The sequence below is a fragment of the Streptomyces sp. ALB3 genome (assembly GCF_044385685.1).
Taxonomy (GTDB): Bacteria; Actinomycetota; Actinomycetes; order Streptomycetales; family Streptomycetaceae; genus Streptomyces.
On record NZ_JBISCE010000026.1, the window covers coordinates 558,556 to 614,032 of the forward strand.

At 71.7% G+C, this 55,477-nt stretch carries 52 protein-coding genes (1 of these 52 cut by a window edge); 19 read left to right on the top strand and 33 right to left on the bottom strand.

What is annotated here, in order from left to right; genetic code table 11:
• The 3 genes from ACHFIV_RS14530 to ACHFIV_RS14540 form a co-directional block, all read right to left on the bottom strand.
• Window positions 1–544 carry the 5' portion of a putative bifunctional diguanylate cyclase/phosphodiesterase gene (locus tag ACHFIV_RS14530; RefSeq protein WP_398967903.1) on the bottom strand. Its footprint begins 1,631 nt before the window's first position, so the window shows 544 of its 2,175 coding nt (coding positions 1–544); the start codon lies at window positions 542–544; its stop codon lies beyond the left edge, outside the window.
• On the bottom strand, window positions 541–1,359 hold the full coding sequence (locus ACHFIV_RS14535; protein WP_398967906.1) for an SAM-dependent methyltransferase: 819 nt from the start codon (window positions 1,357–1,359) through the stop codon (window positions 541–543). The genes ACHFIV_RS14530 and ACHFIV_RS14535 overlap by 4 nt, the downstream gene beginning before the upstream one ends.
• A 205-nt stretch (window positions 1,360–1,564) precedes the next feature.
• Entirely contained in the window at window positions 1,565–2,524 is a 960-nt protein-coding gene (locus ACHFIV_RS14540) for an SCO0930 family lipoprotein (RefSeq protein WP_398967909.1), read from the bottom strand.
• Between the two features lie 744 nt (window positions 2,525–3,268).
• Between ACHFIV_RS14540 and ACHFIV_RS14545 the strand changes: the two genes are divergently transcribed.
• Together ACHFIV_RS14545 and ACHFIV_RS14550 are read left to right on the top strand one after the other, a co-directional pair.
• Window positions 3,269–4,036, top strand: coding sequence for a bestrophin-like domain (locus ACHFIV_RS14545; RefSeq protein ID WP_398967912.1), 768 nt, complete (start codon window positions 3,269–3,271; stop codon window positions 4,034–4,036).
• 190 nt (window positions 4,037–4,226) lie between these two features.
• Window positions 4,227–4,778 carry a hypothetical protein gene (locus tag ACHFIV_RS14550; protein ID WP_398967915.1) on the top strand — a complete coding sequence of 184 codons (552 nt, stop codon included), beginning with the start codon at window positions 4,227–4,229 and terminating at the stop codon, window positions 4,776–4,778.
• Window positions 4,779–4,876: 98 nt separating this feature from the next.
• Here ACHFIV_RS14550 and ACHFIV_RS14555 read toward each other — a convergent pair whose 3' ends face one another.
• Window positions 4,877–5,530 (bottom strand): hypothetical protein, encoded by a 654-nt coding sequence (locus tag ACHFIV_RS14555; RefSeq protein ID WP_398968233.1) that lies wholly within the window; start codon window positions 5,528–5,530, stop codon window positions 4,877–4,879.
• A 347-nt stretch (window positions 5,531–5,877) separates the two neighbouring features.
• Here ACHFIV_RS14555 and ACHFIV_RS14560 point away from each other — a divergent pair, with 347 nt between their 5' ends.
• Window positions 5,878–6,540, top strand: a complete 663-nt coding sequence (locus ACHFIV_RS14560; RefSeq protein ID WP_398967918.1) for a class F sortase — start codon at window positions 5,878–5,880, stop codon at window positions 6,538–6,540.
• A 27-nt stretch (window positions 6,541–6,567) separates the two neighbouring features.
• On the opposite strand, the gene ACHFIV_RS14565 is transcribed toward ACHFIV_RS14560, so the two are convergent.
• Entirely contained in the window at window positions 6,568–7,413 is an 846-nt protein-coding gene (locus ACHFIV_RS14565) for a polysaccharide deacetylase family protein (RefSeq protein WP_398967920.1), read from the bottom strand.
• Between the two features lie 164 nt (window positions 7,414–7,577).
• Here ACHFIV_RS14565 and ACHFIV_RS14570 point away from each other — a divergent pair, with 164 nt between their 5' ends.
• The gene (locus ACHFIV_RS14570) at window positions 7,578–8,039 is read left to right on the top strand and encodes a universal stress protein (RefSeq protein ID WP_398967922.1); all 462 of its coding nucleotides are present in this window, start codon (window positions 7,578–7,580) and stop codon (window positions 8,037–8,039) included.
• Between the two features lie 76 nt (window positions 8,040–8,115).
• Here ACHFIV_RS14570 and ACHFIV_RS14575 read toward each other — a convergent pair whose 3' ends face one another.
• Window positions 8,116–9,339, bottom strand: coding sequence for a CapA family protein (locus ACHFIV_RS14575; protein WP_398967925.1), 1,224 nt, complete (start codon window positions 9,337–9,339; stop codon window positions 8,116–8,118).
• Window positions 9,340–9,596: 257 nt separating this feature from the next.
• Here ACHFIV_RS14575 and ACHFIV_RS14580 point away from each other — a divergent pair, with 257 nt between their 5' ends.
• Window positions 9,597–10,166, top strand: coding sequence for a sigma-70 family RNA polymerase sigma factor (locus ACHFIV_RS14580; protein WP_398967928.1), 570 nt, complete (start codon window positions 9,597–9,599; stop codon window positions 10,164–10,166).
• On the opposite strand, the gene ACHFIV_RS14585 is transcribed toward ACHFIV_RS14580, so the two are convergent.
• The gene (locus ACHFIV_RS14585) at window positions 10,100–10,297 is read right to left on the bottom strand and encodes a zf-HC2 domain-containing protein (protein WP_398967931.1); all 198 of its coding nucleotides are present in this window, start codon (window positions 10,295–10,297) and stop codon (window positions 10,100–10,102) included. The two genes, ACHFIV_RS14580 and ACHFIV_RS14585, sit on opposite strands and share 67 nt — an antisense overlap.
• Window positions 10,298–10,408: 111 nt before the next feature.
• Between ACHFIV_RS14585 and ACHFIV_RS14590 the strand changes: the two genes are divergently transcribed.
• The gene (locus tag ACHFIV_RS14590) at window positions 10,409–10,921 is read left to right on the top strand and encodes a hypothetical protein (RefSeq protein WP_398967933.1); all 513 of its coding nucleotides are present in this window, start codon (window positions 10,409–10,411) and stop codon (window positions 10,919–10,921) included.
• Between the two features lie 16 nt (window positions 10,922–10,937).
• On the opposite strand, the gene ACHFIV_RS14595 is transcribed toward ACHFIV_RS14590, so the two are convergent.
• The 4 genes from ACHFIV_RS14595 to ACHFIV_RS14610 form a co-directional block, all read right to left on the bottom strand.
• Complete coding sequence (locus ACHFIV_RS14595) at window positions 10,938–12,164, bottom strand: sensor histidine kinase (RefSeq protein WP_398967936.1); 1,227 nt, start codon at window positions 12,162–12,164, stop codon at window positions 10,938–10,940.
• Window positions 12,161–13,651 carry a cation acetate symporter gene (locus ACHFIV_RS14600; RefSeq protein WP_398967939.1) on the bottom strand — a complete coding sequence of 497 codons (1,491 nt, stop codon included), beginning with the start codon at window positions 13,649–13,651 and terminating at the stop codon, window positions 12,161–12,163. The genes ACHFIV_RS14595 and ACHFIV_RS14600 overlap by 4 nt, the downstream gene beginning before the upstream one ends.
• Window positions 13,648–14,010 carry a hypothetical protein gene (locus tag ACHFIV_RS14605; protein ID WP_398967942.1) on the bottom strand — a complete coding sequence of 121 codons (363 nt, stop codon included), beginning with the start codon at window positions 14,008–14,010 and terminating at the stop codon, window positions 13,648–13,650. The genes ACHFIV_RS14600 and ACHFIV_RS14605 overlap by 4 nt, the downstream gene beginning before the upstream one ends.
• Before the next feature lie 62 nt (window positions 14,011–14,072).
• Window positions 14,073–14,825 (bottom strand): LytR/AlgR family response regulator transcription factor, encoded by a 753-nt coding sequence (locus tag ACHFIV_RS14610; RefSeq protein ID WP_398968235.1) that lies wholly within the window; start codon window positions 14,823–14,825, stop codon window positions 14,073–14,075.
• A gap of 72 nt (window positions 14,826–14,897) precedes the next feature.
• Here ACHFIV_RS14610 and ACHFIV_RS14615 point away from each other — a divergent pair, with 72 nt between their 5' ends.
• Window positions 14,898–15,122 (top strand): zf-HC2 domain-containing protein, encoded by a 225-nt coding sequence (locus ACHFIV_RS14615; RefSeq protein ID WP_398967945.1) that lies wholly within the window; start codon window positions 14,898–14,900, stop codon window positions 15,120–15,122.
• A gap of 9 nt (window positions 15,123–15,131) precedes the next feature.
• On the opposite strand, the gene ACHFIV_RS14620 is transcribed toward ACHFIV_RS14615, so the two are convergent.
• The 5 genes from ACHFIV_RS14620 to ACHFIV_RS14640 all read right to left on the bottom strand — a co-directional run bounded on the left by ACHFIV_RS14620 (window position 15,132) and on the right by ACHFIV_RS14640 (window position 21,520).
• Complete coding sequence (locus ACHFIV_RS14620; RefSeq protein ID WP_398967948.1) at window positions 15,132–15,992, bottom strand: Fpg/Nei family DNA glycosylase; 861 nt, start codon at window positions 15,990–15,992, stop codon at window positions 15,132–15,134.
• Between the two features lie 54 nt (window positions 15,993–16,046).
• Window positions 16,047–16,913, bottom strand: a complete 867-nt coding sequence (locus ACHFIV_RS14625) for an amidohydrolase family protein (RefSeq protein WP_398967951.1) — start codon at window positions 16,911–16,913, stop codon at window positions 16,047–16,049.
• Window position 16,914: 1 nt separating this feature from the next.
• On the bottom strand, window positions 16,915–17,883 hold the full coding sequence (locus ACHFIV_RS14630; RefSeq protein ID WP_398967953.1) for an aldo/keto reductase: 969 nt from the start codon (window positions 17,881–17,883) through the stop codon (window positions 16,915–16,917).
• Window positions 17,884–17,976: 93 nt separating this feature from the next.
• On the bottom strand, window positions 17,977–19,335 hold the full coding sequence (locus tag ACHFIV_RS14635; RefSeq protein WP_398967956.1) for a wax ester/triacylglycerol synthase family O-acyltransferase: 1,359 nt from the start codon (window positions 19,333–19,335) through the stop codon (window positions 17,977–17,979).
• Window positions 19,336–19,453: 118 nt separating this feature from the next.
• Window positions 19,454–21,520 (bottom strand): SpoIIE family protein phosphatase, encoded by a 2,067-nt coding sequence (locus ACHFIV_RS14640; protein WP_398967959.1) that lies wholly within the window; start codon window positions 21,518–21,520, stop codon window positions 19,454–19,456.
• A gap of 145 nt (window positions 21,521–21,665) precedes the next feature.
• Between ACHFIV_RS14640 and ACHFIV_RS14645 the strand changes: the two genes are divergently transcribed.
• From ACHFIV_RS14645 to ACHFIV_RS14655, 3 genes are read left to right on the top strand one after another with little or no spacing between them, the layout of a single operon-like run.
• Window positions 21,666–22,502 (top strand): YndJ family protein, encoded by an 837-nt coding sequence (locus tag ACHFIV_RS14645; protein ID WP_398967962.1) that lies wholly within the window; start codon window positions 21,666–21,668, stop codon window positions 22,500–22,502.
• On the top strand, window positions 22,499–23,008 hold the full coding sequence (locus ACHFIV_RS14650; RefSeq protein WP_398967965.1) for a DUF1990 family protein: 510 nt from the start codon (window positions 22,499–22,501) through the stop codon (window positions 23,006–23,008). The genes ACHFIV_RS14645 and ACHFIV_RS14650 overlap by 4 nt, the downstream gene beginning before the upstream one ends.
• Before the next feature lie 29 nt (window positions 23,009–23,037).
• The gene (locus ACHFIV_RS14655; protein ID WP_398967967.1) at window positions 23,038–24,495 is read left to right on the top strand and encodes a lipase maturation factor family protein; all 1,458 of its coding nucleotides are present in this window, start codon (window positions 23,038–23,040) and stop codon (window positions 24,493–24,495) included.
• Between the two features lie 192 nt (window positions 24,496–24,687).
• Here ACHFIV_RS14655 and ACHFIV_RS14660 read toward each other — a convergent pair whose 3' ends face one another.
• The 3 genes from ACHFIV_RS14660 to ACHFIV_RS14670 form a co-directional block, all read right to left on the bottom strand.
• Window positions 24,688–24,861: a hypothetical protein gene (locus ACHFIV_RS14660; protein ID WP_398967968.1), complete on the bottom strand. Its 174-nt coding sequence runs from the start codon at window positions 24,859–24,861 to the stop codon at window positions 24,688–24,690.
• A 389-nt stretch (window positions 24,862–25,250) separates the two neighbouring features.
• Complete coding sequence (locus ACHFIV_RS14665; RefSeq protein ID WP_398967971.1) at window positions 25,251–26,741, bottom strand: SDR family NAD(P)-dependent oxidoreductase; 1,491 nt, start codon at window positions 26,739–26,741, stop codon at window positions 25,251–25,253.
• Window positions 26,742–26,885: 144 nt separating this feature from the next.
• Window positions 26,886–28,349 (bottom strand): MFS transporter, encoded by a 1,464-nt coding sequence (locus ACHFIV_RS14670; protein WP_398967974.1) that lies wholly within the window; start codon window positions 28,347–28,349, stop codon window positions 26,886–26,888.
• A gap of 232 nt (window positions 28,350–28,581) precedes the next feature.
• Between ACHFIV_RS14670 and ACHFIV_RS14675 the strand changes: the two genes are divergently transcribed.
• From ACHFIV_RS14675 to ACHFIV_RS14700, 6 genes are all read left to right on the top strand, one after another.
• Window positions 28,582–29,478, top strand: a complete 897-nt coding sequence (locus ACHFIV_RS14675) for an RNA polymerase sigma factor SigF (RefSeq protein WP_398967977.1) — start codon at window positions 28,582–28,584, stop codon at window positions 29,476–29,478.
• Window positions 29,479–29,594: 116 nt separating this feature from the next.
• Window positions 29,595–30,854 (top strand): PP2C family protein-serine/threonine phosphatase, encoded by a 1,260-nt coding sequence (locus ACHFIV_RS14680; RefSeq protein WP_398967980.1) that lies wholly within the window; start codon window positions 29,595–29,597, stop codon window positions 30,852–30,854.
• Complete coding sequence (locus ACHFIV_RS14685) at window positions 30,851–32,476, top strand: sensor histidine kinase (protein WP_398967984.1); 1,626 nt, start codon at window positions 30,851–30,853, stop codon at window positions 32,474–32,476. Before ACHFIV_RS14680 ends, ACHFIV_RS14685 begins: the two co-directional genes overlap by 4 nt.
• Window positions 32,473–32,916 (top strand): response regulator, encoded by a 444-nt coding sequence (locus ACHFIV_RS14690; protein WP_365886249.1) that lies wholly within the window; start codon window positions 32,473–32,475, stop codon window positions 32,914–32,916. The genes ACHFIV_RS14685 and ACHFIV_RS14690 overlap by 4 nt, the downstream gene beginning before the upstream one ends.
• A 98-nt stretch (window positions 32,917–33,014) precedes the next feature.
• Complete coding sequence (locus tag ACHFIV_RS14695; protein ID WP_398967986.1) at window positions 33,015–33,470, top strand: ATP-binding protein; 456 nt, start codon at window positions 33,015–33,017, stop codon at window positions 33,468–33,470.
• Window positions 33,471–33,700: 230 nt separating this feature from the next.
• Window positions 33,701–34,849, top strand: coding sequence for a DMT family transporter (locus ACHFIV_RS14700; RefSeq protein WP_398967988.1), 1,149 nt, complete (start codon window positions 33,701–33,703; stop codon window positions 34,847–34,849).
• On the opposite strand, the gene ACHFIV_RS14705 is transcribed toward ACHFIV_RS14700, so the two are convergent.
• A complete protein-coding gene (locus ACHFIV_RS14705) occupies window positions 34,819–36,078 on the bottom strand; it encodes a peptidoglycan DD-metalloendopeptidase family protein (protein ID WP_398967990.1) in 1,260 nt (419 codons plus the stop codon). The genes ACHFIV_RS14700 and ACHFIV_RS14705 overlap by 31 nt on opposite strands.
• Before the next feature lie 208 nt (window positions 36,079–36,286).
• On the opposite strand from ACHFIV_RS14705, the gene ACHFIV_RS14710 reads away from it, so the two are divergent.
• Together ACHFIV_RS14710 and ACHFIV_RS14715 are read left to right on the top strand one after the other, a co-directional pair.
• Window positions 36,287–37,357 carry a LacI family DNA-binding transcriptional regulator gene (locus ACHFIV_RS14710; RefSeq protein ID WP_398967992.1) on the top strand — a complete coding sequence of 357 codons (1,071 nt, stop codon included), beginning with the start codon at window positions 36,287–36,289 and terminating at the stop codon, window positions 37,355–37,357.
• Window positions 37,358–37,535: 178 nt separating this feature from the next.
• On the top strand, window positions 37,536–37,916 hold the full coding sequence (locus ACHFIV_RS14715; protein ID WP_398967994.1) for a hypothetical protein: 381 nt from the start codon (window positions 37,536–37,538) through the stop codon (window positions 37,914–37,916).
• A 465-nt stretch (window positions 37,917–38,381) separates the two neighbouring features.
• On the opposite strand, the gene ACHFIV_RS14720 is transcribed toward ACHFIV_RS14715, so the two are convergent.
• The 13 genes from ACHFIV_RS14720 to ACHFIV_RS14780 all read right to left on the bottom strand — a co-directional run bounded on the left by ACHFIV_RS14720 (window position 38,382) and on the right by ACHFIV_RS14780 (window position 54,669).
• Window positions 38,382–39,515, bottom strand: a complete 1,134-nt coding sequence (locus tag ACHFIV_RS14720; RefSeq protein WP_398968238.1) for a S1 family peptidase — start codon at window positions 39,513–39,515, stop codon at window positions 38,382–38,384.
• Window positions 39,516–39,724: 209 nt separating this feature from the next.
• Entirely contained in the window at window positions 39,725–41,239 is a 1,515-nt protein-coding gene (locus tag ACHFIV_RS14725) for a carboxylesterase/lipase family protein (protein WP_398967996.1), read from the bottom strand.
• A 305-nt stretch (window positions 41,240–41,544) separates the two neighbouring features.
• A complete protein-coding gene (locus tag ACHFIV_RS14730) occupies window positions 41,545–43,047 on the bottom strand; it encodes a UDP-N-acetylmuramoyl-L-alanyl-D-glutamate--2,6-diaminopimelate ligase (RefSeq protein WP_398967998.1) in 1,503 nt (500 codons plus the stop codon).
• A gap of 324 nt (window positions 43,048–43,371) precedes the next feature.
• Entirely contained in the window at window positions 43,372–44,925 is a 1,554-nt protein-coding gene (locus tag ACHFIV_RS14735) for an ABC transporter ATP-binding protein (protein WP_398968001.1), read from the bottom strand.
• A complete protein-coding gene (locus ACHFIV_RS14740) occupies window positions 44,922–45,728 on the bottom strand; it encodes an ABC transporter permease (RefSeq protein ID WP_398968004.1) in 807 nt (268 codons plus the stop codon). Before ACHFIV_RS14740 ends, ACHFIV_RS14735 begins: the two co-directional genes overlap by 4 nt.
• On the bottom strand, window positions 45,725–46,678 hold the full coding sequence (locus ACHFIV_RS14745) for an ABC transporter permease (protein WP_398968007.1): 954 nt from the start codon (window positions 46,676–46,678) through the stop codon (window positions 45,725–45,727). Before ACHFIV_RS14745 ends, ACHFIV_RS14740 begins: the two co-directional genes overlap by 4 nt.
• On the bottom strand, window positions 46,675–48,270 hold the full coding sequence (locus tag ACHFIV_RS14750) for an ABC transporter substrate-binding protein (protein WP_398968010.1): 1,596 nt from the start codon (window positions 48,268–48,270) through the stop codon (window positions 46,675–46,677). The genes ACHFIV_RS14745 and ACHFIV_RS14750 overlap by 4 nt, the downstream gene beginning before the upstream one ends.
• A complete protein-coding gene (locus ACHFIV_RS14755) occupies window positions 48,267–49,163 on the bottom strand; it encodes a class I SAM-dependent DNA methyltransferase (RefSeq protein WP_398968013.1) in 897 nt (298 codons plus the stop codon). The genes ACHFIV_RS14750 and ACHFIV_RS14755 overlap by 4 nt, the downstream gene beginning before the upstream one ends.
• Entirely contained in the window at window positions 49,160–50,434 is a 1,275-nt protein-coding gene (locus tag ACHFIV_RS14760) for an MFS transporter (protein WP_398968016.1), read from the bottom strand. The genes ACHFIV_RS14755 and ACHFIV_RS14760 overlap by 4 nt, the downstream gene beginning before the upstream one ends.
• Complete coding sequence (locus ACHFIV_RS14765; protein WP_398968018.1) at window positions 50,431–51,498, bottom strand: dipeptide epimerase; 1,068 nt, start codon at window positions 51,496–51,498, stop codon at window positions 50,431–50,433. Before ACHFIV_RS14765 ends, ACHFIV_RS14760 begins: the two co-directional genes overlap by 4 nt.
• Window positions 51,495–52,580: a PLP-dependent cysteine synthase family protein gene (locus ACHFIV_RS14770; RefSeq protein ID WP_398968021.1), complete on the bottom strand. Its 1,086-nt coding sequence runs from the start codon at window positions 52,578–52,580 to the stop codon at window positions 51,495–51,497. Before ACHFIV_RS14770 ends, ACHFIV_RS14765 begins: the two co-directional genes overlap by 4 nt.
• A complete protein-coding gene (locus ACHFIV_RS14775; RefSeq protein WP_398968024.1) occupies window positions 52,577–53,416 on the bottom strand; it encodes a Rossmann-like domain-containing protein in 840 nt (279 codons plus the stop codon). Before ACHFIV_RS14775 ends, ACHFIV_RS14770 begins: the two co-directional genes overlap by 4 nt.
• Window positions 53,413–54,669 (bottom strand): ATP-grasp domain-containing protein, encoded by a 1,257-nt coding sequence (locus ACHFIV_RS14780; RefSeq protein ID WP_398968026.1) that lies wholly within the window; start codon window positions 54,667–54,669, stop codon window positions 53,413–53,415. Before ACHFIV_RS14780 ends, ACHFIV_RS14775 begins: the two co-directional genes overlap by 4 nt.
• Window positions 54,670–54,879: 210 nt before the next feature.
• Between ACHFIV_RS14780 and ACHFIV_RS14785 the strand changes: the two genes are divergently transcribed.
• Entirely contained in the window at window positions 54,880–55,356 is a 477-nt protein-coding gene (locus ACHFIV_RS14785) for a DUF5709 domain-containing protein (RefSeq protein WP_398968028.1), read from the top strand.
• Window positions 55,357–55,477 lie beyond the last annotated feature (121 nt).

Below are 55,477 nucleotides of genomic sequence, written 5' to 3' on the forward strand. Positions count from 1 at the left end.
TGCCGATCCCGATGGCGGCGTCCCTGAACACGGCGCGGAAGCGCGCTTCGGTCGCGTGCAGCGCTTGTTCGGCGTTCGAGCGGGCGGTGAGCGCCGAGCGGGCTATCGCCTCCTGCTCGGCGAGCGTCCGCTCGCGCAGGGCCTGGCTGAAACCGCCGGCGAGCGCGTGCTGGATCCGCGCGCACCGGGCCCGGCTGTCCTCGGTCGAGAGCTCCACGGGCCCGTTGCCGCCGCAGTAGAGGACCAGATAGGAGTCGACGACGCCGAGCGTGGAGCTCAAGGCGTCGGGATCCGTGCAGTGGGCGGCGACCAGCGCGGCCCCGACCCGTTGCGCGGGCGTCGCGTCGAAGACGCGGGTGTGGAGGATGACGTTGAGTTCCCGGGCGAGGGGCAGCAGATGCTCCTCGAACTCCGGACGTGTCATCGAGGTGGCTGTGGAGGGGAAGATCGCCCTGCTCCAGATGGTGGCGAATCTTCGGAGCCGGCCTTCGGGGCCGTCGGGTTCCGCGTCCGGCGCGCCGGACTGCTGGGCGGGAATGCTCACGCCTTGCGTCCAACCCCGGCGAAGCCCGAGAAGGCGAACGGATCTTCCTGCGCGAGCGTCTCGGGTGACTCGGGACGCCACTCCGGCATGGCGACGAGACCGGGCTCGACCATCTCGTATCCCTCGAAGAAGCGGCTGATCTCCGTGCGCGAACGCATGACCAGCGGATTGCTTATGTTGCGGTAGACGCCGACCGTCCCGCCCGCCTCCTCCTGGCTGAGCGGGATCCCCTCGTACGAGGCGTGGGTGAGGACCAGCAGGCTGCCGGGAGCCAGCGCGTCGCGCAGTTCGGCGACCGCCGCGTACGGGTCGTCCGCGTCCTCGACGAAGTGGAGCACCGCCACGAGGAGCAGCGCCACGGGCTTGTCCAGGTCGAGCAGGCCGTTGATCTCGGGATGCGCCAGGATCTCGCCGGGCTTACGCAGATCCGCGGCGGCGATGACGGCCCGCTCGTTCCCCTCGAGCACCGCCTGACTGTGTGCGACCGCGACCGGGTCGTGGTCGACGTAGGCGACACGGGCGTCCGGATCGGCCGCCTGGGCGACCTCATGAACATTGCCGAAGGTCGGGATGCCGGACCCTATGTCGAGGAACTGGCTGACGCCCGAAGTCGTGGCGTAGTGCACGGCTCGCCGCATGAAGGCCCGGTTCGCCTGCATGACCTTGGGCAGACCAGGCATGAACTGCATGGCCTTGCGTGCCGCTTCCCTGTCCACCTCGAAATTGTGCGAACCGCCCAGGTAGAAGTCGTACATGCGAGACACGCTCGGCACCGAGATGTCAATGCCCTGCGGTGCCCAGGCGGGACGCTCCATCGATGTCTCCAACAAGTCGCCACGGCGATCCGGCCATGTTCATGGTCAGTGTTGACCAGAGGCTACTGATCGACCGCCAGGAGAGCGAGTGGAAACGGAAATTAGAGATCCGTTATTGGTCACACACCGGAAGCATGCACGGCGGGTCCGTCGCTGCGTGTACGCAATCGGCGACGGACCGGCACCACCGAGCGGCTCGCGCACGCTACTTGGAGGCTCCGACGAGCTTCGCGTCGGGCGACACCGCGTACCATGTGCCCCCGACACCTTGCCCGTTGGTGTCTCCCGGCTTCGCGTCACCGGCGAAGGTGTAGAGGGGCCAGCAGTCGAGCGACTGCTGCTGGATGCCGTCGGGACGGTCGAAGGTGACGAATCCCTTCGTGGTGACGCCTTCGACGTCATTTTTCGGCACGGGACCGACGACCGGCCACTTCTTGAGACAGTCGCCCGTGCACGCGGACTTCATAGGCCAGGCCGTGTCCTTCTTGAAGCGGTAAACCGTCATGCCGCGCCCGTCGACGACAATGTCCCCGAGTTCCGGATCCTTTCGGACGGAAAGACCGGCGAGGCCGGCCTGCCCGCCTTCGGAGGGTCCGTCCGCGTTGATGGCCGCTTTCTTTCCGTCCGGAGCGGCGGCGAACCATGTACCGCCGACTCCCTGGCCGTTGGCGTCACCGGGTCCGGTGTCCTCGGCATAGCGGTACACCGGCCAGCCTGCGACGGTCAGCTGCTTGGTCCCGTCGGCCCTCGTGACCTCGCCCATCAGCGACGCGTCGGCCCCGGCGGCGGCCTCGGCGTTCTGCGCGGGCACCGGGGGCCATGCCTTCGCACAGTCACCCTCGCAATTCGAGGTGGGCGGTTCGGCGGTGTCCTTGTCGAAGCGGTAGAGCGTGAAGCCCTCGCTGTCGGTCAGCACCTTGCCCAGTTTCTTGCTGTCCCAGACCGCGAGCTGGCCGGCCTCCTTCGGCGCGCCACCCGCGGCGGCGTCGGAGCCGTAGCCGCCGTCCGAGCCGTACCCGGCCTCGGCCGACTGCTGTGCGGGAGCCGCGTTTCCCACGGCCTGGCCGTTCGGCGACGCCGTGCCCTTCTCCTGACCGCACGCCGTCGTCAGCGCCAACATGGCCACCGCCGTCACTGCGAGCGAAGCGTTCCGCCAGGTATTCATGTCGACTCCCGTTGTCCTTCTGCCGTCCGGGACGCGAGTGCGCGTCTTTCGTGGCCCTAGGTACGGCCGACCGGTGGCCCGGCGTTCAACGGGCTCCGGAAAGAGATTCGACGGGCGCAAACGCGCATTGCTCAATATCCCTCCATCAGGCGAATCAACTGCTTACTCCGCGTGTTCGGCGGCTGTAGGCACCATGCTCCCCGGCGTGTACGGATCACGCATATGGCGGCTGACAGCCGCCACCCTGCTCCTGCTGCTCGCCGCCCCGCTGCCGGCGGCCGGCGACGACTGCGCGGTCGCTTCCATCGGGCAGGGGAACGGCGGCTCGTCCGTCGCTGTGGCGGGCGAGGGGCGGTGCGGTGCGGTCACCGCTGAGCCGGAGCCCGAACCCGAGCCCGAACCCGAACCGGCGCCTCCGCCACCGCCCCCACCACCCCCCCCCCCGCCACCTCCACCGCCCCCACCGCCTCCACCACCTCCGCCGCCCCCGCCGCCGCCTCCGCCGCCGCCCCCAGCTCCCGCGCCACCGGAACCCGAACCCGAACCCGCACAGCGGCCCACGGTGCGCCCGACGCCGCCTGCCCCCGCACCCGTCGCACTGCCCACCTACAGGAAGCCGCCCCGCAAGACGCCCCGGGCCGGGCCGTCACTGGTCTCGCTCACCCTTCTCATCACCGCACCCGCAGTTTTCGCCGTAGCCGTGCTGCGGCCCCGATCGTCCCGCTGAACCGAAGAAGGGAACCCATGTCGGAATGGCTTGTTCTGACCATTGCGATGGCGTCGGCATGCGCTGTCGTCCTGACCATCGCCGTCCTCAGCAACCGCCGCCTCGCCGAGGACGACGATCCGTCGGAGACACCCGACGTCATCGAGTACATGACGATGATGATCGGCGTGGTGTACGCGATCGTGCTCGGCCTGGCCATCGCGGGGGTCTGGGAGGGCCGTAGCGCCGCCCAGGAGTCGGTACGCCTGGAGGCCCAGGCGTTGCACGAGGTGAGTGCACGCTCGGCCGTCTACCCGGCCGAGGTCCGCGACCGCATCCGCGCGGACGTGGACGCCTACGTCGCCCATGTCGTCGGCGCCGAGTGGCGGTCGATGACCGACCACGGAAGTCTCACCGAGGAGGGCACCAGACTTCTGGACCGGGTGCGGGCGGACGTGACGGAGTACAAGCCGCAGACGGACCACGAGGGGCAGGCGTACCAGCCTCTGGTGGACCAGGTGGCCGCCGTCGACGACGCGCGCGGGGCCCGGGGGCAGAACGCGGGCGCGACGATGCCGGGAGTGGTCTGGTTCGGCCTGATCACCGGGGCGGTGGTGACGGTCGGACTGATCTTCACGCTCCAGATCCGCAGAACGTTCCGTGAGTTGCTGCTGGCGGGTCTGTTCAGCGTGCTGATCGCGTTCCTGCTCTTCCTCATCTGGGACTTCGACGCCCCCTTCGGCCGGGGCATCTCGGCCACGACGGCCCCCTTCGTCGATCTCTTCCCGGACGCCGGGAAGGGGTAGGAGCACACCGCACCCGGCCCTGTCCCCCGGCCCCGGTCCTCCGGCCGGTCGGGGGACAAGTTGCCCCATTCGCCTGACACCGATCGCGGGTGATATGAGCCGCTCCTACCGTTTCGAGCATCGAGGCGCATGTCTCATGTCTCGCGGAAATCCGTTCCGCGGCAGCGCCTCGGGACCCGGAGGATTCACCATGCGCGCGATACGTGTCGCACCCGTCGCCCTGCTGGGCGCCGCCGCCTGCTTTCTGATGGCACCGGCCGCATCGGCCGCTGTCCTGAACGGCGGCACGTCGACCTCGTTCACCCCGACCATCACTCCTTCCACGGTCGCGCCGGGGGGTCAGGTGACTCTCGGCGCCATGGGGTGCACCAGTGACGCGACCGCGTTCTCGGGCGTGTTCGACACGACGACGATCCCGAGCGGCAGGTCGGCCACGGCCACGGTCGACAGGGACGCCAGGCGGGGCGCGATCTACGAGGTCACCTTCCGCTGTGGCAGCACCACGCGGTCGGCCGACCTGAGGATCACGAGCGCCGCCCCCACGAGCACTCCCACCACGGCGCCCACCACGGCCCCCACAACCAGCTCGACCGCATCCCCCAGCGGCGTGCTGGGCGGCCTCGGCGGCAGCGTCGACACGATGGACCCCGCGGAGATCGCGGCCGGGTCCGCACTGGTTGCGATCGCCTCGGCCGGCGCCTTCCACGCCCTGCGCAAGCGCCGTACCAGCCGTCAGCACTGACCACTGAGCAGCAGGCACGGACACATGACAGTCGCCCCGGGTCCTGATCCAGGACTCGGGGCGACGGGCGTATCGGGCCGGGCGGGGTTTCCCGCGCGTCAGACCGCCGCATTGCTCATCCGGCGACGGACGACGAAGACGGCGCCGCCGACGGCTGCCGCCGCGACGAGTCCGCCACCGACCTGCATCTCGACGGAGCTGGGGCCCATCGAGCCGCCGAGGCCGCCCTGGGCGCCCCGCGAGGGAAGCACGGTGAAGCGTGCCGTGGCAGTCTGGCCGCCCTGGTCACCGTTGCCGCCCTGGCCACCGTTGCCGCCGCCCTGGCCGCCGTTACCGCCCTGACCTCCGTTGCCGCCGTTGCCGCCCTGGCCGCGCTCGCCTCCGTTGCCGCCCTGACCGCCGTTGCCGCCCTGGCCGCCGTCACCTCCGTTGCCGCCACCGAAGTTGTTGTTGCTGTCGTTGCACCTCACGGACAGGCTGTACTGGCCGGGCGTCGCGTTGTCCCGGATGCGCGCCGTGGCGTAGCCGACCCGGCCCGGCGACAGGTTCACCGTCGGGAACGCGTTCGACCACACCCTGCCGCCGGAGCGGCCGCAGCCCTCCGCGCTGACCTGCATGGTGGCGCCCTGATGCACCTGGGACGGGTTGACGGTCACATGGGTCGGGAAGTTGCTCGGGTTGCTCCCCGGGCCGCCGCCGGCGGCGGCCAGCGGGGCAGCGAGCCCGACCGCCGCGAATGCGGTCGCGGTCACCGCGAGAGCGCGTGAAGCACGCATCTTCGAACCTCCAGCGGGAAGCGCCCCGGAGTCTTGTCCTCCGGGATCAGTCGACGAGAACGCATCCCATGACGAACACTCACCAGATACCGCGCCTGTCGCACTTCGGCACTGCTCCACCCCGGTGATCCGACACGCCGTGCCCGAGGCCGCTGAGCTGACGGACCCGCAGGTCACGGTCCGTCAGAATTTTTATCCGCTCATTACTCCGAAGAGCAGACGCCCTCACCGGCGCCCGATCGGCCGACACCCGTTCGCCCGTCCCCGATCGCCGCCCTACGGACCCGCACCTAGCGTGGCGGTGTCGCGACGAAGGGAGAACCATGGGCCGGGACCAGTGGGGCGCCGAGCGGAGCAGACGCACACCGTGGGGCGCGATCGCCCTGGTGATGCTGACCGGACTCGCCCTGATGCGCAACGGCGTGGAGACGTCTCCCGGGCCGCCGCAGCCCGCCGCCGCGGCCTCCGTGGCCGGCCCCCGGGACACCGCGGTGTCCGCGCCGGTCGACGGTGAACCCGTGCAGCCACTGGCGTACGCCCCCGCCGCACGCATCCAGATCCCGTCGATCCGGGTGGACGCGCCGGTCGTCGATGTGAACCTGGACCCGGCGGGCTGGATCGAGGCCCCGCCCGCCGAGGACCCGAACCTCGCCGGCTGGTACCAGAACGGCATCTCCCCGGGCCAGCGCGGGACGGCCGTGATGGTCGGCCATGTCGACAATCTCGCGGGGCCCGCGGTCTTCTACGGACTGGGCTCACTCACCAAGGGCCAGCAGGTCGAGGTGTCCCGCTACGACGACCGGATCGCCGTGTTCGAGATCTACGGCGTCGAGGTCTTCTCCAAGAACGACTTCCCCGGCGCCCGTGTGTACGGCGACACCGGTTACGCCGAGCTCCGGGTCATCACCTGCGGAGGAGGGTATTCGAAGGCCGACGGGTACGACGGGAACGTGGTGGTCTTCGCGCGGCTGGTCGAGACGCGGTAGTGCTGAACCGGCGGCCGGCGGTCCTCGTCAGCTGCGGTACGGGACGGTCGGACGGTAGCCCTCCTCGATGAGTGCGGGCAGATACCGGCGAAGCGCCGCCACGCTCTGGGACCGGTTGCCGCCCGCGTCGTGCGACAGCACGACGGCGCCGGGCGCCGCCCCCTCGGCGACCCGGCGGACGATCGTGTCGGTGCCCGGGGTCGTCCAGTCCAGGCTGTCGACGGTCCAGGCCATCGGTTCCATGCCCATCGCGGCACCGATCTCGAAGGAACTGCGGTTCCAGGCGCCGTACGGGGCCCGGTACCAGAGCGGTGGGGCGCCCAGCGTCTTCTCGACCACCTCACTCGTGCTGCCCAGCTCGTCGCGGATCGCACCCGGGGAGAGCTCCGGGATCAGGGGATGCGACCACGAGTGGTTGCCGACCACGTGCCCGTCGTCGGCCATCTCCCGCAGCAGGTCACCGTTCTCGGCCGCCATCTCGCCGCAGACGAAGAACATCGCGCGTACGCCGTACCTGCGCAGTGTGGCCAGGATGTCCGGGGTGTACCTCGGATCCGGACCGTCGTCGAAGGTGAGCACCAGGGCGTCGCTCCCCAGTTCGGGCAGCTCCTCGAGCGGCCGGGTACGCACGGGCGGTGCGGCGGGCCGGAAGCGGGGCGGTGCGGCCGACGTCATGGGGCGCAGCCGGTAGCTGCCGGGGCCTGCCTGGGTTCTCGCCGGGGGTCCGGAGGCCGGGTACGGGGGCCGGCCTCCGGGGCGTGCGGGCGTGCCGGCCGGATCAGCCGAGATCACGTGCACGGCGGTGGCGGCGCCCAGCGCGAGGGCGAGACGCAGGATGGTGCGGCGTTCGGCTGGAATCTGATCATGCTTCATGACCAACTGCTCGCACGGAGTCGCGCCCGCGCCTGACGACGACACCGGGGACGGGGTGTTTTGCACCCGATGGATGGAGCGCCGCGGCGGTGTCCGCGCGGGGCGCCCCGCTCCCCGCGGAGGCGCCCGCGGGCCGGAGGGTGGGAGCGGCTACCCTCGGGGCCGTGACAGAGCAGCGACACGACCGTTTCGAGCGCGGCACGGACGGCCCCAAGGTGATCGTCGCGGGCATCGACGGTTCGGACTCCTCGATGCGGGCCGCGGCGTACGCGGCGGGGCTCGCCCGCCGGCAGAACGCCATGCTGGCCCTCGTCTACGTGCAGCCGGTGCTGTCGGCCGGCGCCGCCCTGGGGGCCCCGGTCGCCGACACGACGGAGGAGGTCGCCGAGGGACTGGTCAACGAGATCAGGACCGCGACCGAGCGGCTCAAGGACATATGGAATGTCCGCTGGGAGTTCCACACCTTCCGTGGGGATCCGTACAACGGGCTCGTGACGGCGGCCGACGAGCTGAAGGCGGACGCCGTGGTCGTGGGCGCCTCGGAGTCCGCCGGGCACCGCTTCGTGGGCTCGGTGGCCGTCCGGCTGGTGAAGGCCGGGCGCTGGCCGGTGACCGTCGTACCGTGACGTCCCGGTGGGCACCCGCCGCACCGTGACGTCCCGGTGGGCACCCGCCGTACCTTCCCCCGGTGGACGCTGTGCGTCACTGGCCGGCGACGAGACCGTCCTTGGCCGCCCCGCGACTGAGGACGACGCCGTGGATCCGGTCGCGGATCCCGCGCAGCCGGCTGTCCGCCGCCCCGCTCCGGGCGGGTGCCTTGAGGCCGAGCCCGACGACGCGCCCGGCCTCGGGGTCGAACCACTGCGGGATGAACTCGGCTCTGCTGACGGCCCATCGCCGCCCTGGCTCCGCCGGCGGTGCGAAGGTGAAGCGGGCCATCGAGCTCTCGTTGGCCCGCTGGTCCTGGACGCCCTCGTGGTTGACCATGGCCCCGGCGACCTGGTCCCCCATGCCGTACACGATCCAGGTCCCGTTGACCTTCTCGTACGCCTGAGGCACGTGGGCGTGGGTGCCGAGGATCAGGTCGATGTCGGGGCGTTCGCCGGTGCCGGAGGACGTGAGCTCGCGGCCGAGCCGGAGCTGGACCTCGTCGGGCGCCTCCTGCCACTCGGTGCCCCAGTGCAGGGAGACCACGACAACGTCGGCACCGGCCTCACGGGCGGCTCGGGCGTCCGCCACGATCCGGTCCTTGTCGATCAGGTTGACCGTCCAGGGGCGGTCGGCGGGCAGCGGGATGTCGTTGGTGCCGTAGGTGTAGGCCAGGTGGGCGACCTTCGCCGCGTTCTTGCCCTTGCCCGCCCTGAGCAGGGTGGGGCGGGACGCCTCGTCGGCCGAGCGCGCGGACCCGGCATGGGCGACTCCCGCACGGTCCAGGGCGTCGAGCGTGCGTCCCACGCCCTGGGCGCCGTCGTCCAGAGTGTGGTTGGAGGCGGTGGAGCAGGAGTCGAACCCCGTGGCGCGCAGCGCCGTCGCCACCTCGGGCGGCGACTTGAAGGACGGATAGCCGGTGTAGGGGCCGCCGTCCTGGCCGTACACCGTCTCCATGTGGCAGATGGCCAGGTCCGCGGCGGAGACCGCGGGTGCGGCGCCCTTGAGCATCGGGCGGAAGTCGTAGCCCCTGCCGTGCGCGTCGGCGGCGGCCCGGTCGATGATCGTGGAGTGCGGCAGGATGTCGCCCGAGGCCAGCAGCGTGAAGGTGCGCGCGCCCTCCGCTCCCCCCGCGCCCGCCCCCTTGACCGCCGCTTCCCCGGAGGGGTGCCGTCCGGCGAATCCGGGAGTCGACGACGGCTGGTCGGTGCACGCCGTTGTGGTGGCGAGGAGACCGGCGACGGCGATCGCCGCGCCCTGTCGGATGCGCTTCGTCATCTGCACGACTCCCATTTCGAATGATTTCGGCCATCCGAATACACATATATTCATACTGGTGAGTCAAGGACAAAGACGCCCGAGTACCTGAATCGGCCGTATCGCCGTCCGCTGACCGTTCACCGCACCACTCGCCGCTCCGTGCGACCGCTCGGCGCACCACTCGGTGCACCGGCTGTTCCCGCGTGCCCCGATGCGTTCGTATACGCCAGGCGGGAGCGAGGCGTCAGGGGCCTCTTCGGGAAAGGACGTTCACGATGACCACGGCGACAACCGATGAGCGGGCCCTCGCGGAGTTGCAGCGGGAACACGGGCCGGCCCTGTTCCACTTCCTGCTGGGACTGACGTTCGGCGACCGGCAGCGGGCGGAGGACCTGTTGCAGGAGACGCTGGTACGCGCCTGGCAGCATCCGGAGGCGTTCGACGCCCCTTACGACTCCATGCGCCCATGGCTGTTCACCGTCGCCAGGCGGCTGGCCATCGACGCCCGCCGGTCCCGCCAGGCCCGGCCGACGGAGGTCAGCGACGCGGTCCTGGAGAGTGCCCCCGCCCACGACGACACCGCCGAGTCGGCGGTCCACGCGCTCGATGTACGTGAGGCCGTCAGCACGCTCAGCCCCGAACACCGCGCGGTGCTCGTGCAGATCTACTTCCGGGGGCTCAGCGTGGGCGAGACCGCCGAGGTCCTCGGCATACCCGCGGGCACCGTCAAGTCCCGCTCGTACTACGCCCTGCGGCTGCTGAGCCGCAATCTGCCCGGCTACTCCAGCAGGTCGTCCACGTCGAGCAGCGCGAGCAGGGTCAGCGCGTGCGCGACCTCCAGATAGGCCGCCGCGCACACCTCGCAGCGCTGGAGATGCCGGGCGACCGGACCGCTCTCGCCCTCCTCCAGGGCGTCGAGCACATAGGCGCCCAGTAGGTGCCGTACGTGCGGGCCGTCGCCACGCTCCGCCCTCATCGCACCTCGAATCTCCCGACGGATCCTGCCCTTCTGCCCACGCGGGGCGTGCGCCCCCGGTTCAATGCTGCGTGTAGCCCGGTGCCGAGTCGACGAAAGAGGCGAGACGGGATGCGTCCCGAACATCACGAGGGAACCGGCGGGGGCGGGCTGCTGGTCCCGATGGCATGGATGTACTCCGAGTACCTCGCCGACGAGGTACTGGTGACCGGCGACCTGATGGAACCGACGACACTGGAGTACCGGGCGGGGCGGGACGCCCTCGCCCTGACGATCTTCCTGTCCGACGGGGCGGTGGCCGACGAGCTCCCCGTGGCACGGGTGGACGAACTGCGCTTGCTCACCGCGTACGGCGCCGTCTGGAGACGCTGGGTCTGCGCGCGGCTCGAGGCGATGGAGCGGCCCACCGCACCCGCCGGACTCGTGGATCCCGATCTCGCGCTGGCGCGGGCCACGTGGCGGTGGCTCGAGGAGACCGAACTGCTGGCCGCGGACCTCGACGCGATCGGCCCGCCGCCGTGGGAGCCGGCCGGCGAGGACACGGAGGAGGGCGAGGCGCGGGTGTGGACGCCGGCCTGGCAGCTGGGGCTGCCGCTGGGACACCTGGCCGTCCACCTGTACTGAGCGGCCGAGGCGAGCCTCAGGAACCGTGTACACCCGCACGGTACTTGGGAAGCCTCACGGTGATCTTCATGCCTGCTCCGACTCCCGTCTCGATGACCAGTCCGTACTCGTCCCCGTAGACCTGCCGGAGCCGTTCGTCCACGTTGACCAGACCGATGCCGGTGGAGGTGCCGCCCTCGCCGCGCAGGATCTGCCGGAGGCGCTCCGGCTCCATCCCGGTGCCGTCGTCCTCGATGACGACCTCGGCCTCGGCGCCCGCGTCCAGAGCGCTGATCGTGATGCGGATCGGGGCACCTCCCGCCCGGGCGGAATCGTGCGGCCGGGGGGCGCCGGCAGTGCCCTCCAGGCCGTGCTTGACCGCGTTCTCGACCAAGGGCTGGAGGCAGAGGAACGGGAGCGAGACCGGCAGTACCTCCGGGGCGACCTGGAGGGTCACCGAGAGCCGTTCGCCGAAGCGCGCGCGCACCAGCGCCAGATACTGGTCGATGGAGTGGAGTTCGTCGGCCAGGGTGGTGAACTCCCCGTGCCGGCGGAACGAGTACCGCGTGAAGTCGGCGAACTCCAGCAGCAGTTCACGTGCCCGTTCGGGGTCCGTCCTGACGAACGAGGCGATGGCTGCCAGTGAGTTGAAGATGAAGTGCGGGGAGATCTGGGCTCGCAGCGCCTTGATCTCGGCCTCGATGAGCTGGGTCCGGGAGCGGTCGAGCTCGGCGAGTTCCAGCTGTACGCAGACCCACCGGGCGACTTCTCCCGCCGCTCTGGCGAGCACCGCCGATTCGCGGGGTGCGTAGGCCACCAGCGTGCCGAGCACGCGGTGGTCCACCGTCAGCGGGACCGCTACGGCCCAGCGAAGCGCGCAGTCGAGGTCACCGCAGTCGCTGTCGAAGGCGGTGTCCCTGCCGCTGGCGAGCAGACCCTCGACATGACGCATCACGTCCTTCCCGTGGTGTTCGCCTTCTCCGTCCCACACCAGCACCCGGTCGCGGTCGGTGAGGCACAGCGCGTCGGTGCCCAGCAGCGAGCGCAGGCCGCGCGCCGACCTGCGCGCGCTCTCCTCGGTGAGTCCCGCGCGCAGCGGGGGCGCCGCGAGGGAGGCCGTGTGCAAGGTCTCGAAGGTGGCGTGCTCGACGGGTGTGCCCACGTCGCTGGTGCGTACGGGACGGGCGGTGCGGCCCAGGAGGAATCCCGTGCCGAACAGCAGCAGGACCAGCACGGCGATGACGGCGGCCTGGGCCCCGGTCATCGCACACGCCCCGAGGTCAGTGCCTCCGGCAGGTGGAAGCGGGTCATGGCCGCGTTGGTGCCCGGTGGTATCCGGCCCGGGGTGGCCAGGGAGACCAGGATCATGGCGAGGAAGCCGACCGGTACGGACCAGACGGCGGGCCAGGCCAGCAGGGCGTGCGGCCAGCCCGGCGGGCTCACCACGCCGCTGACGGTGATGGCCACGGACAGCAGCGCGGACCCGCCACCGAGCAGCAGCCCGGCGATCGCGCCCGGTGGGGTGAGCCTGCGCCACCAGATGCCGAGGACGAGCAGCGGGCAGAACGACGACGCGGAGACCGCGAAGGCCATCCCGACGGCGTCGGCCACCGGCACCCGGCTGACCACCAGCGAGCCGGCCAGCGGCACGGCGATGGCCAGTACGGTGGCCAGCCTGAAGTGCCGTACCCCCCGCGAGGGCAGGACGTCCTGGGTGATCACTCCGGCGACCGCCATCGTCAGGCCGGACGCCGTGGACAGGAACGCGGCGAACGCTCCGCCCGCGAGGAGTGCGCCGAGCAGATCGCCGCCGAGACCGCCGATCACCCGGGCGGGCAGCAGCAGCACGGCGGCGTCGGCGTCACCGCCGTGCATGAGTTCGGGAGCGTAGAGACGGCCCAGGGCCCCGTACACCGGCGGCAGCAGATAGAACATGCCGACGAGGGCGAGGACGGCGACGGTGGTACGGCGCGCGTCACGGCCGTTGGGGCTGGTGTAGAAGCGGACGACCACGTGGGGCAGGCCCATGGTGCCGAGGAAGGTCGCCACGATCAGTCCGTACGTCGCGTAGAGCGGGTGGTCGGCTCGGAAGACGGAGATCTGTTCGTCGAAACTGACACGGGGGCGCCCGTCGCCCTGCCAGGCCAGGACCAGGAAGATCGCGGGCACCAGCAGCGCGGTGAGCTTCAGCCAGTACTGGAAGACCTGCACGAAGGTGATGGAGCGCATGCCGCCCGCCGCGACGGCGACCACCACGACGGAGGCGACGAGGACGTCGCCGAGCCAGCTCGGCGCACCGGTGAGGATCTTCAGGGTGAGGCCGGCGCCCTGGAGCTGCGGCACGAGGTACACCCAGCCGGCACCGACGACGAACACGCTGACCAGCCGGCGGACCTGCCGGGACTCGAGCCGTCCCTCGGCGAAGTCGGGAAGGGTGTAGGCCCCCGAGCGGCGCAACGGGGCGGCGACGAACACCAGCAGTACGAGATATCCGGCGGTGTAGCCGACCGGGTACCAGAGCATGTCGGGGCCGTGCACCAGCACCAGGCCCGCGATGCCGAGGAACGAGGCCGCCGACAGGTACTCGCCGCTGATCGCGGCGGCGTTGAGCCTCGGCCGCACGGTGCGGGACGCCACGTAGAAGTCGGAGGTCGTCCGGGAGATACGCAGTCCGAAGCCGCCGACGAGGACGGTGGCCAGGACGACCAGGGCGACCGCCACCACCGCGGCCGGGTGGCCGGGCGCGCTCACGGTGCGGGGAGCCCTTCCACGAGTCTGGCGAAGTCACGCTCGTTGCGTTCGGCCCTGCGCACGTACCACCAGGCGGCGAGGGTGAGCGGCGGATAGGTGGCGAACCCGAGTACCGCCCAGACGAGTGCGTTGCTGCGCAGCGCCTCGAAGACCAGGGGCAGGGTCCCGGTGACGAGGGCGAGCACGCCGAAGACGGTGAGCCCGGCACGGAGCTGGCTGCGCATCAGCGAGCGGACGTAGGCCCCGCCGAGGGCGGTCTGCTCGTCGATCTCCGACTGGGCACGGTAGCGGGGCAGGGGGCGCACCCGCCGGGGCTCCCCGGTGACCACTTCGCGCCGGGGCGTGCTCTCTGCGGACATGGGCCCGGAGTGTAGGCGTCCCGGGGCCCGCCTGGGAAGGGCCGCCGTCGGGTAGGGCCAGGTCAGCGGCCGGTCTGGCGCATCAGCAGATCCCGGAGGGCGCGGGTGTGGCGCCGGCTGACCGCGAGCTCCGCGGTGCCGATCCGGACACTCATGCTGCCCGCGTCGAGCCGGAGTTCGTCGATCCGGTTCAGCGCCACGAGATGGCGGCGATGGATGCGCACGAAGCCCCGCGATCGCCAGCGCTCCTCCAGGGTGGTCAGCGGTATCCGCACGAGATGGCTGCCGCTCGCGGTGTGCAGCCGGGCGTAGTCGCCCTGTGCCTCGGCGTACGCGATGTCGTCGACGGGTACGAACCGGATGACCCCGCCCAGCTCCACGGCGACCTGGTCGGTGGAGGCGTCGTGGACGGAGGCGGAGCGTTCGCCGACCTGTTCGGCGACACGGCGGACGGCCTCGGCCAGACGTTCACGGCGGACGGGCTTGAGGACGTAGTCGACGGCCTTGAGGTCGAAGGCGTGCACGGCGAAGCCCTCGTGGGCGGTGACGAAGACGATGAGCGGCGGCGCGGCGAAGCCGGCCAGGAGCTGGGCGACGTCGAGTCCGGTCAGCCCTGCCATGTGGATGTCCAGGAACACGACGTCGATGGCCGTGGGGTCCTCGGGCCCGGCGTCGACGGCGGACCCGATGCGGCGCAGCGCCTCGGTGGCGCCCGTGGCGCCCTCGGCGCTCCGGACACGGGGGTCGGCGCGCAGGAGGTAGAGGAGTTCCTCCAGGGCGGGTTCTTCGTCGTCGACGGCGAGTACGCGCAGCATGAGGACGGAGTTTAGGTGCTGGACCGGGGTGAGGGCATGAGCGATTCGCGGGTTCGTCACGTACGGGAGGACATGCCTGCCACAGACCTGCACGGAGAACCGCACAGATCCGCCGGAGCCTACGCGCTCGGTGTACTCGGTGCCGCCGACACCTGTCGTTTCGAGCGGCATCTGATGGAGTGCGCGGCGTGCGTGGTCCAGGTGCGCGAGTTCGGCGGGGTGGTGCGGCATCTGGCCGCGTTCGCACGCGGGCCGGGGCCCGGCGCCGTTGCGTCGGCCGCCCGGCGGCGGCGGTGACCGTGGCCGCTATTTGAGCAGGCGTGACAGCCGCCGGTCGGCGAGGGGCTTGCCGCCGGTCTGGCAGGTGGGGCAGTACTGCAGCGACGAGTCGCTGAACGACACCTCCAGCACGGTGTCCCCGCACACGGGGCAGGGCTGTCCTGTGCGGCCGTGCACGCGCATGCTGGTCTTCTTCTCGGCCTTGAGCCGGCCCGCCGCGACGCCCCGGGAGCGTTCGACGGCTTCCTGGAGCGTGGTGCGCATCGCGTGGTACAGGTGGCTGATGTCGTCGTCGCCGAGGCCGGTGGTGAGCTTGAACGGCGACATCTTCGCGACGTGCAGGATCTCGTCGCTGTAGGCGTTGCCGATGCCCGCGATCAGCGACTGGTCGCGCAGGGCGCCCTTGAGCTGCCGGCGTACACCGCCGAGCACCGTCGCGAACGCCTCCCGGTCGAAGGAGTCGGCGAGCGGGTCGGGGCCGAGACGTGCCACTCCGGGGACGTCCGACGGGTCGTGCACCAGGTGGACGGCGAGGCGCTTGGTGGTGCCCATCTCCGTCAGGTCGAAGCCGTCACCGCCGGCGAGGACGGTCCGCAGGGCCAGCGGCCCCTTGCCCGGCCGTGGCGGGGCGGCGGGAAAGCTGTCCCTCCACTGCAGCCAGCCGGCCCGCGCGAGGTGGATGAGCAGATGGAGCTGCCCGGCCGTGATGTCGAGGAACTTGCCGTGCCGGGCCACGGAGCCGACCGTCGTGCCTTCCAGCGCGGTGGGCGGCGGGTCGTAGGTCTTCAGGACGCTGATCGCGAGCGGCAGTACGCGGGCGATCTCCTTGCCGACGAGATGGTCGTCGAGAAAGTCCCGCAGGGCTTCGACTTCCGGCAGTTCGGGCATGACTCCAGCCTGCCGCAACAACCGTGCGCATGCCTGCCGGACGGACGCGTGGGGTCAGTCGGCGGGCTCCCCCAGTCCGTAGACCCGCTCGGCGGTGCCCGCGAGGACGGACCGCTGTTCGTGCTCCCCGAGCCGGCCGGTCAGCTCACGTGCCGCTCCCAGGACGTCGGCGTATCCGGCGGCCAGCGTGCACACGGGCCAGTCGGAGCCGAACATCACCCTCCCGGGTCCGAAGGCCTCGATGACGGTGTCGGCGTAGGGGCGCAGGTCCTCGACGGTCCAGGACAGCGGATCCGCCTCGGTGACCAGGCCGGAGAGTTTGCAGACGGTGTGGGGCAGCGCGGCGAGCGCCCGCACACCGTCGGCCCAGGGCCGGAGAGTCCTCCGTGCCACCGGGGGCTTGCCCGCGTGATCGAGTACGAGGGTGAGCTCCGGCAGGAGGGCGGCGGCGCGGACGGCCGCGGGCAGCTGGTGGGGCCGGACGACCAGGTCGTAGACCAGGCCGGCGGCGGCGACGGCACGCAGTCCGCGCAGGACGTCGGGGCGGAGCAGCCACTCCGGGTCGGGCTCGCCCTGGACCTGGTGGCGTATGCCGACGAGCCGGCCGCCGCCGGGCAGGGCGCGGAGCTCGGCGAGGGCGTCGGCGACGTCCGGAGCGGTGAGGTCGGTCCAGCCGACGACGCCCGCCACGAGCGTGCTCCCGTCGGCGAGCGCCAGGAGTTCGGGGGTCTCCGCGGCCACCGTGACGGTCTGGACGAGGACGGTGGCGGTCACCCCGGCGGCGCGGGCCTCGGGCTCCAGGTCGGCGAGGGTGAAGGTGCGGCGCAGGGGGGCGAGTTCCTCTCCGGTGATCCAGTCCTGGTCGCGTACCGCGAGGTCCCAGACGTGGTGGTGGGCGTCGACGACGGACCGGGGAGTCATGTCACAGCAGCCCTTCGGCGCGCAGGTCGTCCCAGAGCGCGTCCGGGACCGGCGTGCGCAGCTGCGCCGCCGCGTCCCTCACCTCGTCCGGGGAGCGGGTGCCCACGAGGACCCCGGCCACGGACGGGTGGTCCAGCGCGTAGTGCAGGGCGGCGGCGCGCAGCGGGACTCCGTGTCGGTAGGCGACGGCCCGCATGCGCAGGGCCCGGTCCAGCAGGTGCGCGGGGGCCGCCGCGTAGTCGTACGTCGCGCCCGGACGGGGGTCGGCGAGCAGGCCGGAGTTGAAGACACCTCCGACGACTACACTCAGGCCGCGGGCCGCGGCCTCCGGGAGCAGGGCGTCGAGGGCACTGTGATCGAGGAGGGTGAGACGTCCGGCGCACAGGACGGCGTCGACGTCGGTCTCGCGCAGGAAGCGGGTGAGCATCGCGGTCTGGTTCATGCCGGCGCCGATGGCGCCGACCACGCCCTCGCCACGCAGCTGCTCCAGCGCCGGGTAGCCCTCGCGGAGGGCCGTTTCCCCGTGCTCGTCGGGGTCGTGCAGATAGACGACGTCGACCCGGTCGAGGCCGAGCCGCCCGAGGCTGTCCTCGATGCTGCGACGGATGCCGTCGGCGCTGAAGTCCCAGCGCCGCCGGTGGGTGTGCGGGACCGCGAATCCGTCGGACAGGCCATGGTGTGCCGCCGCCTCGGCGGGGGGCAGCGGCTCGAGCAGGCGGCCTGCCTTCGTGGACACCGTGTAGGCGTCCCGTGGCCGTCCGCGCAGGGCCTCGCCGAGACGGCGTTCGGAGAGACCGAGGCCGTAGTGCGGTGCGGTGTCGAAGTAGCGGACGCCCTCGTCCCACGCCGCCTCGACGGCGGCGGCGGCCTGCCCCGGATCGACTTCGGTGAAGAGGTTGCCGATGGCCGCCGCGCCGAAGGCGAGCTCCGTGATCTCGACCGCGCTCCGTCCGAGCCTGATGCGCCGCATGTCTCTGCCGCCCCCGCCGGTGATCCCTGATGGTCCGCTCAGGACTATTCATCGGATCAATCGGTCCCGTCAACCGGGCCGGCCGAATCGGCTCTACGCCGGGGCGGGCACCGTCGGCACGAGTGCGTGCAGGTCGTGCAGCTCCTCACGGACCGCTGAGGCGAGCCGGCCGAGATCCGGCAGCGCCTTCCCGTCGGCGACCAGCCCGACCTGTACGCGCCCGCCGTAGGTGGACAGCGCGACGGCCAGTGCCTGCCCGCGGGCCAGCGGCGCCATCGGGTAGACCGCCCGCAGCGGGCACCCGCCGAGCGAGAGGGCCGAGCGGGGCAGGGGCACGCTGGTGACCAGGATGTCGAAGAGCACGCGGGCCGCGTTCCCGGCCAGCGGCGCTCCGAACCGGTGGGCCAGTGCGGGTAGCTGGTCGGCCAGTACGGCGACGGCACCCGCGCCGCGCAGGGGTCCTGCGGCCTTGTTGCGGTCCATGCCCGTCCGCACGAGGCGCAGCCGTTCCCGGGCGTCGGGTTCACCGACGGGCAGCCCGAGCAGGTAGGCGGAGAGCCTGTTGGCGGTGGCCGCCTTTCCGGGCCGGCGCCGGGACACGGGGACCAGGGCACGCGGTTCGGCGCCGGGGAGTGGCTCACCGCGTTCGAGCATCCAGCGACGGAGGGCGCCGGCGACCACGGCGAGCAGCACGTCGTTGGCCGTCCCGCCCTCGGCGCGCCGGACGCGCTGCACCGTCTCGGCGTCGAGCTCGGCGGTGGCCAGCCGGCGCGTACCGCTGGAGCGCGCGGTCAGAGCGGTGGTGGCCCGGAGGTCCAGGCGGCTGGCGCGCACGACGGACGCACCTACGCCCAATGCCCGGCCGACGTCCCCGAGCCGGCCCATCGCCATGCCCGCCGCCTCGTACGGTCCCGGCAGCCAGGAGCGGGGCGGTACGGGCGTCCGGCGGCGCACCGTTCCGCGGCCGGCACCGGCGGAGGCGATCTGGTCGAAGATGCCGGCGCCGATGGCGACGGCCCGCATGCCGTCGGCGAGCGCGTGGTGCAGCTTCACGAGCACGGCGAACGGTCCCTCGCCCGGACTGTCGAGGAGGTACATCTGCCAGGGCGGGAGGCCCCGCCCGAGAGGGCGCTCCATGAGTTCACCGGCGAGGCGGGTCGCCTCCTCCATGAAGTCGCCCCCCGCGAGCACGACCCGCTTGACGTGCCGGTGCACGTCGAACTCCTTGTCGGTGAACCAGGCGGCGCCGCCCACGGGCAGCAGGACGTCGCGCACCCGCATCCGCAGCCGGGGGATGGCGGCCGCGCGGGCCCCGAGCAGCTCGAGCAGGTCCCGCGCGGCCACTCCGGGCACCGGGTCGAAGACGGCGAGTGCGCCGAGGTGCATGGGGTGGGTGTCGGATTCGAGGTGCCAGAAAGCCAGATCAAGAGGTGCCAGGAGCTCGGTACTCAACGGGGCCTCGCGTCTTCGACGGCGGAACGGCGGGATCCTAGTCAATCCCGTTGGGTCGGTTACGGTCAATTATCAACACGTTACGTACTGTTACAGTCTCGCGGCACCTCGAACGGCGCTACCGGTGCTCGGGGACGAGGAATTCGCACCACACACTCTTGCCGTTGCCACGGGACTCCACTCCCCAGATGTCCGCGAGCCGGTCCACGAGCAGGAGGCCCCGGCCCGAGACTCCCGAGTCCCCCGCCTCCCTACGGCGCGGGAGCGCGCTCGAGCGGTCCTCGACGTCGACCCTCAGGCGTCTCTCGGGGCCGGTCAGGACCCTGATGGTGACGATCGCTCCGCCGTCGGTGTGCATGAGCACGTTGGTGATCAGTTCGTCGGCGGCAAGCTCGACCTCGTCGGCCCGGCCCTTCGCCCCCCATGCGCGCACCGCCGCCCGGATCATGTGACGGGCGGAGGTGAGCGCCTCCGGGTCGTTCTGCGCGACGTGCTGCTGGAGCCGCCCCCCGGGGTGAGGGGCGTGAGCCGCGTTCCGGCGCAGCAGCAGCACCGCCATGTCGTCCTCGCCGCCGCGCTCGTCGACGACCTCGCAGAGCCGGTCGGCGAGCCTCTGCAGGTCCTGCGGGCCGTCACTCACCGTCGAGGCCAGGAGGCGCATGCCGACGTCGAGGTCGGTACCGGGCAGTTCCACCATTCCGTCCGTGTAGAGGATCATCGTCTGGCCCGGGTCCAGGTCGACGGTGCTGACCGGGTACTCGAGCTGCCCGAACTCCGCGGACAGGCCCAGCGGCAGCCCGCCGTCCACCGGCAGTTTGCGACAGCTCCCGTCCACGTCCCGCAGGGCCGGGTCGACGTGCCCGGCCCTGACCAGCTGCACCACTCCGGTGGTCAGGTCGGCCTCGGCGTAGGTGCAGGTCGCGAAGCGGTCGGTGTCGAGTTCGTGCAGGAAGACGGATGCCCGCGCCATGACCGTCGCCGGGCTGTGCCCCTCCGCCGCGTAGGCGCGCAGCACGATCCTGAGCTGCCCCATGACGGCTGCCGCGTGCGTGTCGTGCCCCTGTACGTCGCCGATGACGGCGCCCACCCGGCCGCCGGGCAGCGCGATGATGTCGTACCAGTCGCCACCGATGTCCCTGCCGAGCCGTGCCGAGCGGTAGCGGACGGCGACCTGGGCTCCGGGCACGTCGGGGATCCGGCGCGGCAGCATCGCCTGCTGGAGCCCTTCGGCGAGGTCGTGCTCCCCCTCGTAGAGCATGGCCCGCTGGAGGCTCTGGGCGATGGAACTGCCCAGGGCCACCAGGAGGTTCCTCTCGTCACTGGTGAAGCCGGCCTTGTCGCCGTAGAGGAGACCGAGTGCGCCGATCGGACGGGCCTGGGCGATGAGCGGCATGTAGGCGGCGGCGGTGATGCCCAGATCGCTGATGTGCGGCCACAGGATGGGGTACGAGGCCGCGAAGTCCTCGGGCGTCTCGATGAAGCGCGGCGTGAGCGTGCGGATGACTTCGCTCATCGGATAGGGCTCGTCGGTCCGGGTGTAGCGGGTGCCCTGCACGTACGCCCCTTCGGGGCCGTCCGCCACGAGGTGGATGCGTCCGGATTCGAGCAGCCCCATGACCAGACTGGTGGCGCCGAGGTTGGCCAGGCCCTGGGAGTTCTTCAGCACGTCGGTGACGTCCTTGACCGTCCGGGCGTGCGCCAGGGCCGCTGTGGTTCCCTCGACCAGGCTGGTACGGCGCCGCCGCTCCTCGTCGACGGACCGGCGGGCCGTCGATTCGGCCAGTTCCTGGGTGGCGTCACGGATGATGCCGATGATGCGCCGGGGCCGGCCCGTACCGTCACGGCGGATGAAACCCTGGGTGTGGGTCCAGCACAGGGAGCCGTCGCGCTGCGTCCTGCGGAAGTAGGCGCCGTAGTTGCTGCGGCCGCTCTTGAGCGCCTGCGAGACCATGCCGTCGAGCCGGATCGCCTCATCGGCGGGGACGCGCTGCGCGAGCGCGGCGGGATGGCCGTCGTACTCCTCGGGGCGCAGGTCGAAGACGTCGAGGGCGGGCTCGTCCATGTGCATGAGGCCACTGTCCAGATCCCAGTCGAAGCTGCCCATTCGGTTCAGGGCGAGACTGAGGTCCGGGTGGGCGGGCCAGTCATCCGGGAGTGACAGGGCACCCGCTACCCGATCATCCATGTCGCCACTCTGCCACCATTTGTCCGTTTTCTCGACCGAACGAGCTTTCTTGAACATGTTCAATTCGACCTCTATGCTCACCGTGGCGGTAGTTGAGCGCGTTCAAATGGGCGCTCTCCGCGCATCGGCAGGCGGGGGTGGCGCAATGTCCGTACTGGTGGGACTGATCGTGGTGCTGGGGATGCTGGTGATCGTCCCCTTGGGCCTTGGCCTCGTCGGTGACCCCGCGCTCGACCGGACCAGGCGCCTGTGGCCCCTCTTCGCCGTACCGGGCGCCCTCTGCCTGTGGCTGCCACGCGGCGGCGCCGCCACGGTGCTCGCCCTCTGCTACGCCTTCGGTACGCTGCTGCTGGCCGCGCAGGCGCCCAGGCGCCTCGCCCGGACGCGCAGCGTGCGTCCTGTGGAGGCCGCCCTGCTCACCGCGCTGGTCGCCCCGTCGGTCGCCGCGGTCGCCCTCGTGGCGGAGCGGTCCGGCCACGAACTGTTCGGCTTCGGTCTCGGCATCCTGGCGCTGACCGTGCCCCACTTCCACTTCGCCGGTTTCGCCGCCGCCCTCGTCGCGGGTCTCGTCTGCCGGGCCCAGGACGGCGCGGCAGGCCGGTTCGCCGCCCTGAGCGTGCCCCTCGGCACCCTGCTCGTCCTCGTCGGCTACTTCACCGGGGACCTGACCGAACTGGCCGGGGCCGTCGTCCTCACCGCCGGGATGTGGACGGTCGCCCTCCTGACCTGGCGCACCGTACGCGCCACACGACCGGACCCGTTCACACGCCTGCTGCTGGCCGTATCGGCCGGCGTGCTGGCGGTGACCATGGTGCTCGCGCTGAGCTGGGCGCTCGGCGAGGCCGCCGGGCTCCCGCATCCCACCCTGACCTGGATGGCGGCCACGCACGGCCTCGGCAACGCGCTGGGTTTCGCGCTCTGCGCGCTGCTCGCCCGGCGCCGGCTCCAGGACCTCACCCACCCGGAAGGCAGGACCGCATGAGCACCCTGACGTATCCAGAGGCCGGAGCCACCAGGCTCGGACCGCTCCCCGAGGGCTACAACCATCTGCACCACCGCGCCGTGGTCGGCAGGGGCCGGGCGGACTTCGAAGCCGCGGGGGCCGCCGTCACCGGGTGGCGCATGCACCGCGCGGCCGGGGCACGCGTGAACGCCTCCGCCCCACAGGCGGAGCCCGGGGTCGCCGTCGAGGTGTCGGCAGGCGTCGGAAGACTCCGCGTCAGCGCTCCCTGCGAGGTCGTGTGGGCCGCGTACGAGAGCCACCGCACCGGCTTCGCCTACGGCACCCGGGCACGGCATCCGGAATGCGGGGAGGAGTCCTTCGTCGTGGAGCTGGTGGACGACGGAACCGTGTGGTTCACCGTGACGGCGTTCTCGCGGCCCGCGTCCTGGTACGCACGGCTCGCCGGTCCTCTCGTACCGCTCGCCCAGCACTGGTACGCACGCCGGCTCGGAAAGGTGCTGCGGAAGACCGTGTCGGCCGCCTGACGAGCGGGGCGCGACGGATACTGGAAACGATGGAGTGGTTCACCGCAGACGGTTACTGGCTGAGCAGACTGGTCTTCCAGCGGGCGCTCGCCGTCGTCTATCTCGTCGCCTTCGTAGCCGCCGCGCTCCAGTTCCGGGCGCTGATCGGCTCCAGGGGCATGCTTCCCGTGCCCGACCTCCTGCGCCGCACCTCGTGGCGGTCCGCACCGGGCCTGTTCCGGCTGCACTACTCCGACCGCTTCTTCGCGCTGGTCGCCTGGACGGGCGCGGCGGTGTCCCTGGCCCTTCTGGCCGGTCTCGACGCGCACGTCCCCCTCGGGGCGGCGATGGCCCTGTGGGTGGTGCCATGGGTGCTGTACCTGTCGATCGTCCAGGTCGGCCAGGTCTGGTACGGCTTCGGATGGGAATCGCTCCTGCTGGAGACGGGCTTCCTCGCCGTCTTCCTGGGCAACGGGGACACGGCTGCTCCGGTGCTGGTGCTGTGGTTGCTGCGCTGGCTCCTGTTCAGGGTGGAGTTCGGCGCCGGTCTCATCAAGATCCGGGGGGACGAGTGCTGGCGGCGGCTGACATGTCTGGATTTCCACCATGAGACCCAGCCGATGCCGGGGCCACTGAGCTGGTTCTTCCACCGGCTCCCGAGACCGGTGCACCGGGCGGAGGTCGCCGCCAACCACGTCACCCAGCTCGTGGTGCCGTTCCTGCTGTTCACCCCGCAGCCGGTGGCGGGCGTCGCCGCCGGGCTGATGGTGGTCACCCAGCTGTGGCTCGTGATGTCCGGGAATTTCGCCTGGCTGAACTGGCTGACCATCGTGCTCGCCCTCTCCGCGGTCGACTGGTCGCCGGTCGCCGGCCCGCCACCCGCGCAGCCGGGGTCACCGCTCTGGTACGAGGTGGTGGTCATCGCCGTCACCGTCCTCGTCCTGGCGCTCAGCTATCGTCCGGCGCGCAACCTGCTCTCGCACCGCCAGGTGATGAACCGGTCCTTCGATCCTCTGCACCTGGTCAACACCTACGGAGCCTTCGGAAGCATCAGCAGGATGAGGCTGGAAGTGGTGGTCGAGGGCACCGGGGAGGAGGTGCTCCACGAGGGGACCCGCTGGCTCGAGTACGGCTTCCGGGGCAAGCCGGGCGACCCGCGCAGACTGCCGCGCCAGTTCGCTCCCTACCATCTGCGGCTGGACTGGATGATGTGGTTCGCCGCCCTGTCCCCCGCGTACGCCCGGACCTGGTTCCGGCCGTTCGTCGAGCGGCTGCTGCGCGGCGACAGGGACACGCTGCGCCTGCTCGGCCACAATCCGTTCCCCGACGGCCCGCCCGCCCACATCCGGGCCAGGGTCTTCCACTACCGGTACACGGACTGGCAGGAGCTACGCGCCACCGGACGCTGGTGGGACCGGACCTGTGTGCGGGACTTCATGAGGCCCGTCGCGCGGCCCGTTCCGCTCCTCCCGGGCGGTCCCGGCCGGGAGGAGGGCGGCGGCCGGTGAGAAGGCGGCGGCGCTCGCCGACCCTTGCGGAGACCACGGGCAGCGAGCCCGCCGGGTACGACGCGGGAGCGGCGGCTCTTCCGGCCTCCCCCTCACCCTCCTCGACGGGGCACGAAGAGGAAACGAAGGGCTCCTGTCCCCGTCAGCGGACGGGGGCAGGAGCCCAGGCACTGCTGGAACCGGCAGGAGTGATCAGTCGATTCCGGGCAGGATGTGCGGCTCGGCCAGATCATCCTCGTAACCGGCCAGCCTGATCGGTGCCGACCTGGCCCAGACCTCGATGTTACGGAGCTTCTCGGGTCGACGGACCCGCTCCCGGGCCGGTTCGGCCGGACGTGCCTCGGTCTTCGTCAATTCAGGTGTCACCGCGGACTCCTTCGTGTCGCGACACCCCGGGGCGGTGCGACGCTGCGGCTCCAGGGAACCGGTCGGCCGCCCTCGCCGGGGCAGGGGCAGAAACAGTTCGGTCGCGGTGGCGCCGGTACGGGGTGGGACGGCGGACTGCTTACAGACCTGTCCCAGGACGGCCGAGGAAGCTTCGTGGATCCCTTGGTGACGTCCGTTGACCTCAGACTAACCAAATGAGCGCCATCCCGCTCGACAGAACGTGTGGCCTGGGTCACTTTCAGCCATGCGGACGGCGGCGGTCCCGTTGTTCACAGGGCCGCCGCCGTGTCGCCTGCATCCACAGGTGACGGAAGGGTTCAGGGGTGCGGAACGAGCGAGAAGCCGAGGGGCGCCGCAGGCCCCCGCGGTCACCAGCCCGCGGGTGCGTAGTCCTTGAGGAAGCAGCCGTACAGTTCCTCGCCCTGCTCACCGCGCACGATCGGGTCGTAGACCCGGGCCGCTCCGTCGACGAGGTCGAGCGGGGCGTGGAAACCCTCCTCCGCAAGACGGATCTTGTCGGGGTGCGGCCGCTCGTCCGTGATCCAGCCGGTGTCGACGGCCGTCATGAGGATGCCGTCCTTCTCGAACATCTCCTGGGCGCTGGTGCGCGTCAGCATGTTCAGCGCGGCCTTGGCCATGTTGGTGTGCGGGTGCCCCGCACCCTTGTAGCCACGGCCGAACACCCCCTCCATCGCGGAGACGTTCACCACGTAGGTGCGCTGGGCGGCGGCCCGGGCCATCGCCGGACGGAGCCGGCTGATGAGGATGAACGGCGCCGTGCTGTTGCAGAGCTGGACCTCGAGCAGCTCGATCGGCTCGACCTCCTCGACGGTCTGGATCCAGCTGTTCGTGTCGTGCAGGTCCGGGACCAGGCCACCGGCGTCGATCGCGGTTCCCGCGGCGATGCGGGCCGGCGAGGCGGACCCGGTCACGAGGGCGAGATCCGTGACGTCCTGGGCGCTCAGGCCCTGGCCCTCCTTGCGGGCCGAGGGCAGCGCGGCGACGCGGTCGACGGTGCCACTGCCGAAGGTGCCGATCACGTGGGCGGCGGGCAGCTCACCCGCGGGCAGCGGGGCGGACTCGGCGGCGAGCAGCTCGCTGTAGGCCTGCGGTGAGCGGCGGACGGTCTGCGCGGCGTTGTTGATCAGAATGTCCAGCGGACCTTCGGCCGCGACCGAGTCCGCGAGCGCGACGACCTGGGCCGGGTCCCGCAGGTCGATGCCGACGATCTTCAGCCGGTGGATCCACTCGTCGCTGTCCGGCATGGCCTTGAAGCGGCGGATGGCGTCGTTGGGGAAGCGGGTGGTGATGGTGGTGTGGGCGCCGTCGCGCAGCAGCCGCAGCGCGATGTACATGCCGATCTTGGCACGGCCACCGGTGAGGAGCGCCCGGCGACCGGTGAGGTCGGTCCGCGCGTCGCGCCGGCTGCGGTTCTCCTTGGCGCACTGCTGGCAGAGCTGGTGGTAGAAGGCGTCCACCTCGACGTACCGGGTCTTGCAGATGTAGCAGGACCTCGGGCGCTGGAGTACGCCCGCGATCTCGGCGGTCGCCGAGGACGACGGGAGGACGCCCTGTGTCTCGTCGTCGATGCGCTCGGCGGAACCCGTCGCCGTGGCTTCGGTGACCGCCTTGTCGTGAGCGGTCTTGGCGGCGCGGCGCTCCTGGCGGCGGCGCTGCTTCACGGTGCGGTAGATACCGGCCGTGGCCCGGCGCACGGCGATGGCGTCCGGGTGGTCGACCTCGATGGTGTCCAGCTCGTCGAGCACGCTCAGGCAGACGGCCAGCCGCTCGGGGTCGATACCGGGACCGAACTCGTCGATACCGGGAGCGAGCTCCTGGCTGTCCTCTGTCACCGTCATTGCCGTTCCTCTGTCACTCGTCACTCATGCCGCTGCCGGGCTTCGGTGGGGAGTGGTCCGGCCAGGAGCCGGCGAGGGCAGGCGCGCACGGGCCGGATGCCCCGGTCAAGTCTGCCACGAGTCGGGCGTTGCTCCGTTCGGCTGTCATCCACCGCTTCCGGTCACCGAGAGGGGCTTCGCGATGTCCTCCAGGGACTTCTGTTCCGCTGCCACCGCGAAGAAGTAGGCGACCAGACCCGCGGCCACCATGAGGGCGGCTCCGATGCAGAAGGCCAGGACGGTGTCGCCGACCACCCCGCTCGCGGTCAGGTCCGCGAAGACCAGCGGACCCGTGATCCCTCCTGCCGCCGTACCAACGGCGTAGAAGAACGCGATCGCCATGGCCCTGGTCTCCATGGGGAAGATCTCGCTCACCGTCAGATACGCCGAGCTGGCGCCGGCGGAGGCGACGAAGAGCACGAGGCACCAGCAGCCGGTCATGGTGACGGCGGTCAGCGCCCCGGCGCCGAAGAGCCAGGCGGTACCGAAGAGGAGCAGCCCGGAGAGGATGTACGTCCCCGCGATCATCGGCCTGCGCCCCACCGTGTCGAAGAGACGGCCCAGGAGGAGGGGCCCCAGGAAGTTGCAGAAGGCGATGACGGCGAAGTAGTAGCCGGTGGCGCCGCTGGAGACGTCGAAGAACTTCACCAGGATCGAGCCGAAACCGAAGGTGATGGCGTTGTAGAGGAACGCCTGCCCGATGAAGAGGGCCAGTCCCAGGACGGCCCGCTTGGGATACGAGCGGAAGACGGTACGGGCGATGAGCCCGAAGCCGATGCTCTTGCGCTGCTGCACGGTGATGGCGGGCTCGGCCGGAGGAAGGCTCCGTCCGGTCTCCTCCTCGACCTCGCGCTCGACCCCGTCGACCAGCTTCTCCGCCTCCTCGTCCCGCCCGTGGATGAACATCCAGCGCGGACTCTCGGGAACGTGGCGGCGGACCAGCAGGATGACGAGCCCCAGGACCACGCCCAGCGCGAAGGTGAGCCGCCAGCCGATGTCCTTGGGGAAGATGTCGGTGTTCAGCGCGAGGACGGAGAGCAGGGAGCCCGCCACTGCCCCGAGCCAGAAGCTGCCGTTGATGATGAGGTCGACACGGCCCCTGTACTTGCTGGGGATCAGCTCGTCGATGGCCGAGTTGATCGCCGCGTACTCACCGCCGATGCCGAAGCCCGTCAGGAAGCGGAAGAGGAAGAACCACCACGCGGAGAAGGAGATGGCGGTGAGCGCGGTGGCCGCCAGATAGACGGCGAGGGTGATCAGGAACAGCTTCTTCCGCCCGTACCGGTCGGTGAGCCATCCGAAGACCAGCGCGCCCGAGCAGGCACCCGCGACGTACAGAGCCGCCGCGATGCCGGTGACCTGGGCGTCGGTGATGGCCAGCCCGCTGCCGTCCTCGGACAGCCGGCTGGCGATGTTGCCGACGACCGTGACCTCGAGTCCGTCGAGGATCCATACCGTGCCCAGGCCGATCACGATCATCCAGTGCCAGCGCGACCAGGGCAGCCGGTCCAGCCTGGCCGGGATCCTGGTGGTGACGGTCGGTCCGGCTGCCGTGCCGGTGTCGCTCATGAGCCCCTCCTCCGCTTCCGGGACACAACAGGTGCCCTGAACGAGGCGTGACTCACACCTCGGCCCGGGTGGGTGACGATTTCCACCCGTTCGATCACGTCCTGTGACGCGTCGTGACTCCATCCGGGCCTTCACCGGATCTCCAGAAAAAAACTTCGGTGTCCGGTGGCATCACTTCCGGAAAGCGGGGCATGCGCTCGTCACTGCATAGGACTCCAGGGAGGGCGACACCATGACGGCCATGTCAGTTCGGACCACCGGCACTGTCGGTACGGCGGCGACGCGGTCCGACGAGGCGGGTGCGGTTTCGGACGCGGCCGCGCTTCCGTGGATCGAGGACGCCGGCAAGGTGGCACCCCAGGATGCCCGGGCCATGTCGAAGCTCTTCTTCGACCGGCTCCAGGTCCTCGAAGAGGGAACGCACGAGTACCAGTACGCGCGCAACACGCTGATCGAGATGAATCTCTCCCTGGTGCGCTTCGCCGCCTCGAGGTTCCGCAACCGCGGCGGGGACGACACCGAGGACATCATCCAGGTGGGGACGATCGGCCTGATCAAGGCCATCGACCGGTTCGACCTGTCGCGCGAGGTCGAGTTCGCCACCTTCGCGGTGCCGTACATCGTCGGTGAGATCAAGCGGTTCTTCCGCGACACGACATGGTCCGTGCACGTGCCGCGACGGCTGCAGGAGCTGCGGGTCGAGCTGGCCAAGGCCAAGGAGCAGCTGTCCTCGAAGCTCGACCGCGACCCGACGGTCGCCGAACTCGCGGAGCATCTCGATCTCCCCGAGGAGGAGATCATCGAGGGCCTCGTAGCTGCCAACGGCTACTCGGCGGGCTCGCTGGACACCCCGAGCGCCGACAGTGAGTCGGGCAGTGAGCAGCGCGCCTACGCCGACCTGCTGGGCGAGGAGGACCCGGGGATGGAGAGCGTCGAGAATCTGCACACCCTGGCCCCGCTGCTGAAGCAGCTGGACGAACGCGAGCGGAAGATCGTCCGCATGCGCTTCGGGCAGGAGATGACTCAGGCTCAGATCGGCGCCGAGCTGGGCGTCTCCCAGATGCACGTGTCGCGTCTGCTGAGCCGGATCGTCCAGCGCCTGCGCGCGGGCATGAGCGTCGAGGCCTGATCCACTCGCGTACGAACCCGATGACTGAGGCCCGGCCGGGTGCCGGGCCTCAGTCACATATGCTTCCTGCCGAAACGGCCGTGGGTCTCCCGGCCGTCCGTCGGAGGGGGTGGAGTGTGACCGAGTCGCCGCTGGACACCTCTGCGCGTGTCCACCAGCCCGGAGTGATTCCGGGGCAGCAGAAGATACCGGCCGCCGCGGACGCGTCCGTGTGGGACGTCGACGCCGCCCTGCTGCTGGTCGAGGACGACTCCGGGGACGCGCTCCTGGTCGAGGAGATGCTCACCGACAGCGAGCTGGACGCCCCTCTCACGTGGTGCAAGACGCTGGCCGAGGCGCGGCGGTTCCTGCTCGGCTGCCGCACACCCGTGTGTGTCCTGCTCGACCTGCACCTGCCCGACGTGAACGGCCTCGACGCCGTCCGCCAGCTCGTCGAGTCCGCCCCTGACGCGGCCGTCATCGTGCTCACCGGTCTGGCCGAGGCGGAGACCGGACTGTCCGCGGTGGCCCAGGGCGCCCAGGACTACCTCGTCAAGGGCAGGATCGATCCCGAGGTGCTGGGGCGCGCGGTCCGGTACGCCCTCCAGCGCAAGCACACCGAGCGGTCGGCCGCCGCGATGCGGACCAGTCGGCTGATCGCCCAGGAGAACGCCCGTCTGGAGCGCGCGCTGCTGCCGATCCCGTTGCTGCTGGACGACAGCTTCGCCGTGGCCGCGCGTTACGAGGCCGGTCGCGCCCACGGGCTCCTGAGCGGCGACTTCTACGACGTGGTGCAGACCGCCGACGGTGTGGTGCACGCGGTGATCGGCGACGTGTCGGGGCACGGCGCCGCGGAGGCCGCCCTGGGGGTCTGCCTGCGGGTCGCCTGGCGCACGGCGGTACTGACCGGTGTCAGTCAGCTCGAGCAGATCGGTCTCCTGGAGGGGATACTCGTCGCCGAACGCTCCGACCCCCATGTCTTCGCCACCGTGACCACGCTCGTCTTTCCGCCCGGCCGGGACAAGGTCCTCGTCGCGCGGGCCGGACACCCCGGGCTGCTGCTGCGGCGGGGCACCGAGGTCGGCTGGGTGGAGCCCGACGCGGGTATGGCCCTCGGGCTGCTTCCTGGCGCCGGCCGTTGGACGATCACGGAGCTGGACCTCTTTCCCGACAGCGAGCTCGTCCTCTTCACCGACGGCCTGTTCGAGGGGCGTACGGGGCCGGCTTCCCGGCTGGGCGAGGACGGTCTGCTCGCCATGGCCGGCAAGCACGGAGGGCTGGGACCCCGCGCGTTCATCGACGCGCTGGTCGCCGAGGCGACCGAGAGCGCGGCTCCGTACGGCGGCCTGGCCGATGACGTCGCCGTCCTGCACCTGGGATGGAAGGCGGGTTCATGAGCACCACGACACCGGCGGCCGGCAGGCCGGGCAGGACAGCCCGTCTGTCGGTCCAGAACTGGGTGCATCTGATCCTCGCGGGCTTCGTGGTGGTGGTGTGCGGGTGCCTGGTGGTGGGCGGGCTCGTCCTTGCCCGCATCTCCGACCGGACCACGGACCTGGTGGACCGCATCCAGCCCGCCCGTTCCGCCTCGTTCCAGTTGCAGAACGCGCTCCTGGACCAGGAGACCGGGGTCCGCGGCTTCGCGCTCACGGGAGACGCCTCGTTCCTGGAGCCCTACGAGAAGGGCATGCGGGCCGAGCGCCGGCATCTGGACCGGGTGCGCTCGCTGATCGGGGACGAGGAGCCGTACACCGCGGACCTGGGGCGGATCGAGAAGGCCGCCCAGCAGTGGCGGGCCGCGCGGGCCGAGCCGCTGATCGCCACGGTGCGGGCGAGCGGGCCCACCGGTGCCTCCTCGGCACCGATCGCACGGAGCAAGGCGGAGTTCGACGCCCTGCGCGTGCTGTACACCGCGCAGCAGAGCCACCTGGACGACGCGCGCGACCGTGCACGCGCCGAGCTCGACGACGCGCGCGTCACACGCGACAGGGTGCTCGCCGCGCTCGTGATCGGTTTCGTTCTGGCCGTCGTGTCGCTCAGCGTGCTGCTGCACCGCGTGGTGGGCCGGCCGCTCGGTGCGCTGACCGCGGCCTCGAACAAGGTGAGGTCCGGTGCCTACACCGGAAGGATCGAGGTCCGGGGCCCGTCCGACGTCAGGGCGGTGGCCGCGGCGGCCGAGGACATGCGCCGGCGGCTGGTCGCGGAGCTGGCCGAGTCCAAGGAGCGGGAGACCTTGCTGGCGGAGCAGACCACGGAGCTGCGCCGCTCGAACTCCGAGCTGGAACAGTTCGCCTACGTCGCTTCGCACGACCTCCAGGAACCCCTGCGGAAAGTGGCCTCCTTCTGCCAGCTGCTCGACAAGCGGTACGGATCGGAGCTTGACGCACGCGGGAGGCAGTACATCGACTTCGCGGTCGACGGCGCCAAGCGGATGCAGGTACTCATCAACGACCTGCTGACGTTCTCCCGGGTGGGCCGGGTGCAGCAGAGCTGGAAACCGGTCGATCTCGACGCGGCCCTGGACCGGGCCCTGTCCAATCTCACCCTGGCCGTCGAGGAGTCCGGGGCCGTGGTCGTCCGCGAGGCCCCACTGCCGGAGCTGCTCGGGGATTCGACCTCGCTCACCATGGTGTGGCAGAACCTCGTCGGCAACGCGGTCAAGTTCCGCCGGACCGATGTGCCGTGCAGGATCACCGTCGGCTGTGCCCGTGAGGGCGACGACTGGCACCTGACGGTCGCCGACAACGGCATCGGGATCGCGCCGGAATTCGCCGACAAGGTGTTCATCATCTTCCAGCGCCTGCACGCCCGCGACGAGTACGAGGGAACCGGGATCGGACTGTCGCTCTGCCGCAAGATCATCGAATTTCACGGTGGCCGGATCTGGCTGGATCCGGCACCCGCCGAGGGCACACTGATTCACTTCACCCTGCCCGTCCTTCCTGAGGCACCCACCCACACCACGGCGGAGCTGCTCGCCCCCGCCCCGCTCACCCCACGGTCGGGAGACACCCCGTGAACGACGCCGTCAAGCCCATCGAGGTCCTGCTCGTCGAGGACGACCCCGGCGACGAACTGATGACCCGCGAGGCGTTCGAGGACAACAAGATCCGGAACACGCTCCACGTGGTGCGCGACGGCCAGGAGGCGCTGGACTTCCTGTACCGGCAGGGCGAGTACGCCGACGCTCCGCGCCCCGACCTGGTCCTTCTCGACCTGAATCTGCCGAGGTACGACGGCAGGCAGGTGCTGGAGCAGATCAAGACCGACCCGGAGCTGGCGTTGATCCCGGTGGTGGTCCTCACCACCTCCTCCGCCGAGGAGGACATCCTGCGCAGCTATAAACTGCACGCCAACGCCTACGTCACCAAGCCGGTCGACCTGGAGCAGTTCATCGGAGCGGTGCGCCAGATCGACGACTTCTTCGTGAGCGTGGTCCGGCTGCCTCCGCGTGCGTAAGATCTGAGACATCTCCCCGCGTGGTATCTCCCGAGGCGGGTAGACGAACGGCGAGAAGAGGTCGCACGACCTCCCCTGCGGCGCCCTGGCTGGAGCACATGAACGAACAGGCCACCTCACGGCCCGACGGCCCCTTCCACGGGTCCCCGTCGTCAGAGGTTCTGCTCATCGCCGAGGTGTTCGACGGCGAGCCCGGATGCATCGCGCAGGCACGCGCGCTCGCCGACCGTTTTCTGGCGCGTCTCGTGGCGGAGTGGCTCGCGGTCCTCGGTGAGCACACCCGCAGCGATCTCATGCTGGCGGTGAGCGAGCTCATCACCAACGCGGACCGCTACAGCCACGGCCCTTATCTGCTGGAGCTGGAGGGCGACGCGCGGCGCATCAGCGTCACCGTCTACGACAGCAGCACGGCACTGCCGGTGCTCTACTCCCCCGATCCCGCCCGCCTCGGCGGTCACGGCATGGAGATCGTCGTCGCGCTCTGCGACCGGCTCACGGCCGAGCGGGTGCCCGTCGGCAAGCGCATCCGGGCCGAGTTCATGCTCAGCACCTGAACGACGCTGCCGGGTCCCGGCGCGACGCGGACGGGGCAGCGCCCCCGGAAACCCGCCGCAGCCGAGCGGACGCGCTGCGCCACCCTTCCGGCAACTTCTGAGCTCTCGGGCCAGGAGGACTACCGTCGGGAGGAGGACCCTGGAGTAAAGGACGTACTACCGGAGCAGTACGCCGAATCGCCCCCTCAGGGACGACGACGCGACGGCTCCGACGGGACATCGTGGTGTACATGAGTTCCCTCGTGCTTTCCGTGCTGCTGTCACTGGTCTCCGCGGTCGCCTATGCGGCCGGCGCGATCGTGCAGGAGCGCGTGGCCGCGGCCGGTGGCAGCCGCCCTTACGCGCCGCTGCGCAACGGCCGCTGGTGGGTGGCGGTGACACTCAACGGCGTGGGTGCGGTTCTGCATGTCGTGGCGCTGGCGTACGGGCCGCTCAGCCTCGTACAGCCTCTCGGCGCCCTGACGATCGTCTTCGCGCTGCCGATGGCGGCGGTCTTCGTGAAGCGCCGTGCGGGGCGGACGGCATGGCGCGGGGCAGTGATGGCCACGGTCGGCCTGGCCGGACTGCTGGCTCTCACGGGCAGCGCGGGTTCCCACACACTGGCCGGGCCGGAGCAGCTGGTGCTGGCGACCGGGACGTTCGGCGCCGTGGTGGTCCTTCTGGTCGCCGCCAAGGGGCTGCACCGGCCGATGCTGCGCAGTGTGGTGCTGGCCACGGGCGCCGGTGTCGCGTTCGGTATGGCGTCGGTGTTCACGAAGACGGTTGCGGTGGAGTGGACCTCCGGCTCGGTGACGTCCGGCCTGCCGACCCTCCTGGTGATCGCGGGACTCGCCTCCGCGGGACTGCTGCTCTCCCAGGCCGCGTACCGGGGTGCCGGCCTGACGGCGCCGCTCGCGACGGTCACCGTGGTCAACCCGGTCGTGGCGGCCGCCGTGGGCATCACCATGTTCGGTGAGCAGTTCCGCTACGGCCTGACGGGCGCCCTGCTCGCCGTCATGTGCGGTGCGCTGGCGGCGGCCGGCCTGGTGCTGCTGACCACGGAGCGGGTGGGAGCGGAGCGGCACACCCCGGAGGCCACGGGATCCGGGGAGCGTACGCCCGGGACGGAGGGGAAGGCCCCGGCAGGTGAACCGGACGCGCCGCACGCGGTGGTGCTGCCCGGGCCCGCGCAGCCCGCGCTTCCTCAGGGGGCCGCGGTACTGCCGGACCCCTTTCCGGGGCCCACCGCGCTCTCCCTCCCGCTGACCCTGCCGTTGGACCACGGTGGCGGGCGCGTGGAGTTCGCCGGCAGCGGGTCTGCCGCCGGCCGGACCCGCCCCGGCGGCCCGGAGGGCCATGGCCGGGGCGCTCACATGCTGACGCCGCCGGCCCTCAGGTAGGCCACGGGGTCGATGTCCGATCCGTAGCCGGGGCCGGTGCGGATCTCGAAGTGCAGGTGCGGGCCGGTGCTGTTGCCGGTGGACCCCGAGCGCGCGATCCGCTGACCGCTGCCGACCTGCTGGCCCTCGCGCACATGGAGCGAGGAGAGGTGGGCGTACTGGCTGTACCGTCCGTCGCCGTGGCGGACGACGATCTCGTAGCCGTACGCGCCCGCCCAGCCGGCCGAGACCACCTTCCCGGACGCGACGGCCTTGACGGACGTCCCGGTGGGAACGGGGAAGTCGACACCCGTGTGGTAACCGCTGGACCAGGAACCTGCCTGGTGGTACGGGGTCCCGGTCCGGGCCGACACGGGGGCGGTGAGGCCGGACCGCGGCTTTGCCGTCTTCTTCTCGGCGGCGGGCTTCGCCGCCTGCCTGGGGGCGGTCTGCCTCGCCTTCTCGGCGGCCTTCGGAGCGGCGGGCCCGGGGGCGGCCTTCTCCTTGGCCTTCGGGGGCGCCGTCCTGGGAGCCGCCTTCCGTTCCGGCGCCGTCGGTGGCGTCCCGGCCACATCGAGGGTCAGCCGCTGCCCCGGGAGGATGAGGTCGGGTTCGGCGCCCACCACGGCACGGTTGGCCGCGTAGAGCCGCTGCCAGCCGCCCTGGACGCGCTCTGCGGAGGCGATACCGGAGAGGGAGTCGCCACGCGCGACCGTGTACGACTCGCGCTGCCCCGGCACGGCGGCCGGTGAGGCCTTCGTCCCGGAGCCACCGGTCTTCCTCTTCGACGCGCCGGGCCCTGACGTCTTGTCCTGCCCGGCCTCGGCGGCCACCTGCCGCTTCGGCTGCGGGGCGAGGTCCGGCGCGTTACCGCCCTGCTTCAGGCCGGCCCGTACGGAACACGTGGGCCAGGCTCCTGGGCCCTGCCCGTCGAGCACCTTCTCGGCCACGGCGATCTGCTGGTCCTTGGTCGCCAGGTCGGCCCGCGCGGCGAAGGCCGTGCCACCGTAGGCCGCCCACGTCGAACCGGTGAACTGCAGGCCCCCGTAGTAGCCGTTTCCGGTGTTGATGTGCCAGTTCCCGGTCGACTCGCAGGCGGCGACCTTCTCCCACACATCGGCCGAGGCAGCCCCCGCCGAGGCGGCCGTGAGGAGGGGAAGCGCGATGCCCGCTCCTCCCGCCGTCACCGTGAGTGACGCGCGGTTGATCCGGCTGGGCTGGTATCTGCGGTGCCGTCCGTTCGCGGCCATGATCAGGATCCCCCCACTGCAGTAGGACACGTCGCAAGCGGCCAACGTATGGGCACACAACGGGTGGTGACAAGTGAACAGTTGTCTCCTGCCGCCCATGCGCTCCGGCGCACGACCCCTGCGGGCGGGACCGCTGCCCCGCCCGGACGCCTCGGCAGAACCGGGAGAGCGCTCTATCGCCTGCTTCCCCGGTGCTATAAATGCCGTCATGACGGATGCTCTGCGACCGGCCGGCGCGGCCCCCACCCTGGAGGACGTGGCCCGGGCGGCAGGGGTGTCGCGCGCCACGGTCTCACGGGTGGTCAACGGCGTACGCAACGTCGACCCCGCGATCCAGGAGGCCGTACGGCAGGCGGTCTCCGTCACCGGATACGCGCCCAACCGCGCGGCCCGCTCCCTGGTCACCAGGCGCACGGACGCGGTGGCGCTGGTGGTGTCGGGTGCGGGCGCCGAGCCGGACGGGGAGGGACCCGCCGGGGAAGGGTCCTTCACCACACAGGTCTTCGCCGACCCCTTCTTCGGCCGGGTGATGACAGGGGTGGTCAACTGCTTGCGGCCCCGCGGGATGCATCCGGTGCTGATGTTCGCCGAGACCTCCCGGGCCCGGGACGAGGTGGTGGCGTACCTGCGCCAGGGCAGCGCCGACGGGGCGTTGATCGTGTCGACGCACGCGGAGGACCCTCTGCCCGGCCTGATCACCGAGGCGGGGCTGCCCGCCGTGCTGTACGCCCGCCCGTACCGGCCGGTGGAGATCAGTTACGTCGATCTGGCCCATCGGGACGGGGCCCGGCTGGCCGCCGAGCATCTGCTGGCACGCGGCTGCCGACGCGTCGTCACGATCAGCGGGCCGCTCGGCATACCCGCCGGGCGGGAGCGGCTGGCGGGTTTCCAGGAGGTGCTGGCGCGGCACGGCCGCTCCTGCCCCCCGGTCGCGGAGGGACAGTTCACGCAGGAGAGCGGCGAGGCGGCCATGGAACGACTCCTGGCCGAACACCCCGGCCTGGACGGGGTGTTCGCGGGAAACGACCTGATGGCGACGGGAGCCTGCCATGTGCTGCGGGAACACGGCAGGCGCGTCCCGGAGGACGTGGCCGTGATCGGGTTCGACGACAGCAGCGCCGCCTCGGCGTGCCGGCCACCGCTCACGACGGTGCGACAGCCGGTCGAGGACATGGCCGCGGAGATGGCGCGACTCCTGCTGGACCGGCTGGCCGTGCCGGACCGGCCGGTGACGTCGGTGCTCTTCGATCCCGCGCTGGTGATACGGAAATCCGCCTGAGCTCCCCCCTCGCACGTCTCTCCCGGGGGGCGGCTCGCCCGCCTCGGGCCCGGGACGGCCGGGGTGGGACGCCGGGCGGACAGGCCGTTCGCACCACCACCGGCGCCCGGGCCGCATTCCGTCCGGCACACCACGGAGAGCGATCAATCGTGGGAGGCCAGGCGCTTATGCTCACCGTATGGAGCAGAGCGAAGTCCTCAAGCGAGTGATCGGCATCCTCACGGAGGCGGGCGAGATACAGCGCCATGCCGAGGAGGACGCGGACGGCGTCGACCCTGAGGCGGGCGGGAACATGGTCACGACCCTTCTCAACGAGACGATGCCGCACATCGCCATCCCCTCCGACGCCACCGTCGAGGAGATGGCGGCCCTGGTGGGGCGCGAGGTCGGTGGAGCCGTCGAACAACTGGTGGGGGCCTTCACGCTCGCCTTCATCGCGCTGGCACAGATCCACGACTCGGGGCAGGGGGACGTCACCTCCGCCGATGTGCTGCAGGATCTGGCGCTGCGGGCCGAGGAGCTGAGTTCCGGGGAGGAGGGCCCCGAGGGGCCCCTCTAGGCACGGGCGGGACCCGGGGAAGGGCGGTTCGCGGCGGCGGGCGAGGAAGGGACCGGGTTACGGGGCATTCACTGTCCACGGCTCGAAGCGCACCCGCCCCGCGCCGCTCCACCCGTCACCGCTCGGCACCCTCGGTGGCGGCACACACCCCGCTTCGCACGAGTCCGAGGCGGCTCTCGCCACACACCGCACGCCGGTGCGCGCCCGGCTGGAGTACCGGTGGGGCGGGACCTCCCGTCGACACCGGTTCACGCCGACGGGGTGGCACGCCCTCCGAGCGGACGCGGGCCGGATGCGGAGGCGGGCCCGTCGGCGCGGTCCCCGTCCGGCTGCGGCGTGCGGTGGAGCCGCACCCGGCAGCGTCCGGATCAGTGCGCGGCCGGGGTCTGCTGCGGCAGGGGCGACGTGCTGCCGCAGCAGACCGGTCGGTTCACGCCGGGTCACCGGACCCGGCGCGGTCCTCGGTCAGGCCGTGTGGAGGGTCAGCCCGTAGCGGTTGAGGATCTCGTTGATGGGCTGGTGCCAGGTCTCACCACCGCCGCTGCAGTTGCCCCAGCCGCCCGACGTGACGCCCTGTGCTTGGTCGCCGCTGATGAACGAGCCGCCGGAGTCGCCCGGTTGGGCGCACACGCTGGTCTTGGTCATCTGGTGGACGGCGCCCTGGCTGTAGTTCACGGTCTCGTTCTTGGCGAGGACGTTGCCGCAGTGCCAGTGGGTCGTGGAGCCCGAGCGGCAGATCGAGGCGCCGATCGGAGCCTCGTTCGAGCCGCGGACCAACTGGTCGGACACGGTGCCCCAGCCCAGGACCACGGGTACGGTCCACCAGCCGCTGCCCACGTTCACCCAGGCGTAGTCGTTGCCGGGGAAGGACGATCCCTGGAAGTGGCCGATGGCCGAGCCGTCCCAGCCCCTCACGGCTCCGCCCGCCTGACCGCAGTGTCCGGCCGTGACGAAGCCGCCGTGCACCGAGAAGCCTATGGAGCAACGGACGTTGCCGGTGTAGTAGGGGTCCCCGCCCACCGTGCCCGCCGCGAACGTCCGCGGCTGCTCGGCGGTCTGCTTCACCGTGACGGGGCCGGCCTCGCGCGCCTTGGCCAGAAACGTGCGGACATCGTTGTCACCCCGCTCGGAGGCGACGACGTTCACCACGACACTGTTCGCCCGGGGATCGACGTGCCAGCTGCTGACGCCGGCGGGTGCGGAGAGCGTGTCCAGCCGGCTCTTGACCGCGTCGAGCTCGCGAGCCGTGTGGTCGACCACCCGGACCTGAGCGCCGGTGGCGCGGACGGCAGCGGCCTTGGCGTCGTCCGTGACGGCGACCGTCAGCCGGCTGCTGCTCGCGTCGAACCAGGATCCGCCGAAGCTCGCCCCGGCCGCGCTCCTGGCCTTCCCTTGCAGGGCCGTTGCCGCCTTCTCCGCGGAGAGCCGCTTCTCCGCCTGGCTCTTCGTCAGCCCGAGGTCGCGCTGCATGGCCGTGATGATCCCTGCCGAGGCCTGGGGCCCGGCGGACACCCGGGTATCCGCCGCCGAGGCCTGGGTCAGGCCGGCGGTCGCCCAGGTGCCGATGATGAGCAGTGCGGAGAGTCCGGTCCGCACCATCGTCGTGTGTCTCAAGGGAGTGCCCCTTCTGTTGTTCCAGCATCGTGGGGGTGGAACAGGAAGCATCCGAGAGCAGTCTGAGAGCGCTCTCAGAAGTGCGCTACGGACTGTAGTCCAGTTCGACGGTCAGGTCCATGCCAATGACGGCGCGCCTGCGCGTGGGGCTGCCCCGGAGGCCCCGGTGCGCCGGTTCGCCGGTTTCTCGGCGGTCAAGGAGTGAGCAGCGGCAGCCCGGCGGCTCGCCACGGCGCTCTGAAGGCGTCCCAACTGCTGTGCCCGGCCCCGGGGGAGGTGTCCCAGATGCGTACGGGGCCCGCGGCACCGGAGGTGAGCCGTGGCCAGCCCGGGTCGCCCGTGGCGGCGAAGGCCGCCCATGCGCTCGCCATGCGCCCTGCCAGGTCGAGGTCGGCGGCGTGCGGCGGCCCTCCGATGAGGAAGTGCACCCTCTCGTCCTCCACGGTGCCGAAGGCGAAGGGGATGTCCGCGCAGTGCCAGGCCCTGACCGGCTTCCCCTGTCCGTCGCGCCGGCGCACGAAACGGGCCAGGTGGGCCCTGCCTCCTGACGCCGCGTACGACTCGGCCAGTCTGCTGCTGTACTCGCCGAACAGCATGTCTCCGTACACAGCCAGGTAGCGCTCGTGTACGGAGGCCCCGGGCATCAGCAGGTGGTAGGCATGGAGCAAGGAGTCCGGCAGCCGGTGATCGGTGGCGAACACACCGAACTGCTGTTCCGTGGAGACCCTGGCGCAGCTGCCCACGGCGTCGAGGAGCCAGTACTCCTCACTGGTGTGGCAGACCATCAGGTCCACTTCGCCGGCGGTTCCCGAGGCACACGCCGTGAGGGGGTCGACGGGCAGCGAGGCGACGCCCGCCACCGGCCCGTAGATCGCCGGGTCGTAGTGGCGCCGTCCGGACGAGGGGTCGCGCCGGTAGCGTGCCACGACCCGGTCCGAGGCGGCGACGAGGGTTCCGGGGGAGGCCGAGAGCAGCCCCTCGTGCGTGGCGGGCACACCGGCCTCGGCGGCCACCTCTGCCGTGGTGCGGGCCGCGGACTCCGGGGTGGCGCAGGCGTTCACGGCACTGTGGGCGACGGCGCGGCGGAAGAGTCCGCGCGCCCCCTCCATCGCCATCAGGCAGGCGACCGAGGTCGCTCCCGAGGACTGCCCCGCGACGGTCACGCGGTCCGGGTCCCCGCCGAACGCGGCGATGTTGTCCCTCACCCACCGCAGGGCGGCGATCTGGTCGAGCAGCCCCCTGTTGTCCGGACAGGGTTCCGCGCCGGAGGCAGGCGGGACGCGGCCGAAGCCCTCGAATCCCAGACGGTAGTTGAGGGTGACGACCACGAGGCCGTGACCGGCCAGGACCGTCCCGTCGAAGTCCGGCTGGGCGGAGGAACCGAAGACGAACGCACCGCCGTGGATCCAGACGAGCACGGGGAGCGTGCCGCCGCTGTCGGCCGGGGTCCAGACGTTGAGGCTGAGGACGTCCTCGTCACCCGGTGCCCAGACGGGCGCTCCGGGCAGCTCGGCCGACTGCGGGGCGACGGGCCCGAACGCCGCACAGTCCCTGATCCCCTCCCAGCGGGCGGCGGGGCGGGGGCCGCGGAACCTGGCGGCGCCGAAGGGCGGGGCGGCATAGGGGATCCCGCGTAGCACGACGACTCCCGGATCACGGACCGCCCGCCGTCCGGTCACCGCTCCGGTCGTCGTCCTGAACGTCTGCATCCGTGCTCCCCCGTACCGCGCCCGCATGGCCAGGCATCAGCTTCACATCGGACCGGGTCGCTCCGCCAACACCTGTACGGCCCCGATTGACGCATCCCTGGTGTGGATCGGGCTGACGTCGCCGGCCTGTCGGCCCCGCGAGCGCGAGGCTGGAGGCGCTCCGCCCGACCGGTCGCACAGGGCGGTCGAGGACACCGGGGATCTCCGTCGGCATCTCACCGGCGGCTTCAGCGCGGACGGGGCCACTGTCACCGGTGGGAGGTCCGGTTCGACGGCGGCGGGTCGGAACGCGTTTCGCGCCGGCCCTACCGCGGAACGGGCCGGCTCCGGACCGTCCGGATGCCGGCGAGCTCCCGGACGGTGGCCATGTCGCTGAAGGGAAGGAGCGCGTCACCGACGATCTGGTGCGGCTCGCTGCCCTTGCCTGCGATCAGGACGACGTCGCCCGGACCGGCTGCCGACAGGGCGAACGCGATGGCGCGGCGGCGGTCGGTGATGCGCCGGTAGGGGGTGCCGGTCTCCTCGATGCCCGCGACCACCTGGTCCAGGATCGCCTCGGGGTCCTCGTTGCGCGGGTTGTCCGAGGTGAGGACGCAGAGGTCGGAGTGCTGTCCGGCAATGGTCCCCATCTCGGCGCGTTTGGTGGTGTCCCTGTCACCGCCGCAACCGAAGACGGTGATGACCTGGGAACGGGCGAACCCGCGGATGGTACTCAGTACCTTGTTCAACGAGTCCGGGGAGTGGGCGTAGTCCACGATCACCGAGGTGCCGCCGGCGGTCGTGACGCGCTCGAACCGCCCCGGGATCTGCGGCATGCGTTCGAGCGCGGAGACGAGCCCGGCGAGGCCGTGGCCGAGGATGTGGCAGGCCGCCACCGTGGCCAGCGCGTTGGACACGGAGAACCTGCCGGGCGCGGGGATCGCGGCCGGGTACTTGCGGCCGTCGTGATGCAGGGTGAAACGGGTGCCCGAGGCGTCGACGACCAGATCGGTGGCCCTGTAGTCGGCATCCGTGTCGAGGGCGTACGTGGTCACCGCACCGGGCATCATCGCGGCGATGCGAGCCCCCACCGGGTCGTCCGCGTTGACCACGGCGTGACCGCACAGCCCCTGGAAGAGCCGGAGTTTGGCGTCCCGGTAGTTGTCCATGGTCCCGTGGTCGTCCAAGTGGTCCTGGCTGAGATTGGTGAAGACCCCCACGTCGACGAAGGTGCGGTCGATCCGGTGCGTCAGCAGTCCCATGGACGTGGCCTCCAGCACCACGGTGTCCACGCCCCGGTCGCGCATGCATCCCAGCAGGTACTGCAGGTCGGGTGATTCCGGTGTGGTCAGGACCGACCGTGGCATCGGGATCAGCTCGTCGCCGATACGGCTCCCGGCCGTGCCGATGACTCCCGCCCGCGCGCCCTCCGAGATCCGCAGCACTGACTCGACCATGTAGGAGACGGACGTCTTGCCGTTGGTCCCGGTGATCGCCACCATGTTCATCCGGCGGCCGGGCTCACCGTAGTAGCGTGACGCGACGACGGCGGCCACCGCCCGGGTGTCCGGCACCCGGACGACGCAGATGTCCTCCACGGCCACGGGCAGCACGAAGCCGTCCTCCACGACGACCGCCGCCGCGCCCCGGGCCAGGGCGGGGGCGACCGCGTCCGGGCCGCCTTCCAGGTGTCCGGGCACGGCGATGAAAAGCGATCCCGGCGTCACGCGGTCCGCGTCGAAGGCCGTCCCCGCCGTGATGTGCGTCTTCTCCGGGTCGCCCTGGAGGACGTGGTGGGTCTGTCCGGCCAGCAGCTCGCTCAGCTTCAAGGTGGTCCCTTCGAGGGGGCTCCGGCCGTGGTGCGGCCGTCGCCGGAACGCGGCGACGGCGGTGTGCCGAAGCTGCGGTGGTGAAGTGGAGCGCGTGCGACGCGAGGGGCGCGTCGTGTCCGGTGGGCGCGCCCGTGGGGCGGGGAGGCGGGGTGCGGCGCCGTGCCGGTGGCGGTGGCCGCCGAAGGCCGCTAGCCGTGCCCGTGCAGGGCGCTGCGGCAGCTCGCGGGCACACCGGGGGCAGCCTGGTGCAGGCACTTCCCTCTGACGCCGGTACGACCCATGGGCCGAGTGTACGTCCGGAGGGGTGGCCCGGATTCCGTTTCAGGGACGTACCGCTGTTCCCCGCCCCTTCGACGCGTCGAGCAGCGCGGCCGTGAAGGGGTGCCGGGGTGCTGTGAGGACCTGTTCCCTCGGCCCCTCCTCGACCACCGCTCCGCCGTCCAGCACGGCCACGCGCGTGGCCGGTGCCGCGGTGTCGAGGTCGTGCGTGATCAGGACCACGCTCGGACCGGCCGGCCGGCGCATCAGTACGGCGAGCAGGTCCAGCAGGGAGCGCCTGGCCAGGGGGTCGAGCCCTGAGGTGATCTCGTCGCAGATGAGCACCCGGGGCCGTGCGAGGAGCGCTCTGGCGAGTGCCGCCCGCTGGAGTTCGCCGCCGGACAGCCGGCCGGGGGGTCTGCGTACGAGGCTCTCGTCCAGCCCGAGTCCGGTCAGCACCTTCCGGGCCTCCGCCGCCGCCTCCCGGCGTGAGGTGCCGTGCAGGCGGACAGCGGTCCGGGCCACCTGGTCCAGCACCGGCCGGTGTTCGTCGAAGGCCGCCCTCGCGTCCTGGAACACGTACTGCACGGCGGCGAGCTGCTCGCGGCTGCGGTCCCGCAGGCTGCGCGGCAGGACTGACCCGTCGAGCCGGATCTGTCCGGTGTGGTCGCGGTGGAGGCCGGCGAGGCAGCGGGCGAGGGTCGTCTTCCCGCTGCCCGAGCGTCCGACCACGGCGAGGCACTCGCCGCTGCGGAGGGTGAGCCGGTCCACGCCGAGGACGGGGACGCGTCCGCCGCCGGCCCGGTGGTGGGCGGTGAGTCCGAGGACCGTCAGCAGCTCCGTACCGGTGCGCTCCGGGTCCGCGTACGGCAGCGTCCTCGGCCCGCCGAGAAGCTCCTTGGTCCACGGGTGTGCGGGGGCGTCCAGGACCCGGTGGGCCGGGCCCTGCTCGACCACACGGCCACCGCGCATCACCAGTACCTCGTCGGCCAGTTCGCGGACGACGTCGAGGTCATGACTGAGCAGCAGCACGGCGATGCCTCCGGCCGCCACCGCTGCGAACTGTTCGACGACGCGGCGCTTCGTCAGCGCGTCCTGTCCGGTCGTGGGTTCGTCCGCGACGATGACGCGGCAGCCGAGGAGAAGGGCCTGCGCCAGGACGACGCGCTGCTGCTGGCCGCCGGACAACTGGTGCGGATAGCGGCTCAGCACCTCGTGCGAACCGGCGAGCTGTGCGGCGGCGAGCGCCTCGGTGACGCGCTGCCGTGCCGTGTCGCGACGCCTCGGCCGGGGAAGGTCCCGTACCTGTTGTCGCGCGATGTCACGCAGGAGGGACCCTGCGCGGCGGGCGGGGTTGAGGACGGCGGCGGGATGCTGGGGGACATAGCCGATCCGGGCGCCGTGGACGGCCACCTCGCCGGCCACCCGGGCGCCCGCGGGGTATTCACCGAGCAGGGCGAGGCCGGTGGTGGTCTTGCCGCTGCCGGACGCGCCGACCAGGGCGGTGACGGTGCCGGGCCGGAGCCGGAGCGACACCCCGTCGACGAGTGTCCGGCCCTCGACCTCGACGGTCAGCCCGGAGACGGCGGCGACCACGTCCTGGGTGGGGGGTTTCATGGGTGACGGCCCTTCCGGGGGGTGCGGTTCTGCATGGCGGCGTCCACGAGCAGGTTGCTGCCCATGGTCAGTGCGACGATGAGCACGGCGGGCACGACGACCGCCCAGGGCTGGATGAGCAGGCCGGTGCGGTTGCGGTCCACCATCACGGCCCAGTCGGCGGCGTCCGGCGCGACGCCGATGCCCAGGAACGCCGCGGTGGCCACCAGGTAGAGGGCTCCGGTCAGCCGGATCCCCGCGTCGGCGGCGAGCGTGCGCAGGATGGACCGCCCGACGTATCCGACGGCGAGGCGCCACCAGCTCTCCCCCTGCATGCGCAGCGCCTCCACGGCGGGCCGGGACGCCGCCTCCGCCGCGGCGGCGCGCACGATCCGGGCGGTGTCCGGGACGGAGACGAAGGCCACGAGCAGCGCGAGCCCCACCGCTCCTGGCGGGAAGGCTGCGGCGACCAGCAGGAGCATGAGCAGTGAGGGGACGGCGAGCAGGACGTCCAGGGGACGCATCAGTACTTCCTCCAGCCATCTCCGGTGGGTGAGCGCGCTGATCAGCCCGAGCGGCAGGGCGACGAGGTACGCCAGCGCCGTGGCCGCCAGTGCGACGAGGACGACCGGCCGTCCGCCGAGCAGTACCTGGTGCACGACGTCCCGGCCGACGAAGTCGGTGCCCAGCCAGTGGCCGTCCCCCGGCGTGAAGGAGGCACCGCGGGCCGGGGGCTCCCCCACGAGGAACGGTCCGGCGAGAGCGAGGCCGAGCGGGATCGCCGCGACGGCCGCCCCGGGCCCGTATCCGCGGAGCCGTGTCACGCGGCCACCCCCGAGCGTGGCGCGAGCCGGTGGGTGACGAGGTCCGCGCCGAGGTTGAGGACGACGGTGGCGAGGCCGAAGACCACCGCGAGTCCCTGCACGACGGGGACGTCGCGGTCGGCCACGGCGTTCATGAGGACGGTGCCGAGTCCGGGGATCACGTAGAGGGCCTCCACGACGATGACGCCGCACAGCAGCCAGTCGATGGTGCGGGCGAGTTGCTGGGTGGCGGGAGCGAGTGCGTTGGGCAGGGCGTGCCCGTACCGGATGCGGGCACCGGGGAGTCCGCACCTCTCGGCGTGGACGGTGTACGGGGCGGCGAGTGCCTCGATCATGCCGGCCCTGACCAGCCGGGCCAGCGAGCAGACAGGCCGCGCGAGCAGCACGAGCACGGGCAGGACGAGTACGGCGGGATGCGCGAGGAGGCCGGTTCCGTAGCCGACGGCGGTCGGCGGGAACCAGCCGAGCCTCAGGGCGAAGACGGTCACCAGCAGGACTCCGAGCGCGAATTCGGGAACGGCGTAGACGCCGAGGGTGGCGGAACTGATCAGCCGGTCGGTGAACCGCCCTTCGTGCCGGGCCGCGAGGACGCCGAGGCCCACGCCGGCCGGGACCAGGAGCAGGACCGTGAGCGTCGCGAGCACAAGGGTGGGCCCGAATCCGTCCAGGAGGAATCCGGCCACGGGCCGTCCGGAGACGAGCGAGGTGCCGAAGTCGCCGTGCAGCAGCCCCGTGACCCAGTCGGCGAGTCGCTCGTGGACGGGCCGGTCGAGCCCCATCGCCTCACGGACGGCCGCGATGCGCCGGGGGTCGGGCTGGTCCCCGGCGAAGGCCACTGCGGCGTCACCCGGCAGCGCCTCGGTGAGCGCGAAGACGAGCAGTACGACGGCCGCGGTCTGCAAGACGCCGAGGACCACGCGCCGGGCGATCCAGGAACGGAGTCCGCTCACGCGAGCCAGACCTTGTCGAAGCGTGCCCAGTCCAGGGTGTTGGCGGGTGCTTCACGGGTGACACCGCGCAGGGACCGCGCGGTGCCGAGGATCCAGTCGCCGAAGCCCCAGACAAGGAAGCCGCCTTCGGCGTGCAACTGCCGCTGCATGCGCCCGTACAGGGCGGCCCGCGCCGTCCGGTCCTTGGTGGACTGGGCCTGCTGGTACAGCGCGTCGAACTTCTCGTCCTGCCACTTGGTGGCGTTGGTGGTGGAGTCGCTGAGCAGGCGCTGGGAGATGTGGGACTCGATGGGCATGGCTCCGGAGCGGTAGCAGCACAGGGTTCCCGAGTCGAGGATGTCCTTCCAGTAGGAGTCCTTGCTGCCCATGCGCACGTCGATGCGGACTCCGGCGCGTGCCGCCTGGTCCCGGAGGATTCCGGCGGCCTCGGTGAAACCGGCCGCGACGGCGGAGGTGTCGAGTGTGACCCTGAGGTCTTCCGCGCCCGCCTGCCGGAGGAGACGGCGGGCCCGGCCGATGTCCTGCTCACGCTGCGGGAGTTCGTCGGCGTAGTACTCGTATCCCTTGCCGAAGAGGTCGTTGCCCTTCTCACCCGCGCCTGACAGGGCTCCGTCCACGAGTTCCTGGCGGTCGGCGATGAGGAAGAAGGCCTCGCGGACCCTGGGGTCGTCGAAGGGCGGGCGGTCGGTCTTCATGGCGAACGCCTGCATCGCACTGTTGCGCAGCCGGACGATCTCGATGGCACCCGCCTTCTCGTGGGCGCGGCCGGTGGCGGGGTTGAGCTCGTGCGCGTACTCGACCTGGCCTCCGAGGAGGGCGTTGATCCGGGCGGACTCCTCGTTGGCGACGATGAACTCGAGCTCGTCCAGGTGCGGGGCCCCGTCCCAGTGGGTGTCGTTGCGCCGCAGGACGGTGGAGCGCCCCGGAGTGAAGGAGACGAACCGGAAGGGGCCGGAGCCGATCGGCTCGCGGTCGAACGCGGTGGCACCGTCCTGGACGATGTAGGCGCCGAAGGCGGCCATCACGTTGGGGAACTCGGCCGTGGGGCGCTTGAGTACGAACTCGACGGTGCGCTCCCCCCGCGCACGGCTCGCCTTCAGGTCGATGGGTTCCAGGGAGGCGCGGGCGCGGTACGCCTGCTCGGGGTCGGCGATGCGGCGGTAGCTGTACAGGACGTCGGCTGCGGTCACCGGCTTCCCGTCGTGGAACTCCGCCTGCCTCAGGGTGACCGTCCAGCGGTCGAGGCCGGCGCTGGGTTCCCACGTCTCGGCCAGGCGTGGCACCGCGGACAGGTCGGCGCCGTAGTCGGCGAGCTTGTCGAAGACCGCCTTGCTCCGGGCGGCGTCGGCGAAGAGGTTCCCCAGGTGTGGGTCGAGGGTTTCGCTCGCGCCTCCTCCGGCGAACGCGGCGCGCAGCCGGCCGCCGCGCCGGGGGGTGCCGTCCCCCTTGCCGGCGGGGGCCTCGGTGCCGGCGGATCCGGAGCAGCCGGCGAGCGCGAGCGCCCCGAGGCCGGCCGCTCCCCCGGCCGCGGCGAGGAATCCGCGCCTGCGCAGGCCGGGGAAGCGATCGTGCCTGTCGGCTGTTGCGGTCATGGCTGTTCTCCTGTTGCTGGGGGTGATGAGTGGCCTGTGGTCGGCTCGGCCGGTCCGGGTGCCTGCTCCCCGGCGGATCGCCCGGTCACGTGGCGTTGTCTCCGTGCGGTCGTCCTGGCGACGAGGTGGAGCCGGTCGCCGTCGGCGGCGGTACCCGGCCTGGCACCCGGGTGCCAGGCGGGTTCGGTGCGTGGCCCGGGTCCGTCGTGGAGGGCGAGGACGTCGAAGCCGTGGACGGTGAGGAAGTGGCGCAGTTCCTGGGGCAGGAGCAGCCGCCACGCGGAGTGCTCCTCGACGGGCGGGGTGCCGTCGTCGGCAGTCCAGCGACGGGACCGCCGCAGGAGCTGGGCGGCCCGGTCGATGTGCAGTGCGGTGGTCGAGCGGTACGTCGTCCCCCGCCAGGTGAACCGGGAGACGGCGGGAGCGGCGGCAGGCTCGTCCCGGCCGAGGAAGTACGCGCCGTTGCGCATCTCCGCGACCAGCAGTCCGCCGGGGACCAGTGCCCGTCGGCACGACGTCAGGAATCCGTCGATCTGCTCGTTCGTGTGGCAGTAGAGCAGTGAACTGTCCAGGCAGACCACGGCGTCGAACGCGTGCTGACCGAAATCGAACCGGCTGAGATCGGCCTGGGCGTACACCGGGCCCGGGTGGTGGGTGCGCGCGTGGGCGAGCATGGTGCGGGAGAGGTCGGCGGCCGTGACACGCCGTCCGGCGCTGTGGAGGAAGGCGGCGTCCCTGCCGGTTCCGCAGCCGAGGTCGAGGACGGCCGGCCCCGCGCGGTACCGCCCCAGGAGGTCCTCCGCCCAGCGCCCGGCGAGGCGGTCGGGGTCGGGGAACCTGGCTTCGTACAGGTCCGGGCGGTCGGTGAGGAGGTTCCCCGTGCGGCGCTTCACGCCGTCACCGTCGCGGGGGCGGGATGTGTCCTGGGCAGGGTGCCGTTGCGGTGCAGCCAGGCCACGCCGGCTGCCGAGGCCAGCCCGGCCACCAGGCAGCAGGCCCAGGGGAGCAGGGCCGCCCCGCTGTCGTCCCCGGCCCGCAGGGCGGCGTCCATCGCGAGGCCGACCGCGGCGTTGCCGACGGCCGCCGCGATGCCGGAGACCGCGTAGAAGACACCGAAGTACGTACCCGTCAGGGCCTGCCTCCCGAATCCCGGGATCAGCTCCATGACGAAGGGCTGCGCGATCATGACCCCGAGGTGCAGCAGGAGGGCCCCGGTCAGCACGGGCAGGGCGCGCAGGACGGCGTCCGGAAAACCGTCCGGGGGCGTGCCGGTGCTCGCGAGGAGCATCGGCGGTACGAAGGCGAGCCCCATCAGCAGGAGTCCGGTGGCGATCCAGCGGCCCCTGCTCCCCCGGCCCTTCAGCGCTCGGGTGATCCGCAGCTGGAAGGCGATTCCCGCGAGTGTCCCCACGAGGAGGACGAGTCCGGCGGAGCCGTCCCAGCCGGTGGCCTGCCGGGCCCCGGCGGGCAGGAGCAGATAGAGCTGGTTCTCCAGGGTGAACATGCCGGTCATGGCCAGGGCGAACGCGAGGAAGGCCCGGTTGCCGGCGGCTTCGCGCCAGTCGGCGGTGACGCGGGCCGTGGCGGGTGGCACGTCCCGGGCGGGAAGCACCAGGGCCTGGGCGACGGTGAGCAGGGCGAAGATGCCCGCGGCGGTGAGCGCGGAGGCCCGGAAGTCGACGAGCAGCAGGGCACCGCCCAGGAGTGGGCCGATCAGGGCCCCGGTCGTCGCGAAGACGTTGAACAGGGCGAACGCCTCCGCCCTGCGCTCCCCCGCCTCCTGGGCGAGATAGGTGCGGACGGCGGGGTTGAAGAGGGCACCGGCCACTCCGCTGAGTACGGAGGCGGCGAGCAGCACGGGCAGTCCGTCGCCGAGCGCGAAGAGGGCGAAGCCCACCGTCCGTATCGCGCAGCCGGCGATGATGACGCCTCGGGCGCCGAGCCGGTCGGCGGCGGAGCCGCCTATGAGGAACAGGCCCTGCTGACTCAGGTTGCGTACGCCGAGGACGATTCCGACGACGGCCGCCGACATGCCCAGGTCGTCGCCGAGGTGGGTGGCGAGGTAGGGGATGAGGAGGTAGAAGCCGGTGTTGACGCCGAGTTGGTTGACGAGGAGCAGGCGGATGGCGATCGGGAATCCGCGTATCTCGTGCCAGGTCCTCATGAGGCGGCGCTCCCGGCCCGGGGTTCGGTCCGGGGGCGTACGCCGAGCCCCGGCCGCTCGCCGGCCTCGACGAAGCCGTCCGGGCCGCCTATCCCGGTCCACGGGTCGTGGGCGAGCAGGAGATGCCCGTCGAGGTCGGTCCAGCGGGCACGGTCGGCGATGTGGACCGCCGGGGCGATCCCGAGGGTGCTGGCGGTCAGGCAGCCGAGCATCAGGTCCGTGCCACTGCCCTCGATCAGGGCGGCTATGCGCAGGGCGGCGTGGACGCCGCCGCACTTGGCGAGTTTGACGTTGATCCCGTGGACGCGCCCGGCGAGCCGCCGCGCGTCCTCGTAGGTGACCGCGTCCTCGTCGGCGATGACGGGAACGGGTGAGCCGGCGGCGAGCCGTGCGAGAGCCTCCGGGTCACCGGGGGCGATCGGTTGTTCCACCGCCTCGACGCCGAGGGCGGCGAACCGGGGAAGGAGCTCGCGTGCCTGGCCCGGCGACCAGGCCCCGTTGGGGTCGAGGAGGAGCCGGGCCTCCGGTGCCGCGGCGCGGACCGCCCGCACCCGGTCCAGATCGGCCTCCTGGTCCGCGTCACCCGCCTTGATCTTGATGACGGAGAACCCGGCCCCGGCCAGTCCGCGGGCCTGCGCGGCCGCCTGCCCCGGGGAGATGAGCGAGATCGTGCGGGCGGTCGCCGCCCTCGGCGCCACCGACGACCCGAGGAAACGGTGAACGGCGGTGGCGGTGCGCTTGCCGACCAGGTCGAGGAGCGCCGCCTCCGCGGCGGCGGTCACGGCGGCCGGGGCCCCGGTGGCGGTGAGTTCACCGCCGCGCAGGGCGTGCAGCGCGGTGTCCGGTCCGGCGAAGCGGGTGAGCCACTCACCGGTCCGGGCGGCGAGGCGCTGGAGTGCGGGCGTGTCGAGGCCGTAGAAGAGGCTGGTGACGGCCTCTCCATGGCCGCTGAGTCCCTCGTGGTGGATGGTGAAGCGCACGGCGTCGCGTGCGGTCATGGTCGATCGCGAGATGCGCAACGGCTCGGCGAGGACGAGCCGCACGGTGTGCTGGGTGAGTTTCACGGCTTCCTCCGCATGCGCTCAGCCAGCGGATCGGTGACGGTGGTGCACCTGGCCCATCCCGCGGTGCTCGCGGCGCGTGGGTGGGGGACGTCGACCGGGCATCCGGCCGCGAGGCCGGTGTCCAGGTGGTGGGTCGTCATGAAGTCGTCGTCGTAGACGGTGCCGAGGTATCGGTGCGGTCCGTCGGGGAAGACGGTGGCGACGGCCGCCCCGGGGTGGGTGCGGGCCGCCCAGGCGGCGACACGCGCGACGGCCCCGGTGCTCCAGCCGCCGCTGACGAAGTTGCCGCGGGCGAGACGCCGGCAGGCGTCGGCGGCCTCCGCCGGGCCGATCCAGTGGACCTCGTCGAAGGCGTCGTAGGCGACGTTGCGGGGGTGGATGCTGCTGCCGAGGCCGCGCATCAGCCGGGGCGCGGCGGCCTGTCCGAAGATCGTGGATCCCGCTGAGTCGACGGCGACGAGACGCAGGTCCGGCCAGTGCCTGCGCAGCGGACCCGCGATCCCGGCGCTGTGGCCTCCGGTGCCGACGCTGCACACGAGGATGTCGAGGTGGTCGAGCTGGGTGGCGAGTTCCGCCGCGAGGGAGGCGTAACCCGCCGTGTTGTCGGGGTTGTTGTACTGGTCGGGCCAGTAGGCGCCGGGCAGCAGCGCGAGCAGGTCGTGCAGCCTCTCCAGGCGGGCGCCCTGCCAGCCGCCACACTCGGCGGGGCGGTCCACGAGTTCGAGGCGCGCCCCGTAGGAGCGGAGCAGTCGGCGCATGGAGGGCTCCAGTTCGCTGTCGCCGACGAGCACGACGGGGTGCCCGAGTGCCTGGCCCGCGAACGCGAGTCCTATGCCGAGCGTTCCGGAGGTCGACTCGACGACCGGTGCGCCGGGCAGGAGTTCGCCGCGTTCTTCGGCGCCCAGGAGCATGGAGACGGCTGCCCGCGCCTTCATTCCGCCGACGGCGTGCCCTTCGAGCTTGGCCCAGAAGCCGGGGTGGGGCAGGGGCAGCGCGGTGGTGATCCTGGCCAGCGGAGTGCGGCCGAGGAGGGCCAGCAGCTCGCGGTTGGGGGCGAGGGCGGGCAGGGATGCGGTGGTCAAGAGGTGCCTCCGTCGTCCGCGCGGTAGCGGTGGATGGTGCCGGGTCCGCCGTCGAGCCAGAAGAAGGGGTACGGCTCCGCGCACACCGCGGCCACTCCGGCGTGCAGGAAGCGGGGAAGGACGGCGCTTCCCGTCTGGGCGAACATGACGAGTGGTTTCGAGTGCTCCTGGGCGCTCCGGCGCAGCGGGTCGAAGGTTCCGTTCCCGAGCGTCATGCCGGAGGCCAGCACCGCGTCGCAGCGTCCGATCTCGCCGAGGGCGTCCGTCCTGATGGACTCCCCCCATTCGGTGGTCCCGCCCTTCAGGTCGCACGGAATCCCTCTGAGCCCACGCGAACGCAGTGCTTGGAGGAGCGAGTTGACGACGCCGACGACCAGGACGGTGCTGCCGGGCGGCAGGTCCAGCAGGTCGGCCACCGCGGCGGCCCGTGCCTGCGAACGTTCCAGTGAGCTCCCTGCGGGGATGGTCACCTGCCGCGCGCCGTGGGACGGGGTGTGGGGCGTGAGGTGCATCAGGTAGGCGTCCAGGGCCGCGACCCTGACGGGCAGGAGCGGGTGGGTGAGCAGCGCGGCGACGTCCGCGCCGGCGCAGTCCTCGACGGTTCCGGCGGGGAGTGCGCCCGGTTCGACCGCGCACGAGCCGACAGCACGGTCGAGGCGGAGGCTGAGGACCTCGTTGCGGTAGCCGCCGCCCCGCCCGTCGTGCCGTACGGCCTGGGACGTCGTGAAGGCGACGGCGATACGGCGGGTGTGGGGGGCCGGTCCCAGGTCGCCGCGCAGTGCCTGGCCGAGGAGGGAGTCGAAGCAGGACACGGGGGTGCGCGAGGCCGTCGTCATGAGCGCACCAGCAGCGGGCGCACTCCCGCGAGCAGGGTCTCGACGCGTCGCCGGGCACCGAGCCCGGTGGGGTCGCCCGCCATGATGTGGCCCAGGTACGCGTTGTTGCTGTCCGCCGCCTCGACCGTGCGGCCCGCTTCGGCGAGCTGGACCTCCAGGACACCGTCGGCTTCGCGCACACGGTCGGCGCCCTCCACCGACGCGAGCGTGCCCGCCTCGTCGGGGACGAGGAACGCGACGGCCGCACTGTGCAGTCCGGTGTCGCGGGGCAGGAGTTCGGGCTCCCGGCCCAGGGCGACGTCGACGCAGGCGGCGGCGAGGTCGATCCCTGTGACGTGGCGGACCAGCTCGGTGATGCGGTTGCCCGCCGGCCGGGGGTTGACCTCCACGACCCGGGGACCGCCGGCGGTCAGTTTGATCTCGGTGTGCGCCACGACGTCGTCCAGCCCCAGTGCCGCACCGGCGCGGAGGGCGGTGCCGGTCGCGGCGGTCAGGTCTGCCGCGGAGAGGTCCGCCGGGAACATGTGACCGGTCTCGACGAAGGCCGGGGCCCCGCCGACGCTCTTGTCCGTCACCCCGACGACGTGCGCGACGCCGCGGCAGGTCACCGTCTCGACGCTCACCTCGGGGCCGTCGAGGTACTCCTCCAGCAGGATGTGGGGCGTGCGCCGCTGCCCCCTGGCGTTGCGCGGGAAGGCGGCGAGTGCCCGGCAGGCCACGGCCAGCTGGCTCGCGTCGTCGACCCGGCGCACGAGCATGCCCGCGCAGAGGTCGACCGGCTTGACCACCAGCGGATAACCGATGTCCTCGGCTGCGAGGGCTGCCTCCACCCCGTCGGCGCACACGGCGAAGCGAGGGCCGGGGACCCCTGCGGCGGCCAGCACGCGGCGGGTGGCGTCCTTGCGGCAGGCGTTCTCCACGGATGCGGCCGAGGGGCCGGGCAGACCCAGCAGCGCGGCGATTCTCGCGGCGGTCGGCAGATAGTAGTCACAGGACGTGACCACCCCGTCGAAGTGCAGAGCCTGATGCAGCCGCTCGACCTGGGGAAGCAGCGTGCCGACGTCGTTGGTGGGCGCCGTGACGATGTTACGGGCGGTGAGCAGCGGGTGCCCGGCCCCCTCCGGAGCCGCTCGGATGTAGTGGTGCAGGTCGCGGGTGAGGAAGGTGAAGTGGTGCCCCCTCTCCTCCAGTGCCCGCGGCAGCAGCCTGCTCATCGATCCCACCCAGCTCTCGACCACCAACAGATGAGCCACGATCTCCCCCTTCTCACAGTGCTGTTCGGGATGCGGGCAGGCAGAGATCACCCGTACGGGGCTTCCCGCCCGACCGCACACACGCTATCGATAATCGTTTTCATTGTCATCTAAAACGGCGTCACCACGGCACCGGAAACCGTCTTCCGTTGCGTCCCTCGCCGGACCGGAGTGGAATGACAAGCAGGGGCCCGGAGGAAGGGGTACGCCATGAGTGACAGCGACCGGGGGGACGACGTCTACCAGCCGCAGGAGCCTGAGGCGTCCGACCCCGCTGACCTGCTGGATCTGGAGGACACCTTGGACGTGTCCCGGGTCGACGACCTCCTCGACGAGGGCTACTCCCCGCCGGACCGGCCCTGGGCGGTCGACGACGAAGGCACCACCGCGTCCGAGCAGCACACGGGCGAGTCCCTCGAGAGCCGCCTGACCCGGGAGATTCCCGAGTCCGCCGGCCCTGAGAGCGACGGACTCGCGGATCTGGCGGACGGCGACGGGGAGCTCTACGGCACGGAGAGCGCGACGGACCGCGCGGGCCGGCTCACGCAGGAGGGCGACGGCCACGTGCCCGCCACGCTCACGGCCCAGGATGTCGGCGTCGACGGTGCGGCGGCGTCCGCCGAGGAAGCGGCGATGCACCTGATCCCGGAGGAACGGGACCTGTTCGCGGAGGGACAGGCGTCCTGAAGGCGGTGCCGTCGAGCACACGTCCTTCGCCGGCCCTCCTTCCCGCCAGAGGGCCGTCCGCGTACGCCTGAGCGGGGAGCACTGTGCGTGCGGCCTGTCCGGCCGGCCCGGACGCGCTGCG

Bases quoted from the DNA above. Each gene is read 5' to 3' on its own strand.
- ACHFIV_RS14545 (WP_398967912.1), top strand. From the start codon at position 3,269: ATGTCGGAATGGCTTGTTCTGACCATTGCGATGGCGTCGGCATGCGCT.
- ACHFIV_RS14695 (WP_398967986.1), top strand. From the start codon at position 33,015: ATGAACGAACAGGCCACCTCACGGCCCGACGGCCCCTTCCACGGGTCC.
- ACHFIV_RS14710 (WP_398967992.1), top strand. From the start codon at position 36,287: ATGACGGATGCTCTGCGACCGGCCGGCGCGGCCCCCACCCTGGAGGAC.
- ACHFIV_RS14535 (WP_398967906.1), bottom strand. From the start codon at position 1,359: ATGGAGCGTCCCGCCTGGGCACCGCAGGGCATTGACATCTCGGTGCCG.
- ACHFIV_RS14560 (WP_398967918.1), top strand. From the start codon at position 5,878: ATGGGCCGGGACCAGTGGGGCGCCGAGCGGAGCAGACGCACACCGTGG.
- ACHFIV_RS14655 (WP_398967967.1), top strand. From the start codon at position 23,038: ATGGAGTGGTTCACCGCAGACGGTTACTGGCTGAGCAGACTGGTCTTC.
- ACHFIV_RS14620 (WP_398967948.1), bottom strand. From the start codon at position 15,992: ATGCCCGAACTGCCGGAAGTCGAAGCCCTGCGGGACTTTCTCGACGAC.
- ACHFIV_RS14580 (WP_398967928.1), top strand. From the start codon at position 9,597: ATGACCACGGCGACAACCGATGAGCGGGCCCTCGCGGAGTTGCAGCGG.
- ACHFIV_RS14720 (WP_398968238.1), bottom strand. From the start codon at position 39,515: ATGGTGCGGACCGGACTCTCCGCACTGCTCATCATCGGCACCTGGGCG.
- ACHFIV_RS14615 (WP_398967945.1), top strand. From the start codon at position 14,898: ATGCCTGCCACAGACCTGCACGGAGAACCGCACAGATCCGCCGGAGCC.
- ACHFIV_RS14625 (WP_398967951.1), bottom strand. From the start codon at position 16,913: ATGACTCCCCGGTCCGTCGTCGACGCCCACCACCACGTCTGGGACCTC.
- ACHFIV_RS14610 (WP_398968235.1), bottom strand. From the start codon at position 14,825: ATGCTGCGCGTACTCGCCGTCGACGACGAAGAACCCGCCCTGGAGGAA.
- ACHFIV_RS14750 (WP_398968010.1), bottom strand. From the start codon at position 48,270: ATGACCGCAACAGCCGACAGGCACGATCGCTTCCCCGGCCTGCGCAGG.
- ACHFIV_RS14575 (WP_398967925.1), bottom strand. From the start codon at position 9,339: ATGACGAAGCGCATCCGACAGGGCGCGGCGATCGCCGTCGCCGGTCTC.
- ACHFIV_RS14670 (WP_398967974.1), bottom strand. From the start codon at position 28,349: ATGAGCGACACCGGCACGGCAGCCGGACCGACCGTCACCACCAGGATC.
- ACHFIV_RS14785 (WP_398968028.1), top strand. From the start codon at position 54,880: ATGAGTGACAGCGACCGGGGGGACGACGTCTACCAGCCGCAGGAGCCT.
- ACHFIV_RS14585 (WP_398967931.1), bottom strand. From the start codon at position 10,297: ATGAGGGCGGAGCGTGGCGACGGCCCGCACGTACGGCACCTACTGGGC.
- ACHFIV_RS14640 (WP_398967959.1), bottom strand. From the start codon at position 21,520: ATGGATGATCGGGTAGCGGGTGCCCTGTCACTCCCGGATGACTGGCCC.
- ACHFIV_RS14550 (WP_398967915.1), top strand. From the start codon at position 4,227: ATGCGCGCGATACGTGTCGCACCCGTCGCCCTGCTGGGCGCCGCCGCC.
- ACHFIV_RS14540 (WP_398967909.1), bottom strand. From the start codon at position 2,524: ATGAATACCTGGCGGAACGCTTCGCTCGCAGTGACGGCGGTGGCCATG.
- ACHFIV_RS14665 (WP_398967971.1), bottom strand. From the start codon at position 26,741: ATGACGGTGACAGAGGACAGCCAGGAGCTCGCTCCCGGTATCGACGAG.
- ACHFIV_RS14650 (WP_398967965.1), top strand. From the start codon at position 22,499: ATGAGCACCCTGACGTATCCAGAGGCCGGAGCCACCAGGCTCGGACCG.
- ACHFIV_RS14565 (WP_398967920.1), bottom strand. From the start codon at position 7,413: ATGAAGCATGATCAGATTCCAGCCGAACGCCGCACCATCCTGCGTCTC.
- ACHFIV_RS14705 (WP_398967990.1), bottom strand. From the start codon at position 36,078: ATGGCCGCGAACGGACGGCACCGCAGATACCAGCCCAGCCGGATCAAC.
- ACHFIV_RS14775 (WP_398968024.1), bottom strand. From the start codon at position 53,416: ATGACGACGGCCTCGCGCACCCCCGTGTCCTGCTTCGACTCCCTCCTC.
- ACHFIV_RS14645 (WP_398967962.1), top strand. From the start codon at position 21,666: ATGTCCGTACTGGTGGGACTGATCGTGGTGCTGGGGATGCTGGTGATC.
- ACHFIV_RS14760 (WP_398968016.1), bottom strand. From the start codon at position 50,434: ATGAGGACCTGGCACGAGATACGCGGATTCCCGATCGCCATCCGCCTG.
- ACHFIV_RS14630 (WP_398967953.1), bottom strand. From the start codon at position 17,883: ATGCGGCGCATCAGGCTCGGACGGAGCGCGGTCGAGATCACGGAGCTC.
- ACHFIV_RS14725 (WP_398967996.1), bottom strand. From the start codon at position 41,239: ATGCAGACGTTCAGGACGACGACCGGAGCGGTGACCGGACGGCGGGCG.
- ACHFIV_RS14605 (WP_398967942.1), bottom strand. From the start codon at position 14,010: ATGTCCGCAGAGAGCACGCCCCGGCGCGAAGTGGTCACCGGGGAGCCC.
- ACHFIV_RS14715 (WP_398967994.1), top strand. From the start codon at position 37,536: ATGGAGCAGAGCGAAGTCCTCAAGCGAGTGATCGGCATCCTCACGGAG.
- ACHFIV_RS14700 (WP_398967988.1), top strand. From the start codon at position 33,701: ATGAGTTCCCTCGTGCTTTCCGTGCTGCTGTCACTGGTCTCCGCGGTC.
- ACHFIV_RS14735 (WP_398968001.1), bottom strand. From the start codon at position 44,925: ATGAAACCCCCCACCCAGGACGTGGTCGCCGCCGTCTCCGGGCTGACC.
- ACHFIV_RS14675 (WP_398967977.1), top strand. From the start codon at position 28,582: ATGACGGCCATGTCAGTTCGGACCACCGGCACTGTCGGTACGGCGGCG.
- ACHFIV_RS14685 (WP_398967984.1), top strand. From the start codon at position 30,851: ATGAGCACCACGACACCGGCGGCCGGCAGGCCGGGCAGGACAGCCCGT.
- ACHFIV_RS14595 (WP_398967936.1), bottom strand. From the start codon at position 12,164: ATGACCGGGGCCCAGGCCGCCGTCATCGCCGTGCTGGTCCTGCTGCTG.
- ACHFIV_RS14590 (WP_398967933.1), top strand. From the start codon at position 10,409: ATGCGTCCCGAACATCACGAGGGAACCGGCGGGGGCGGGCTGCTGGTC.